This is a genomic window from Kitasatospora sp. NPDC058046, from assembly GCF_042885595.1.
Classification (GTDB): Bacteria; Actinomycetota; Actinomycetes; order Streptomycetales; family Streptomycetaceae; genus Kitasatospora.
In genome coordinates this window covers 110,921-166,647 of sequence record NZ_JBHVRS010000006.1, presented here as the reverse complement: position 1 = coordinate 166,647, position 55,727 = coordinate 110,921, and the positions used below count along the sequence as shown (strand labels likewise).

Below are 55,727 nucleotides of genomic sequence, written 5' to 3'. Positions count from 1 at the left end.
GACCACGACGACCACGGCGGTGTCCAGGACCCACGGGTGGGCGCGGTCGGCCTGCCGGACCCGCTGGCCCAGGCGGGCCAGGCGCGCGAAGGCCGGGTGGGAGGGGAGCGGGTCTGGCACGGGCGGCGGCGCGGACTGGACCGGTCCCCGGGTGTCGAGGTGGCTCACGGTCGTCACCTGTCGTACGAGGGAGGGGCGGGGCTGCGGCACCCGGTGGACCGGGTGCCGCACCGGAGTCTCTCAGACGTCGCTGCGCACGAGTCGCACCGCTGCGCCGGCCAGGGCGAGCACCGTCCACAGGAGGAAGACCGCCAGCCCGGCGGCGGGCGACAGGGTGGTCGAGTCGTGGTGCAGGGCGAACATCGCCTCGCCCGCGTGGCTGGGCAGGTACGGGCTGATGTGGCTCTGCCAGGACGTGGGGAGCAGCGAGACGAGGCCGGGGACCAGCATCAGGGTGGCCACCAGGACGGAGATGCCGCCGGCCACGGAGCGCAGCAGCGCGCCCAGGGCGACGCCGATCACGCCGACGAGGGCGAGGTAGAGGCCCGCGCCGAGCAGTCCGCGGACGGCGCCGGCGCTGGAGAGGTCCATCGCCACGCGGGTGCCGGACAGGATGCCGCTGTCGGTGAGGAAGGCGACGAACACGCCGACGGTGCCGAGCAGCAGGGCGATCACGCCGTACACGGCCGCCTTGGACCAGAGGACCGGCAGGCGGCGCGGCACGGCGGCCAGGGTGGAGCGGATCATGCCGGTCGAGTACTCGCCGGCGGCGATCAGCACGCCGAGGACGCCGAGCGCGAGCTGGGCGAAGTTGGTGCCGAACAGGGACAGGCTCAGGGCGGTGGCGTCGGAGAAGTCCCGGTCGAGGTGCCGGCCGGAGTCGAGCCTGGACTTGAACTGGACGGCGGCGATCAGGCCGAACGCGACCAGGAACAGCAGGGCCAGGCCGAGGGTGATCCAGGTGGAGCGCAGGGACCACAGCTTGGCCCACTCCGAGCGCAGCACGCGCGCGGCGGTGACCTTGTAGACGGGGCGCTCGGGCCCGGAGCCGGCGGGCGTGGCGGTCTGGCTCGGCGCGAGGGTGCTCATGCCGCGCTCCTCGGGGTCTCGACAGTGGCAGTGGTGGTGGTGCCGTGGTACTCGACGGCGTCCCGGGTGAGGTCCATGAACGCCTGCTCCAGGGAGACCGTGCGGGTGGCGAGTTCGAACAGGGCGATGCCGTGCGAGGCGGCGGTCAGGCCGATCTCGCGGGCGGTGCGGCCGGTGACGAGGAGTTCCTCGGAGCCGGAGCGGCCGGAGATCTCCACGCCGGGGCCGGCGAGCAGGGTGCGCAGCCGGGCCGGGTCGGCGCTGGCCACCGTGACGGCGTCGCCGCCGGCCTCGCGGACCAGGTCCTGGACGGTGGTGTCGGCCAGCAGCCGGCCCCGTCCGACGATGATCAGGTGGTCGGCGACGAGGGCGACCTCGCTCATCAGGTGGGAGGAGACGAAGACGGTGCGGCCCTCGGCGGCGAGCGAGGTGAGGAGGTTGCGGATCCACAGGACGCCCTCGGGGTCGAGCCCGTTGACCGGCTCGTCGAGCATCACCGTCGCCGGGTCGCCCAGCAGGGCGGCGGCGATCCCCAGCCGCTGGCCCATGCCGAGCGAGAACGCCCCGGCCCGCTTGCGCGCCACCGACCGCAGGCCGGTCAGCTCGATCACCTCGTCGACCCGGCGGCGCGGGATGCCGTGGGTGTGGGCCTGCGCCATCAGGTGGTTGAACGCCGAGCGGCCGGGGTGGATCGACCTGGCCTCCAGCAGTGCGCCGACCTCCTGGAGCGGGGCGGCGTGCTCGGCGTAGCGGCGGCCGTTGACGCGCACCGAGCCGCCGGTCGGCGCGTCCAGTCCGACGATCATCCGCATGGTGGTGGACTTGCCCGCCCCGTTGGGCCCGAGGAAGCCGGTGACCGTACCCGGCCGGACCGTGAAGTCCAGCCGATCGACGGCGGTCTTCTCCCCGTACCGCTTCGTCAGCTGGTGCGCCTCGATCATCGCTCACCCTCAACGTTCGTGGGCCGGGTCGTCCCGGCCGCCGGTACCTTCCACGCTAGGTTCGACGGCGCGGCGATCCGTGGTACCCGGGGCCGATCATCGCCGGGGCCGTAGTACCGGGGTACCGTGCGCCCGTCCGCCTCCTGGCTCAGCCCAGGCCCTCGCGCTCGGTCCGGGCTATGAAACTCAGTCCAGGCCCCGCCCCCGGCGGAACCGCTCGGTGAGGGCGTCCGGGGCGATGAGCGGGGCCGGGTAGTCGGCGCCGTGCAGCCAGGGGCGGTGGACGGCCGGGCCGGGCAGGTGGGCGAGCTCGGGGACCCAGCGGCGGACGTACGCGCCGTCCGGGTCGTAGCGGTCGGCCTGGCGCAGCGGGTTGAGCACCCGGTTGGGGCGGGTGTCGGTGCCGGTGCCGGCGACCCACTGCCAGTTGAGCTGGTTGTCGGCCACGTCCCCGTCGACCAGCAGCGACAGGAAGTGGGCGGCCCCGATCCGCCAGTCCAGGTACAGGGACTTGGCGAGGAAGCCCGCGGTCAGCAGGCGGGCCCGGTTGTGCATCCAGCCCTCCTCGGCGAGCTGGCGCATCCCGGCGTCGATGATCGGGTACCCGGTGCGGCCCTGCCGCCAGGCCTCGGCCTCGCGCTCGTCCCGGTGCCAGTGGTCGTCCCTGTCCCGGTAGTCGCGGTGGGCGGCGTCCGGGCGGGCGGCGAGCACCTGGTGGTGGAAGTCGCGCCAGGCGAGCTGCCGGACGAAGGCCTGCGCGCCCTCTCCGTCGTGCCGCAGGGCGCGTTCGACGAGTTCGGTGGCGGACAGGCAGCCGAAGTGCAGGTACGGGGAGAGCCGGGAGGTGGCGTCGGCGGCGAGGTCGTCGTGCACCCGCGCGTACGCGTCGACGTCCCAGCGCCGCCACCGCCGCCGGGCCGCGCTCTCGCCGCCGGGCGGCAGCGCGGGCGAGAGCGGCCCGGTGGGCTGGAGGCTCTCGCCGCCGATGCCGTCCGGGGTGTCGAGCGCTCGGGGCGCGGCCAGCACCGTGCGGCGGGGCGTCCGCTGCCAGGCGCGGTGGTACGGGGTGAAGACCGCGTAGTGGTCGCGGCCGGCCGGGGTGATCCGGCCCGCCGGGACGACCGTCAGCGAGGCGTCGTGGACGTGCAGGCGGTCGCCGAACACCTCGCGCAGCCGTTCCTCCCGCCGGTGCGCGAAGGCGCTGACGCCCGCGGCGACGTGGACGGTGGCGGCACCGGCCTCGGCACCGGCACCGGCCTCGGCCTCGGCGGCGACCCTGGCCGCCTGCTCGGCGGGCTCGCCGCGGCGCACGACCAGCCGGGAGCCGATCCGGCGCAGCGAGGCGTCCAGGTCGGCGAGGCAGTCGGCCAGGAAGGCCAGCCGGTTGGGCGCGGCGAAGCCGGCGGCCTCGACGGCGGGGTCCAGGACGAACAGCGGGACGACCCGGTCGGCCGCGGTGCGGGCGGCGTGCAGCACGGGGTTGTCGTGCAGCCGCAGGTCCTGGGTGAACAGGGCGATCGATACGGTCACGGGTGGGGCCTCGCAGGTGGTGCCGACGTCGGTGTCCCCAGCTTTCCACCCGGACGTCCGGAGCCGTCGGCGGTGCGACGCGGTACGACGAGGTGTGCCCACCGTGCGGCGTGGTGCGCTGGGGACGCCGCGTGAGAGGCTCGCCCCCATGGAACAGCGCGTACTCGGCCGGACCGGCCGCCCCGTCTCGATCGTCGGACTCGGCACCTGGCAGCTCGGTGCGGACTGGGGGGATGTCCGGGAGGAGGACGCCCTCGCCGTGCTGGAGGCCTCGGTGGAGGCCGGCGTCACCCTCTTCGACACCGCCGACGTCTACGGCGACGGCCGCAGCGAGCGGCTGATCGGCCGCTTCCTGAAGGACCGCCCGGACGCCGGGGTGTTCGTCGCCACCAAGTTCGGCCGCCGGGTCGAGCAGCGGCCCGAGCACTACAACCTCGCCAACTTCCGTGCCTGGGCCGACCGTTCGCGGGACAACCTGGGGGTGGACCGGCTGGACCTGGTGCAGCTGCACTGCCCGCCGACGCCGGTCTACTCCACGGACGAGGTGTTCGACGCCCTGGACACCCTGGTGGCAGAGGAGCGGATCGCCTCGTACGGGGTGAGCGTGGAGACCTGTGCGGAGGCGCTGACCGCGATCGCGCGCCCGAACGTCGCGAGCGTGCAGATCATCCTGAACGCGTTCCGGCTCAAGCCGTTGGAGCAGGTGCTGCCCGCCGCCGAAGCGGCCGGGGTGGGCATCCTCGCCCGGGTGCCGCTGGCCTCGGGGCTGCTGTCCGGCCGGTACGACGAGCACACCGTCTTCGGGGCGGACGACCACCGCACGTACAACCGGCACGGCGAGTCCTTCGACCAGGGGGAGACCTTCTCCGGGGTGGACTTCGCGACGGGCGTCGAGGCGGCGGCGGAGTTCGCCGGGTTCGCGCCGGAGGGGGTGAGCTCGGCGCAGGCGGCGCTGCGCTGGGTCACCCAGCAGCCGGGGGTGACGACGGTGATTCCCGGGGCGCGCAACGTGGCGCAGGCCCGGGCCAACGCGGCGGCCGCCGACTCGGCGCCGCTCCCGCCGGCCACCCTGGCCGCCGTGCGCGAGCTGTACGACCGGCGGATCCGGGCGCAGGTGCACGGCCGCTGGTGACCGGAAGCGGCGGCGGGCGCCGGTGAGGGGGCGGCGGCGTCAGGGCCGTCCGCCCCGCTGCCCGCTGTCCCGCCGCTCTTCCGTCCGCCGCTCCCCGTCCCGCTGCTCCCCGTCCCGCTGCTCTCCGTCCCGCTGCTCTCCGTCCCGTTGGGCCCGGGCCGGGGTGCGGTCGCCCTCCCCGGACCCGCGTCGGCGCAGGAACCACCAGACGGCGAGGGAGACGACGACGAGTGCGCCGATCACCAGGGCGAGGACCCGGCCGACGGTACCCTCGACCCGGGCGTAGGCGGCTCCGGCGAAGTAGCCGAGCAGGGTGAACCCGACGCCCCAGAGGAGCCCGCCGAGGGCGTTGAACAGGACGAAGCGGCGGTAGGGCATCCGGGACATGCCGGCCAGGGTGGGCACCATGGCGCGGAAGAAGGCGACGAACCGGCCGAAGAAGACGGCGGCCGGCCCGCGCCGGCGGATCAGCTCCTGCGCCTGGTCGACCCGGTTGGCGTGGCGCCGCATCGGGCGCGTGTCGAGGATCCTCGGGCCGAGGTGGCGGCCGATCTCGTAGCCGGCGGTGTCGCCGAGGACGGCCGCGCAGACCACGGCCAGGACGAGCCAGCCGACCGGGGCCCTGCCCTGGTGGGCGAGGAACCCGCCGAGGACGGCGGCGGTCTCGCCGGGGAGGAAGAAGCTGAAGAAGAGGGCGTCCTCGGCGAACACGAGGGCCGCGACGACCACGCACACGACCGGGCCGGACAGGCCGCTCAGCCAGTCGGTGATCGAGTGCATCGGCCACCCCGTTCGGGATCGGCGCCCCTCTCCGCTCCAATGTAGTGCCTGCCGCCCGTCGGGGGCGCGGGGCGAGGTCGGCCGTCATGGCCGCCCCGATCCGGACCAGGGCGGCCACGTGGCCTACCGGTAGGCGGGTGCCGGGCGGTCCGGGGCCGGGACCCGCGCGTCGCACCCGCCGCCGAGCCCTCGCGCGGCGCGCTTCACAGGTCGTTCCAGAACGAGCCGAGCAGGCCGGCCGTCTCCTCGGCGCGCTCGATCTGCGGCAGGTGACCGGTTCGCGGGAAGAGGTGGGTACGTGCCCGGGGCAGGGCGGACGCGGCGTTGACGAGATGGCGGGCGGGGAGGATGCGGTCGTGGGTCCCCCAGACGACCAGCGTCGGGATGTCGAGCGCCGAGACCTCTGTCAGCAGCTCCGTCCGCCAGCCGGGACGTACGCCGCGCCAGGAACCGAGCTCGCGGGCCACCTGCCGCAGCGTGCGGGCGGCTCCTTCGCGGCGGGCGAGGGCGAGTGCGGCGGCTGTCCGTTCGGGGGTCGCGAAGGCCGGATCGTGGAAGAGGGAACGCTCCGCGAACTGTGCGTTCCCCTCGGTGGGGCGCAGGAGCAGCCGCCAGAGCAGCGGCGGGTCGAGGACCCGCAGCGCCCAGGTGACCTCGCGGCCGAACCCGGCGCTGTTGAGCAGTGCCAGCGAGGACACGCGCGCGGGGGCCTGGACGGCGAGCCGCATCGCGATGGCACCGCCGAGGGAGTTGCCGACCACGTGGACGGCGGAGGTGAGGCCGAGTCGGTCGAGTGCCCGCTCGACGTGCCCGGCCAGCGAGGGGAGCCGGCAGTCCGGCAGGGGCTGGGACCGGCCGAACCCCGGGACGTCGATCGCGATGAGCCGGTGGCCGGGCAGGGCCGCCTGGAGCGGTGCCCAGTCCGCCAGGCTGCGGTCCAGACCGTGCAGCAGGAGCACCGGGGGGCCGCTGCCCGTCGCGGCGTAGCGGACGGTGCGTCCCGCGACGTCGATGACGTCGGTGGGGGGTGTGGTGGCCGTCTCTGGTGGCATGTTCTGTCTCCTGGGTCGCGGTTCACGGGGCCGGGGTCACGTCGATGACCACGCCGTCGCGGGGGCCGTCGTCGCCGGGAAGGTCGGGCACGTGGCGTGCCAGGTCGAGGAAGAAGCGGTCGGCGTCGATGGCCGTCTCCGGCGGGTGGACGCCGGGGCGGCCACCGGTGCCGTCCAGCAGTTGCGCGAGCCCCAGCGCCAGGGGCAGGCCGGTCGCCTCCGCCATGTCGTCGATCAGTGCCGAGGCGCCGGGCGTGTCGGCGAGCCGGGCCAGGACGGTGACGCGGCGGCCGTCGCGGGTGCCCGTGGCGGCGGCGAAGAACGGGGGCAGTGAGCCGGGGCCCTTGCGGGTCATGGCACCTGCGGTGGCCCGCAGCGCGCGGCCCACCGTGGGCTTGGCGAGTGCGGCCGCCGCGGTCTCGTTGGTGAGTCTTCCGGCGTCGATGTCGCGGCGCAGGACGTCGAGGTAGGCGAGTGTGCCCGGGGTGACGACCATGAGGTTGGCGGCCTCGCCGGCCGGTCGGAAGCTGCGGTGCAGGGTGACCGGCTCGGGGTGGCCGACGGTGTAGGCCGTGCCGGTGCGTCCGGCGGACACGGAGAGCGCGACCGGCTGGAGCGGCCGCCGGTGGACGAGCCGTCCGCCGCTGACCATCGCGACCTTCCCGCTGATCTGCTCCATCCAGTGCACGGCGGCCGCGCTGGGGCGCCCGTCGGGGTCGCTGAGCTGCTCGTCGTCCCCACCGCTGCCGGAGACGTCGACGGGCCAGGCGGTGTACAGGTCCTGGACCTGGTCCAGGTGCCGGACGGCACGTGTGGCCAGCAGATTGCTGACACCGGGGCTGGCGCCCATGCCCACCACCGCACGGACCCCGGCGGCCCGGGCCTCCTCGTCCAGGCCGAGCATCCGCAGGGTCGGCTCCCAGTCGTCGCAGATGTCCAGGTAGTGGGTGCCGGTCGCGATCGCGGCCCGCAGCACGGTCAGGCCGAAGCGGTAGTACGGGCCGACGGTGTTGAGGACGGCGTCCGCGCCCTCCAGGGCGGCGTGCAGGGCGCGGCCGTCGGTGACGTCCACCGTCAGCGCCCGCATCGGCGCGCCACCCGTGCCGCCCTCGTCGAGCCGGCGCACCAGCGTCCGGGCCGCCTCCGGGTTCCGGTCGGCCACGACGATCTCGGTGACGCCGGTGAGTCCGGCGGCCACGCGTACCGCCACGGCGCCCATCGCTCCGGGGCCTCCGAGAGCCAGAATCCTCATTCGCCACTCCATCTATCGTGAGAGTTACGATCGTTATGTCTACGATAGCATTTAGTTCGAACAGTCTTCGGCCGGAGGGGAACCATGACCGACCCGCACACCACGAGCCCGGCCCCGCGCGAAGCGGCCGGCGCCTCACCCGGACACGTGTCCGTCGTCATCGTCGGCGCGGGATTCGCGGGCCTCGGCACGGCCATCCGGCTGCTGCGGGAGGGCCACCGCGACCTGCTGCTCCTGGAGCGGGCCGACGAGGTCGGCGGCACCTGGCGGGACAACGCCTATCCCGGCTGCGCCTGTGACGTGCCCTCGCGCCTGTACTCGTTCTCGTTCGCACCCAACCCCGCCTGGAGCAGGCGCTTCGCGCCCCAGGAGGAGATCGACCGGTACCTGAAGCACTGCGTCGGCCGGTACGGCCTGGCGCCCCACCTGCGGCTCGGCTGCGAACTGCGCCGCGCCACCTGGGACCCCGAGCGGCTGCGCTGGGAGCTGGACACCAGCACCGGACCGCTCAGCGCCGGGCTGCTGGTGATGGCCCAAGGGCCCCTCTCGGAGCCGGCCGTCCCCGCGCTGCCCGGTCTGGCCGGCTTCACCGGAGAGGCGTTCCACTCCGCCGGATGGCGGCACGACCTGGACCTGTCGGCCAAGCGGGTGGGTGTGATCGGCACCGGCGCGAGCGCCGTCCAGTTCGTCCCCCACCTGCAGCGCACGGCCCGGCAGGTGACCGTCTTCCAGCGCACTCCGTCATGGATCGCCCCGCGGCGGGACCGGCCGGTGCCGGCGTGGCAGCACCGCCTGTTCCAGCTGGCCCCGACGGCGCAGCGACTGGCGCGGGGCTGGGAGTACCTGGCACGGGAGGCGACGCTGCCGGCCCTGCTCGGCAACCGCGTCATGTCCGAGCTGGGGCGCCGGGAGGCCCTGGCCCACCTGCACCGCCAGGTCGAGGACCCCGAGCTGCGGTCCAAGCTGACCCCGGACTACGCGCTGGGCTGCAAGCGGGTCCTGCTCTCCGACGACTACTACCCGGCACTGGTGCAACCCAACGTCCGCGTCGTCACCGACCCGATCGCGAGCATCGGACCGGACACGGTCCTCACCACCCCGCGCGGAGGCACTCCGGTCGCGTCCGCCGGCACCGCATCCGCCGGCACCGCGCATCCGGTGGACGTCCTGGTCTTCGGAACCGGATTCCGGGTCACCGACGCCTCCTACGCGAAGCACGTCATCGGTGGTGACGGACGGTCCCTGGACGAGGTCTGGCAGGGCAGCCCGCAGGCACACCTCGGCACGACCGTCGCGGGATTCCCCAACCTGTTCCTGATGGCGGGACCCAACACGGGCGTGGGGCACACCAGCCTCATCCACATGATCGAGTCGCAGATCAACTACCTCCTCAGCACCCTGCGGCTGATGCGGAGCCGCGGTCTGGGCTCCGTGGACGTGCGCGCGGAGGCGCAGCACGCGTACAACGCCGAACTGGAGGAGCGGATGGCCCCCACGGTCTGGGCCGCGGGCGGCTGTTCCGGCTGGTACCAGGACCGCACGGGCCGTGTCACCACCATCTGGCCCGCGTCGACCTGGCGGTTCCGCCGCCGGACCCGGGCCATCGACCCGGACGAGTACGTCCTGACGGTGCCGCGCGTCGCCCCGGACCGGTCCGGCTCCGACGGGCCCGTCCGCGCGGGCGCCGGCGAAGCGCAGCCGGGGTCATGACGGGTTCACACCGCCGCCGGGCGAACGGCTGCGCCCGCGGCCACCGGAGACTCCTGTCCTGGGAGACGTCGGTGGCCGCGCCCCGTACCCCCGCCGCCCGGCTCGTCGCCTTCGAGGCGTCGAGCACCCTGCTCTTCGCGGTGCCGATGCTGGTGGTCACCACGTCAGGCCGGCCCAGCGTGCCCGAATGGGCCCAGTTGCTGGGGCTCGCCCTGCTCCTCACGATGATCGCGGCGCTGGTGCACACGTGTCGGCTGACCACTGCCGAGGGGCTGCGGCTGGTCACCGGTGGGGCCGCCGGGCAGGGCGAGCGGGCGGCCGGGCGGCTGCGCCAACAGGCCGGAGCGGAGCGGCGGTTGGCGTGGCTGCTGGTCCTGTATCCGGCGGTGCTGGCGGTCCTGCTGCCCGTCCCCGACACCTGGGTGCGTTTCTGGTTCTGGTCCACGGTGCTGCTCGGCCTCTCCGCGATGCTCTCGCTCGGTTCGCTGCTGCGCGGCGCGGGCCACGCGGACCGCCGGCACGGAGGACTTCCGACGCCCCCTGATCCGACGCCCCCTAATTCGGTTGACCCGGTCGCGCGGCCGCGCTGAACTTCGGGAGGCGCCGCACGAAGTGGCGCGGGCAACACGGGGAGGCAGCAGCACCACATGGAGATCCGTTCCACGACCGACCAGGACCTCGACGCGTTCGTCGCCACCTTCCACACCGCGCTGGGGCGCTTCTCGGACGCCCCCGGCGCGGACGGCGGCGGGGTCTGGTGGGCCGCGACCGAGATGGACCGCAACCTGCTCGCCGTGACGGCGGACGGGCGGCCCGTCGGCACCGCCGGTGCGTACACCTTCGAACTCACCCTGCCCGGGCAGGTCGTCGTCCCGACCTCCGGAGTGACGGCCGTCGGCGTCCTGCCCACCCACCGGCGCCAGGGCGTGCTCACCGCGATGATGCGGCACCAGCTCGCCGAGCTGCGGGGCCGGGGGGAGTTCCTGTCGGTGCTGCTGGCCTCCGAGGCCGGGATCTACGGCCGGTTCGGCTACGGCCCGGCGACGTACACCCAGCGGCTGACGGTGCAGCGCCACCAGGCCGCCTTCGCCGCGCCCCGGGCGGTGCGCCTGGCGGCCGGGGCCCCAGCGGGCGGCTCGGTCGAGCTGTTCAAGCGGGCCGACTGCGGGCGGATCCTCGAGGAGGTCTACGACCGCTACCGCCGCGCCCAGCCCGGCGCGCTGTCCCGGCCGCGCCGCTGGTGGGAGCTGGGAGCGGGCCAGGTGCCGACCGCCCCGACGGCGCGCCACGTCGCCGTCCACCGGGATGCCGACGGAACGCCGGACGGGTACGCCAGCTACGCGATGGACGGGGACACCCTGACGGTCGACGAGACCATCGCCGTCGACGACGCCGGCTACACCGACCTCGCCCGGTTCGTGCTCGGCCACGACCTGGCCGCCCAGGTCGTGCTCAAGCACGTCCCGGCGGAGCACCCGCTGCGCTGGCAGCTGGAGGACTTCCGCGCCGTCCAGCCGGGCGGCGAGACCGACTGGCTCTGGGTACGGCTGCTGGACGTCCCGCGCGCGCTGACCTCGCGCGGCTGGTTCACGGACGGCGAGCTCGTCCTGGACGTCGACGACCCGTTCCTCGGCGAGCACCACCGCCACCTGCTGACCGTCCGGGACGGGAAGGCCGAGTGCGTCCCGACCGACCGGGAGCCGGACCTCTCCCTGGACATCCGGGACTTGGGCGCGGTCTACCTCGGCGGCACCGCCCCGAGCGCGCTCGTCCGGGCCGGGCACGTCCTGGCCCACCGCCCCGGCGCGGCCGCCCTCGCCGACGCCCTGTTCCGCGCCGAGCGCACGCCGCACTGCCTGCACTGGTTCTGATCCGGCGGCCGCCACCCGCGACAGACACCGAACGCCGGTCCCCGCCCTGGTTGGGCGGGGACCGGCGTTCGGCTTTTCCGGAGCGGGAGACCCAGAACCGCTCGTGGGGGCGCACCGGTTGCCCTCAGGGACCAGGCCGGTTGCCCTCAGGGGCAGATCACAGCAGGTTACGGGCGGGTCGGTTTGGTTCGGACGGGTGCACGATGCAACAGTGTCCGTCGGGTATTGACATGGTCACGAGACGTGAGGGGGACGTGGGGGAGGAGCGGGAATTCGGAGACGAACGGCCTGGAAACGCTCAGTTTCCTTGCCGGATGTCGCTCAGGGTCCCGCTGACGTTGAGGAGTTCGTGGCACGTGGGCGCCTGCTTGCCCGAGGCCGGGGTGCCCGGCACCTCGCAGGTCACGTTCGCGGTCACGGCCTGGTCCTCGGGGACCTGGAGGGGAGTCACCCAGTGGTAGTCCTGGTTGCGGAAGGTCTCCAAGGCGATCGTGGTGATGGTCGTGTTGCCGGCCATGATGGTCACCAGCCCCTGGTCGCCCTGGAAGTTGGCGACCACGAGGTCGGTGATGTCGAAGACCTTGCCGTGCGGCACCTGGTAACTGCCGGTCTTGGCGGTTCCGGTCTCGGTCACGACGTCGATCGCGGCGGAGCTCTGCTGGCCGGTCCCCGGCACCGCCAGGCCGCCCGGACCGCCCTGGCTGCCCGGGCCGGTGGTCGGCTTCCCGGCGCCCGGCTTGGTCTGGCCGCCCGGGGTGCTCCCGGTACCGGGGCTGCCCGGTGTGTCACCGGCCGGAACGCCGGCGGGCGGGGCCGGGGTGGCGATCTGCTGGGCGACGGCCTTCTCGGCCGCCTGCTTGGCGGAGCTGCGCACCGCCGGGCGGACCAGGGCGAACCAGGCCAGCAGCAGCGCGATCAGCGCCGCCAGCAGTGCGAGCAGCCACTTCGGGAAGATCGGCAGCTGGAGGAACTCGCCGTCCAGCAGCGGCTTCTGGACGGGCGGCTGCGCGGCGCCCGGTGCGGCCTCCGGCGCCTTCTCCTCCTTCGCGTCCTTCCCGTCCTTGCCGGGCTTGCCGTCCTTCGCGTCCTTGCCGTCCGCCCGCTCCTCCGGGCCCACCGTCACCTCGAACGGCCAGGTCGCCTGCTTGCCGAACCAGATCAGCTTGCGGGTGCGCGCCTGCACCCGCACCTCCCCGGACTCGCCGGGCTCCAGCCGCAGCTTCTCCGGCGTGACCCGGAACCGCAGGTCCTCACCGGCCTGTCCCGGAGTGAACGTCACACCGGTCGGCGCGTTGCCGAGGTTGCGCACCGAGGCCCGGTAGCGCCCGCGCAGCCAGCCGCGGCGACGGCGCGGGGCCAGCGCGGCCTGAAGCTCCTGGAACGGCGTCACGGTGACCGTGGCCTCCGGCACCGTCACCAGGTCGGGGCGCTCGACCGGCAGCACCCGGATGCCGAGCGGGAACTCGCCGGCCCGGGTGGCGGGGGAGCGCGGCGGGGCCAGCCGGACCGTCACGGTCTCGGAGGTCCCCGGGTACAACGAGACCCGGGCCGGCTCCACCTTCGTCCAGCCGGCGCAGTCGCCGACCACCTCGAACGTGTAAGCCTCGACGATGTCGAGGTCGTTGCGGACCGTCAGGGTCGTGGTGGCCACGCCACCGGGGGCCACCGTGAGTGCTGGCAGGCCGAGTTCGGCGGATGTGGTCATAGCGTGACGGTAGGGCCGTACCGCGCCGGAGAAGAGGGCCGTACGGGCAAGCTGGGGGCCACACCCCTTGCCCGTACGGACCGACCGGAGACCCCGCCCGGTCCCGTCGCGGGCCCGGCCCGGCTCCACGTGACCCGCCCCCAAGCCCCCGGCCGGCACCGCCCCGCGGCGCCCGGCCGTCACCCTCGCAGGCACTTGCAGAATGGAGCAGTTCGATGACGTCGACCGATACAACCCGTGAGGAAGCCGTCACAGCCCGCCGCACCACGGTGGCACCGAAGCCCGCCGGCGCCGCCGTCCCGCGCGTACCCGCCCAACTCCGCGGCAGGCCCAGCCAGGTGCGGGTGGCGGTCTACGCGGAGGACCTCATCCTGCAGACCGGCGTGGTCCAACAGCTGCGCCAGCGGCCCGAGGTCGTCCTGCTGAACGAGAGCGAGGCCGGGCAGGCCGAGGTCTCCCTGCTGGTGGTCGACGCGCTGACGGAGACGGTGACCGAACACCTGCGGCGGCTGCGCCTCGCCACCACCGGCCGGATAGGCCTGGTGGTGGGGCACTTCGAGGCCGGCGGGCTGCAGACCATCGTGGAGAACGGGGTCGCCGCCGTGCTGCGCCGCTCGGAGGCCGACCAGGACCGGCTGGTGAACCTCATCACCGCCCTGGCCAACGGGGAGGGCGTGATGCCGGGCGACCTGCTCGGCGAACTGCTCGACCGGATCGGCATCCTCCAGCGCACCATGCTCGACGGGCGCGGCCTGACCCTCTCGACGTTAACTGCACGGGAGGCGGAGATGCTGAAGCTGGTGGCGGAGGGCTTCGACACCAGCGAGATCGCCGCCAAGACGTCGTACTCGGAGCGCACGGTGAAGAACGTGCTGCACGAGATCATCACCCGCCTCGGCCTCCGCAACCGGGCCCACGCGGTGGGTTACGCCATGCGGCGCGGCCTCATCTAGCGGCATGACGGTGCCCCGCCCGGGTGGGCGGGGCACCGCGTGGAGCGGGGGAGTTCACGCGGGGGACATGACCTCGTAGAGATTCCCGGCTTCGTCGGTGAAGTACAGCCCGCGAGGGCACAACGGGTGGTCGGTCCGGCCGTTGCCGGGCTCGCGGGGATCGTCGCCGAAAGGCACGTCGGCCTCGCGGAGCCGGGAGAGGATCCCGTCGAAGGAGGCCGGGTCCACGTCGAAGGCCAGATGATGGCCGACCGGGTCCTCGACGGTCATGAAGTCCAGGGTGAGGGAGTCGTTGACCCGCACCGGCGCGAAGTGCCGGTCGGCGCCCTGGTAGTCGAGGCCCATGACGGAGGCGAAGAAGAGGGCTGCCGCCTCGTTGTCGACGGCCGGAACGATGGTGTGGTTCAGGGATATGGGCATGTGAGCCTGCCTCTCTGTGGGGTGATCAGAGCAGCCCGAAGTCGAACTCGCCGGTGGCGACGGCGGCGAGGAAGGAGGAGTGGGCCGCGCGGTCGAAGGCCAGGGCGGGGCCGGACGGGTCCTTCGAGTCGCGGACTGCTACAGCCTCAGGGAGGAGGGCGTATTCGACACAGTTCTCGTTGCCGCCGCTGTAGCTCGACTTCCGGAAGGGGAAGCCAGTCGCGGCGGCATTGGAGTAGTGGGTCACTTGATCCGTTCTCTCTGTGCGGTGATGAACTCGAGCGAGGAGCCGACAGAAAGTGCTTCAGCCGTGATCTCCTGGAACTTCGCCCGATAGAGCTCGACATCGGCCGGGTCCTCGACCCAGAAACCGGCCAGCAGGCCTTCGACGAACACGACGTCGAGGTCCTTCCGTTGAGGGAATCCGAGCAGAGCGAACGCACCGCTCATGCCCGGGTGTATTGCCGCACCCGATGGCATCACCTGGATGTTGACGTTCGCCAGCCGGCTCAGGGTGAGCAGTTTGTCGAGTTGTGGGCCCATGACGTCGGGACGATCCGCGATGGCTCGGAGCGCGGCTTCGTGGATGACCGCCCAGACCTCGACGGGATTCGGGCGGGTCAAGATGGACTGCCGTGCCATGCGGACCTGCACCAGATCGTCAACCGTGCCGCCGTTGGTGGTCCGGAGCCGGTCGATGACCAGCCGCGCGTATTCGGCAGTCTGGAAGAGCCCTGGAATGAAGGCGGGTTCGTAGGTCTTGAAGGTCGAAGCCTCGGTTTCGAGCATGATCAGGTCGGTCGCGGACACGTTGATCACGTCGCGGTAGCTCAGCCACCAGCCGCGCTTGCTGCCGTCCTTCGTGATGGCGATCAGGCCGGCGCGGAACTCCTCGTCGTGGCAGCCGTAGTGGTCGAGGAGCTTGTTGACGTCCTCGATCTTGGCAGCTGAGCGGGCGTTCTCGATCCTGTTCAGTTTGGCCAGGCTCATGCCCGTGGCGTCAGCTGCTGCGTCCGCAGCGATCATCGCTTGCTCGCGGAGCCTTCGCAGTTCCTCACCCAGCCGACGACGGCGAACGGTTGATACCGCCATGCGATGCCCCTCCTGACCTCTCGGTGGACCAGTCTGCCCTTGCTGATCGCATAGGCGCTACCGACAACAGACAGAGAGTGGCACCGAATTCGGGTTCGATGTGAGATTTTGCAGATTAGTTGAGCCAGCTTGCACATGTGATGGCTCTCACGTCATGCTGAGTGTAGCTGGCCGCATGCCCTGCGTGACCAATCCTGGTAGGCGGCTGCGTTTTTCCGTCATGCCATCGCTTCGATCGAGCGTTTGGTCGATCGAAGGTCATCTCTGAAGCCCTCTCGGAGGTTTCATCGTGTTCCCCCACGAAATCCCCCCTGACTGGTCGGCCGCGCGCGAAGAGTTGCGCGAGCTCACGGCGCGCGCCGGGTGGGACGCCGACCTGGTCGCCGATGCCGAGGTCGCGCTCCTCGAACTGTTCGTCAACGCCTGGCGCCACGGCGGCAGTGCGGCGCCGCTCGTCGTCATCGCGCTGCTCGACCACGTGCTCCGGGTCTCGGTCAGCGACGGCAGCCCCATCGTCCCGATCCGGCGGGACGGCTCCGACCTCCTCGCCGTCTCCGGCCGGGGCCTGCGTCTCGTCCGCTCGCTCACCGACCGCTTCGGCACGGAGTCCCGCAAATCGGGCAAATCCGTCTGGTTCGAGCTGGATGCCGCCGCGTGACCGCCGACCACCGCCGCCCGACCGGGCCGGCCGACGCGATCATGCGCACCTACACCGAGCCGGAGGTCGCCTCCCTGCTCGATGAACTCCACGAGCGGGGCCGCAAGTTCGGCCTCCTCTGGCCCGGTGCGGCCACGGATCACGTGGGGGTCGACGGCCGCGTCTCGGTCCGCTTCGGCATGGCTCCCGCCAGTACCGTGCTCAACCTCCTCGCGATCCTCCGGCACTACGACAGGACCGAGGCCCCGTGCGACTCCTGATCGACCTCGCCCTTCCCCTTCTCCTGCTCCTCGCCATCGCCGTCGTCGGCCTCGGCGCGGTCGCCGTCCTGCGGATGCCCCACCGCCCGGATGAACGCGCCGCAACTCCCAGCCCTGGCCGAGACCGCCAACCGGTGGCCTGAAGCCCGACCCGCCCACGCCGCCCGGCCGGACCCGCCGGGCGGCGTGGGCGTCTGTGTACAGGAAGTCGGCCCGGCCGACTTCCTGCGCATGGTGCTGCTCGGGCCGAACTCGGAATGCCGGTCGTCCAGTTGTCGTGAGGCCCAGCCGGTAGGTTCTCGGCTTGTGATTTATCCAGTGCGGCGTGGTTTGGTGCCGACTTTGTGGTGAGCCGGTCGGCGGTAGAGCTCGCCGGTGACCAGGAGCAGGCCCACGTCGTTGCGGTTCGCGGGGCGGCGGTTCTTCGAGCCGGGTGGGCGCCCGGGGCCGGGCCGGGTGGGCTTCGGCACTGCGGCCGGGGTTGAGGTTCTGGCGTGCAGGTGTCGGAACCCGCGGCGTACTCGGGCCGGGGTGAGCTTGTTAGGTTCGGCCGGCTTCTCCCATGGCCGTCGCAGGTCGGTGGTCAGAGAGCGGGCGAGGCGGAGCTGGGTGCAGGCGGTGGCGACCAGCCAGGTCCACCGGTCCGCTGCCTCGGCCTCCCGCAGTCTCGGAGTGGTCCGGCCGAGTGTCCTCTTGATCATCCGGAAGAAGTGCTCGATGTCGAACCTGCGTAGGAACGTCTGCCAGGCGAGGTCGGTCTCCGCGGGGCCGGCCTCGGGCCGTGACCACCAGAGCCACAGCGGCTTGGGGTCGCCGCCGCTGGGCAGGTGGTCGACCTGGAGGCGGACGACTGTGCCCTCGATGACCGGGAGCGGGCCGGGGTGGTACAGGGCTCCGTGTCCGCGCCGGTGCTCGGGAGCCAGCGCCAGTCCGACCAGGGTCTTCACCGGGCCGTCGGTGCACAGCACTGCGTCGGTCAGCTCGAACAGCGCGTCGCGCCGTCCGGTCAGGCAGTCGTAGAAGACCCGCCGGAAGCGTGACAGTTCCGCGAACGGCTCGCACTGCACGCCCTGTTCCAGCACACTCATCGCTACGGCCTTTGCGTCAAGTCCTGTATTCCTTTGGTCGAGTTCAGGATCATGCGAAGGCCGCTCCGCCGTCCGGGGAATCCCCGTGTGGGTGACAGGTCCAGTGGATCGCCCCGCCCTCTAGATCCAACGCCGTTCAGTTAAGTGCGGGGGCTGTTCGTCAAGGCTGGTGAACGAGGCAGCGGAGCTGCTGTAGAAGAGGCTTGTCCTCCAAGACATCCTCACCACAGGAGCTCCGCTGTTGGAACAGGCTGCCACAACAAGGCCGTGCGACGGGGGCGTCGTCACGGCGGTGATCGAGGTAGGCGAGGCAGCGGTCGGTGGCCGTCCGGAAGGCGTCGATGTCGCCGGCGGCGGCGTAGGCGGTGGCGAGTCGGCCCAGCGCGCGGGCGCGGACGGTCGGCACGCTCCTGGCTGCCGTTTCGACGGCCGCCTCGGCGAAGCGGATTGCCGCGGTGGCCTTCCCTCCGGCCGCGTGCTGGTACGACAGCATCCCGAGTACATTGGCGACGGTGTCGTGGTCGGCGCTGGCGAGGGCGAGGCGGATGGCGAGTAGTTGGTAGCACTGGCCCGACGGTGAGAGGTCCGCGTCGAAGGCCATCCATCCGGCGAGCTGGGCGAGTCCGCTGGCGGTGCGCAGGAGCCGGGTGCCGATGTCCGGGGTGTAGCGGCTGTTCCGCAGTAGCGACAGCATGCCGTCCAGTGCGGTGAGGACGTAGCGCTGGGAGATGGCACCGCCGCCGGTGGCGTCGTCGAGGCGGCGCGGGTCGGCGAGGTGGGATTCCAGGACGGCCACCATCGGGGGCAGCACCTGGTCGGCGCCGCTCTCGCGGCCGGTGCTGTGGACTGCTTGCCGGTCGGCGTCCCAGACCGCGGTGAACAGGTCGCCGGCCGAGCGGAGCGTCGCCTGGGTGGCGGGGTCGGTCGAGTTCCAAGCCGTGGCGGTCGCCAGCACGGCGGGCAGGGAACGTCGCCCCAACAGCCCGTCGGTGACGGTTTGTTCGTCGCTGTGGGCAGCTGGTTCGGGCAGGCCCCAGAGCATGGCCTGGGTGTAGGTCCGGCCGGTCCTGTCCGACAGCACGGTGGCAGCCAGACGGCGCACCACTTCCGACCGGGGACCGCGCCGCGGCTCCAGGCATGGGCGGCAGTCAGGTCGAGTCGCCTTTCGCCGAGGCCCGTGAGCTGTCCGTTGATCACGCGGACCAGGTCACGGGGCGACTGGCCGGCGACCTTAAGGGCTTCCGCGAGGACCGCTCCGGGACGGTCGCCGCAAGGTGTCGCCGCGCCCCCGACTGGGACTCTCCGAGCGTCATCACGCGGCGACGGTACGTCAACTGTGCTTTTGTGTGCGCTAATTCGCGAATTTTCATGCTGACTGTAGGGAGTTCGCGACGCTCGCGCGTCCACGCACGCGTAGGGTCGGGCCGTAGGTGGTCTCCGCCGGTGCGGCGATCGTGGTGCGGGCACCCAGGACGGACGTCGCCCTGGGCTCGGTCCCGGCCGCACTCAATGGCTCACGCGAGCGATCGAGTACCAGATCGCGATCCGTGGGAGCCGCGCCCAATCGCTCGCGCGAGCCATCAATGCCGGGTGCCTGGACGACCCGCCGGCCCTCGGGCTCTGATGCGACCAACCCGCCATCCGGCGCCCGAACAGGCCCGGGACGAGCGCTGCCCTTGATGGCTCGCGCGAGGCATCAAGATCGGTTTCGGCGCGCCGGACAGCGGTCCGGGCCTTGAACAGACGATATGACGCAGAATTCCAGTAGAAGAACCCAAACCCGAAATATCATCGCCCACTTCATGGAAATCATCCATAAAGGGCGAGCGGTGGGCGAGCAGGGGTCCGCGCATCCAGGGGAGGGCCGGCGGGGCCCGCGGTTTGGCGGGGTGAGCGACTGGCCTGAGGCCGATCTCGGTGAGCAGGCACTGCTGGTCTGGGTAGAGCTCGGCCCGGCTGGTGTCTCAGCGCTGGCTGGTAGCAGAGGGGCAGCGATCGCGGTCAGGACCTTCGCCGCTGTTTGCATGAAAATGATGGCGGCGGGTCGTCAATAACCATATGATCAAAGCCAGTTCATCCGTGCACATCACGTTCGGACACAGTCAGGATGGTGAAATGACCAGGTTCACGACCAGGTTCGCCCAGGGGACCGCGATCGCAGCCGCAGCGGTCACGCTGACGGCCTTCGCTCCGACGGCGGCCCAAGCCCATGGCTCGTCCGACATCACCCCCGCCGCGGCGGGCTCCAGCCCCGCACTCGCAGAATCCATACCCTCCAGCCCCGCACTCGCAGGCTCCATACCCCCCTGTACGGCCCACAACGCGAACAACAACCTCGGCGTCGCCTTTTGGGCCGACTACACCATCGTGTCGACCGCGGCATGGTGCAGCTACAGCTACAAGTACGAGCTAGCCATGCAAGGCGATGGCAACCTCGTGCTGTACAACAGGGAAAGCGGCTCGGCGATCTGGGCCACCGGCACGTACAACCACCCGGGCGCGACGGCGACGATGCAGTCGGACGGGAACTTCGTTGTCTACGACACCAACAGGACCGCCCTGTGGTCCACCGGCACCTGGTCGGCCGGCGCCGACTCGCACTTCGTGTTCCAGAACGACGGCAACCTGGTCGTGTACAAGGGCAAGGGCGAAGGCAACCCGGTATGGGCCAGCGGCACCTACGGCGCCTGATCTCCCACCCGGCGGGGCCGATTCCGTTGCCCCGCCGCAGCGCCTGATCCATGGTGCGGAGCTCCGAAAGGCCGCTGCCCTGTCCTTGGGTTCCAGGAGCAACGCCGTTCGGTTAAGTGCGGGGGCTGTTCGTCAACGCTGGTGAACGAGGCAGCGGAGCTGCTGTAGAAGAGGCTTGTCCTCCAAGACATCCTCACCACAGGAGCTCCGCTGTTGGAACAGGCTGCCACAACAAGGCCGGGCGGGACAGCGGCCGGGGTGTTCGCGCCGGGTCATGTCGGCGAACTGACCCGGATCGTGCCGTTCGAGATGGTCGACGAGGTGCTGGCGGAGACGGGCGCGGTGCAGCGCAGGGTCCGGCTGATACCGGCACGGGTCACGGTCTACGTCCTGCTGGCCGGAGCGCTGTTCACCGGGCTGGGATACCGGCAGGTCTTCGACCGGCTGTGTGCCGGACTGGCGGGCCCGGCTCCGGCCCGGCCCAGCGGCAGCGCGTTGCGGCAGGCCCGCCAGCGGCTGGGACCAGCACCGATGAAAGCTTTGTTCGACCTGGTCAGGGGCCCTGCTGCCACGACCGCGGCGGCCGGCTGGTGGCGGGGTCTGAGGGTCGTCGCGGTCGACGGCACCCTGCTGCCGGTCCCGGACTGTCCGGCCAACCTCGCGGTGTTCACCCGGCAGCGGCTCGGCAACGGGATCTCCGGCTACCCGCAACTGCGGCTGGCCGCGCTGGTGGCCTGCGGGACCCGGGCGGTGATCGACGCCGTGTTCGGCCCGGCCGCCACCGGCGAGCTGGAGTACGCCCGCCGTCTGGCGGTGGATCTGCGGGCCGGGATGCTGCTGCTGGGCGACCGGAACTTCGCCGCCGCCGCACTGTTGAACCACTGGGCCGACACCGGCGCGGACTTGCTGGTGCGCTGCAAGTCCGGCCGGAACCTGCCACCGGTGGCCCGCTGCTGGGACGGCTCGGTGCTGGCCCGGCTCGGAGCGCTGACCGTGCGAGTGATCGACGCTGAGGTCGGCATCATCACCTCTCGGGGCACCCGCACCGGCCACTACCGGTTGCTGACCACCCTCACCGACCCGTCGACGCACCCGGCCGCCGAGCTCGTCCGGCTCTACCACGAGCGCTGGGAGATCGAGACGGCCTACGCGGAGCTGAAGTCCACGATCCTGGGCGGACACGTTCTGCGGGCCCGCACCCCGGCCGGTGTCGAGCAGGAGGTCTGGGCACTGCTGACCACCTACCAGGCGCTGCGGACCGCGATGACGGACGCCACTGACAGCGTCCCCGGCACCGACCCCGATCGGGCCGGCTTCACCACCGCCCTCGCCGCCACACGCGACCAACTCGTCCTGGCCGCCGGCATCACCACCGACACCGTGATCGACCTGGTCGGAGCCATCGGCCGCAACGTGCTGGCCCACCTCCTGCCCGCCCGGCGGATCCGCACCAAAGACCGCATCGTCAAACGCGCGATCTCCAAATACAACGCACGCGGACCCGCCATCGACCGGACCACCTACAAAGCAAGCATCCACATCACCATGCTCACGAGCAGCCCTTGACGTCCCACACCCGCCCTTAACTGAACGGCGTTGCCTCTAGATCCAGCGGTACTCCGGGTCCTTGTACTTTCGTTCCTCGGGAAAGGGCTCGCGAGCGTACTTGACCCACTGAGGCGCGCAGGCTCCGATCGTCTCGTAGTTGCGCTGAGCGTCGGAAAGACTCATCGTCCCGTTCGGACCGCCACGGACCTCGTCGCGATCATGCTCGTCCTGCCCATCGTCCTCCCAGTAGCACACCAGGCAGGTCTCGTTCACCCCACGTGATTCCATCGTCAGATAGCCACAGCACGGACAGGCGTGGGGGCCGTTCTCCGGGCCGAGCACGATGTTGTACCTCTGCGGGTTGGCGCTTTTGTCGTCGCTGGTCACGCTGCCAGAGATAGCAGCACGCACCGACATGGCTGACGGAGTCGAACACGGCTGGAGGTTAAACGGCAAGCTCGGATCCTGTGCCAGTTCTCAGGCGCGATGTCATCCGACTGGTCGAACTGACACGGGATTGAGAATCACTGTCCACGGCAGGTAGTTTGCGGAGGACAGAGAGAAGAGTTCACATGGACTCCCGGATCGCCCGTATCCGACGCAAGCTCGCCAAGGTGCCCTATGCCGCGCTGCGAAGCTACTCCTTCGGTGAAGAGAAGCACGGGTTCCGCCTCAAACCCCCGTTGCCGGACGCGAAGGTCGCCGAGTTCGAGGCCGACCGCCACATCGAACTGCCCGACTCCTACCGCAGCTTCCTGACCATGCTGGGCGGGGGCGGGGCATCGCCTTTCTATGGCCTGCTGCCTTTGCAGTCATGTCGGCTCTTCACGATGGACCCCCACGGGGAGCCCGGCCGCCCTCGGGGGTTCACGTTCGCCAGCGGCCCGTCTCACCGAAGTGACCTGTTCCTGCACATCATCGAGGCGGGGTGCTCCGACCTGGTGCTTCTCGGCATCACAGGTCCCCTGGCGGGCCGCGTCGTCACCGGAAACGCTGACGGCTTCTGGGGCCCCAACGTCTCGTCGGCCACGGACTTCCTGGCCTGGTACGAACGCTGGCTCGACCACATGCTCGCCGGACGCGACAACCGCAACCTGGAACTGACCTCACCCGCCCTGAGGGCGCCGGTCGACCGCATCGAGAGGCGGCACCGCGATCGCGAGGATCTGTCACAACTGTGAGAATCCGAAGCTGCGCCATCCGGCTGAGACCGGGGACGGAGTCACAGGTCGCATGGTTGCCCGTATGACACGGAGGCCGAGAACCTTCACAACCATGACGGCCGGGCCGGGTCGCGACCGTACGGACCGGAGGGCTCCGAGCTCTACCGGGCCGACTCGGCCGCAGCGTCGGGGCCGTGAACGTGCTGTGCAAGGAAGAGGGCCGCGCGGTCCAGTGCCTGGTCGGCCTCGTCGAGCACGCCGGCGAAGGACTGGAACACGTGGGGTACGTCGGCGGTGATGTCGAGGACCACGTCCACTCCGGCCGCGCGGGCGCGGGCGGCCATGCGGGTGGAGTCGTCCAGGAGCAGTTCGTTGGTGCCCGCCTGGAGGAGCATCGGCGGGAAGCCCGTCAGGTCGGCGAGGACGGCGGGGCTGAGCAGGGGCTGGTGCGGGTCGGCTCCCGCCAGGTACATGGCCCCGGTGTGTTCCAGGTTCTCGCGGGTGAAGATCGGGTCGATGCCCGCCTTGGTGTCCATGCTCTCGCCCGTCCGGGTGGCGTCGAGGCCGGGGGAGAAGGCCACGATCGCGGCGGGCAGCGGGAGGCCGGCGTCGCGGGCGGCGAGGCAGGTGGTGACGCTGAGGCCGCCCCCGGCGGAGTCCCCGGTGAACGCGATGCTTGCCGGGTCCTCGCCGCTGTCGAGGAGGGCGCGGTAGGCGCTCAGCGCGTCCTCGATCCCGGCCGGGAACGGGTGCTCGGGGGCGAGCCGGTAGTCCAGCGAGTACGCCCTGAACCCGGTCCTGGCCACGAGGTTCCCCGTCAGCGACATCGCCGTCTCGGGGGAGCCGAACACCCAGCCGCCGCCGTGGAAGTACAGGATCGTCCCGGTGCGTGTCCCCTCGCCCAGCTCGTCGCCCGGCTCGACGTACAGGGCCGACCGGTCGCCGAGCGTCGTCCGCGTGGTGCGAAGGCCGTCCGGGACGATCATCCGGGCCATCAGCGCTTCGAATCCGACCCGGATCTCCTCGACCGACCGGGGGCCGTCGGGTCGGGGCTGCCGCAGCATCGCGTCGACCTGTGCGCGCTGTTCCTTGCTCATGGTGGCTGCTCCTGTCGCAAGTGGCTTCTTCGGCACTATATGCCGAGGCATCTAACGTAGACTATATGCCATGGCATCCAAAGTGACCGGCGAGACGGTCGACCTCCCGAGCTTCTTCGCCGACCTCGTCCGATGCGAGACGCGCCTGTACAACGCCCTCAACGACCGTCTCCGCGACCGGCACGGGATCGTCACGTCCCAGTTCGAGTTCCTGCGCCACCTCCGCGACCACCCCCGGGCCCGGGTGGCGGACCTGGCGGCCGAGTTCGCCGTCGGCATCGGGTCCACCAGCAAGGGCGTCGACCGCCTGGAGCGGCAGGGTTGGGTCGCCCGCGTGCCGAACCCCTCGGACCGCCGGTCGTCACTGCTGGAACTGACCGACGACGGCCGGGAGTTGGTCGACGCGGCGGAAGGGACCTTCACCGAGCGCCTGGCCGAGCTGACCGCGGACGCGCTCAAGACGTCCCCTGTGGCGGCCGCCGCGCAGGCCCTCGCGGAGCTGCGTTCTGCCCTGGAGCGCGACCAGATCGGCATGCCCACGGGCTGACGCGCTCCATGGCCGGTCCGGATATTCACTAGCCGCCGCTTGTCGACGGTGGTCATACTGCCGCGATGGATCCAGTGACGCTTGAGACCGACCGTCTGCTGCTCCGGGCCTTCACGCCCGCCGACGTGGACGCGGTGTACGAGGCCTGCCAGGACAAGGACATCCAGTTCTTCACCCCGGTGCCGGTGCCCTACCGGCGTACGGACGCGGAGCACCTGGTCGGCGAGCGGCTGCCCGCCCAGTGGGCGGAGGACAAGGACTACACCCTCGGCGCGTTCCGCAAGGACACCGGAGCCCTGGCCGGCCTGTACGGCCTGAGCCTCAGGCGGCGCGGTGTCTGGGAACTCGGCTACTGGGCGGTCAAGGAGCAGCGCGGACGCGGGTACTCGGTGGAGGCCGCCCGGGCCCTGTGCGACTGGGGCTGGGCCACGATCGACGTGCACCGCATCGAGTGGTGGGCCATGGTCGGGAACACCGGCTCGCGTGCCGTCGCCGAGAAGCTCGGCTTCACCGTCGAGGGGACCCTGCGCAACCGTGACTACGCCAACGACGGCCAGCCGCACGACTGGTGGGTGGGCGGGCTGCTGAGGCCCTGACACCCGGGCGGCGGCGTGTTCTGACGGTGCGCCAGGATGGCCGCATGGCAGATGAAAAGATCACCCCGCGCACCATCGCCGACCACCACCTCGACCAGGTGGCCGCACACGACCCGCTGGAGGCCGCCTGGTTGGGCCTGCACCCCGGCGACGAACGGCAGCCGGACCTCTCCCCGGAAGGGTTCGAGGCACTCGCCGACATCGCCCGGCGCACCCTCCGTACGCTCGACACCGCACCCGCCACCGAGGACCCCGCCGACCGGGCCTGCGCCCGGCTGCTGCGGGAGCGCCTCACCGCCGAACTCGCCCTGCACGACGCGGGCGAGAACTTCCGCCAGCTGCGCAACATCGGCGCGCACGTGCACCACGTGCGGGAGATCTTCACCTACATGCCGACCGTCACCGACGACGACTGGGCGGCCGTGGCCGGGCGGCTGCGCAATGTGCCCGCCGCGCTCGACGGCTACCGGGCGACGCTCACCGAGGGCATGGCCCGGGGCCTGTTCGCCGCGCCCCGCCAGGCGGCCGTGGTGATCGACCAGCTCACCGCCTGGACCGGTGAGGCCACCGACCAGCGGGCGGGCACCGGCGCCGGGTGGTTCGCCGACTTCGTCGCCCCCGGCCCCGACCGGCTGCGCGGCGACCTGGACGCGGCCGCCGGCCAGGCCACCGCCGCCGTCGCCGAGTTCCGCAGCTGGCTGCGCGACAGCTACGCCCCCGCCACCGCCGACACCCCGGACGCCGTCGGCCGGGACCGCTACCGGCTCGCCGTACGCCACCACACCGGCGCCGACGTCGACCTGGACGAGGCCTACGCCTGGGCCTGGAGCGAGTTCCACCGGACGGCCGCCGAGATGCGGGCCGAGGCGGGGCGCGTGCTGCCCGGGGCCGGCGCCCTCGACGCCATGGACCACCTGGAGCGGCACGGCCACCGGGTCGCGGGCGAGGAGGGGATCCGCGACTGGCTTCAGCAGATCATGGACGGGGCGATCGAGGCCCTCGACGGCACCCACTTCGACATCTCCGGACCGGTGCGGCAGGTGGAGTCCCGGATCGCCCCCGCCGGAAGCGCCACGGCACCGTACTACTCCGGCCCCAGCCTGGACTTCAGCCGGCCCGGCCGCACCTACCTGCCCACGCTCGGCCGGGACGCGTTCCCGACCTGGCAGCTCGTCAGCATCTGGTACCACGAGGGCGTCCCCGGCCACCACCTGCAGCTCGCCCAGTGGGTCGCCGTCGCCGACCGGCTGAGCCGCTACCAGAGCACGCTGGGCATGGTCAGCGCCAACGTCGAGGGCTGGGCCCTGTACGCCGAGCGCCTCATGGACGACCTGGGCTTCCTCACCGACCCCGCCCACCGCCTCGGGTTCCTCGACGAGCAGATGCTGCGCACCATCCGGGTGATCATCGACATCGGCATGCACCTGGGCCTGCCGATCCCCGCCGACTCGGGCTTCCACCCCGGCGAGCGCTGGACCCCGGAGCTCGCCACGGAGTTCATGGCCACCTACAACGGCAGCCCCGCCGACATGCGCGGCAGCGAGATCGCCCGCTACCTCGGCTGGCCCGGGCAGGCCATCGGCTACAAGCTCGGCGAGCGCGCCTGGCTGGAGGGGCGGGAAGCCGCCCGCCGCCGGCAGGGCGCGGCCTTCGACCTCAAGGCCTGGCACATGAAGGCGCTGTCGCTGGGCTCGCTCGGCCTCGACGACCTGGTCGACCACCTCGCCGCACTGTAGGCCGGTGGCGCAGGCCCACACGGGAAGTCGGCCCGGCCGACTTCCCGTGCACGGCGCCGGCGGTCTGCCCTTTGGGGACAGGAGGTGCTTCCCCCGCCGAGGGTGCCCGGGCTCTGTCCCCGGGCGCCCGGGCCCGGGAGACTGCGGGGGAGACCGCCCCTGCAACCTGTGAGGTCGAGCCGTGATCGGCGCCACCGCCACTCCCCGCTCCGCCCGGCGGCCGGCCCGGGCCGCCCTCGCGGCGCTGCTCGCGCTCGCGACGGCCCTGGTGACCCTGGCCGGCGCCGCCCCCGGCGGGCAGGGCGCCGCCGCGGCCCCGGCGGCCGCGGTCGACCCGGCGGCCGGGCGGATCGTCTTCGCCGGCACCGACCACCGCGGCCTCGGCCGGGTGACCGGCATGACGGACAGCACCCCGCTGTTCGGGCCCGGCCCGATCCACTTCGACCGGGACCCGTCCGCCCGCGGCGGCGAACTCGTCTTCACCAGCCTGCGGGACGGCCCGCTGCCCCAGGTGTACCTGCGCGACGCGGCCGGCGCGGTGCACCGGCTCACCACCGGCATGGACACCGCCCACCCCGCGCTCGCCCCCGACGGCAAGGGCGTCGTCTTCGAGGCCCTGGAGCCCCGCGCCGGGGACGCCGGCCCCCGGCACGTCCTGTGGGCCGTCAACCGGGACGGCAGCGGACTGCGCCGGATCACCGAGGGCGCGGCCGACGAGACCCACCCGACGGTCTCGCCCGACGGCAAGTGGATCGCGTACTCCTGCGACGGCGAACCGTCGCACCGTCAGATCTACCTGCGGCCGTTCGAGGGCGGCGCGCCCGTCAAGGTCACCAGCGTGACCAGCGGGGACGCCGTGGACCCGGCCTGGAACCCGGTGAACGACGACGCCCACCGCAACGAGATCGTCTACACCCGGGACGAGGGCGCCCAGGGCCGCACCCTGGTCCTCACCTCGCCCACCGGCGGCGAGAAGGCCTTCTTCCCCGGCACCGGCTCCACCTGGAAGACCGGCTCGGCCGGCTGGCTGGCCGACGGCAGCGGGGTGCTCTTCCTCAGCGCCGATCTGCTCGACCCCAACGACCCGACCCCGCAGCCCGACCCGTCCCGGCCGCCGGTGGTGAACCTCTACCGGGCGCTGACCTGCAACTGCGAAGCGCCGAAGGTGCTCTACCGCGCCAACCGGCTGATCGCCACGCCGACCTGGCTGGGCACCCAGACCGAGGGCGGCCCCGTCGTCGAGCAGACCAGCGCCTCCGGCGCCAACGTCGCCGACGTCGAGGACGTCCTCCCCGACGGCTCCGACCCGCGCGACCTCGGCATCAGCGCCCTCCGCGAGGACCCGGCCGCCGCCGACAACACCAGCACCGACCCGGGCGCCGACCCGCTGTTCCACCCCCGCCCCGGCTTCGACCCCTGGTACGAGCGCCAGACCTACACGCCCGACGGCCGCCGGATCGTGGTCACCCGCTACGAGGACGGCCCGGCCGGACGGATCCAGCGGATCTGGACCGCCGACGGCGACGGCGCCGACCCGCAGCCGATGAACCTCGCCGGACGCGGCCCGAACGACCGCGACACCGACCCGTCGATCTCCCCGGACGGCCGGCTGATCGTGTTCAGCCGCAGCACCCCGGCCACCGGCCAGGACCCGGCCCGGCCCGGGCGGGTGCTGATCGCCGAGGTCGCCACCGGGAAGATCATCGGCACCGTCCAGCCGCCGGCCGGCCAGCAGGGCGCCTCCGACGGCCAGCCGTTCTGGTCCCCCGACGGCAAGCTGATCGCCTTCTCCCGGACCGCGGTGGTCAACGGGAACGCCGGCAACCTGCACGTCTGGACCGTCACCGCCGACGACCTCACCCGGCAGACCGACCTCAGCCGGACGGCCTGCCCGGGCAGCTGCGACGTCATCGACGACAGCCCCGCCTTCGCCCCCGACGGCCGCCGCATCGCCTTCAACCGCAAGGCCGGTGACGGCGGGAACAACCAGCAGGACGGTGTCGTCGTCACCTCGCCGACCGGCGAGGACTGCACGGTGGTCGTGCCCACCGGGCTCGGCCAGGGCGCCTGCACCCGGCCGCTGCCCGACCGCCCCACCACCGGGCCCTTCCAGCCCCGCGACGTCGCCTGGACGGCGAACAGCGCGCAGCTGGTCCTGACCTCCCGCCGCGCCGCGCCGCCGAACTCGCCGGAGGGGCTCAAGGTCTACGACTTCGCCACCGCCAAGCTCACCGAGCTCGACTGGCGGCTGCCGGGCCGCCAGAAGGAGCCGGCCGTCCAGCAGTCCGTCGACCTGGCGGTCAGCGTGCCCGAGCGGACCCCGGCCGTCCCCGTCGACGGCAGCACCGAGGTGACCGTCACCGTCACCAACAAGGGCCCCGCGCCCTCACCCGGCACCGCCCTCACCGTCTCGGTGCCGACCGGTGCCCGGCTCGACAAGCTGACCACCCCGACCGGGACGTGCGACGCGGCCGCCCTGCGCTGCGAACTCGGCACCCTGACCCCGCGCCAGGTGGTCCGGATCAAGGCCACCCTGGTCGGCACCCAACCCGGCGTCCCGGACTTCGGCTGGACCGTCACCGGGACGGTCGTCGACCCGTACCCCGACGACGACTCAGCCCGGACCTTCCTACCGGTGCTGGAACCGTCGACCCCCTCGCCGAGCCCGACCCCGACCCCCTCGCCGACCGCGACGCCCACCCCGACCCCGACACCCACACCCACCCCGACCCCGCCCCCGACCGTGACGCCCAGCCCCGCGCCGCCGCCGCCCCCGGCGCCCGCCCCGGCACCGCCGCCGCAGGCCGGCCCCGACATCACCGTCGGCGCCCAGCCCAACCCCGGCTACGTCGGCGGCCGCGTGACCGTCAGCTACACCGTGCGCAACACCGGCCAGGCCCGCGCCACCGGACTGCGCCTGACCCTCGGCCTGCCCGCCGGCGTGCCCACCGGGGCCCTGCCCCCCGGCTGCCGCAACGGCACCTGCACGGTGAGCGACCTGGCCCCGGGCCGCAGCGCGGTCGTCCGGGTGGTGCTCTCACCCGTCGCGGCGCTGGACACCACCATCACCGCCGAGCTCACCACCACCGGCACCGACGCCACCCCCGGACCGCACCGGGCGAGCACCCCGCTGCGCATCCTCCAGCCCCGCATCGTCGCGGTGCCGCCGATCGGCAAGCCCGGCTTCGTCACCTCGGTGCGCGGCGTGGACTTCCCGCCCGGCGCACCCGTCCGGTTCACCTGGCAGCCCGGCATCACCGCCGCGGCCGCCCCCACCCGCCCGAAGGGCGACGGGACCTTCGCCGGCCAGCTGCTCATCCTCCCCAAGGACGAGACCGGGCCGCGCACCATCACCGCCGAAGGCCCCGGCTTCTCCCCGGTGACCTGCCCCTTCCTCGTCGTCGAGGGCAGCATCGGCCCGCCCGGGGAGGTGGAGCGCCGGTGATCCACGAGGTCGACGAGGCGCTGCGGCAGCTGCTCGCCGAGACCGGGCTGCCCGAACGCGGCATCGAGGTCGTCTTCGACGCCCCCACCCGGGACTTCGCCGCCCGGCGCAACGCCCCCACCGTCAGCGTCTTCCTGTACGGGCTCCGCGAGGACACCGGCCGCCGACAGGCCGGCACCGTCACGGAGCACGACGCGGACGGCCTGGTGACCGGCCACCGCCCCGCGCCCCGCTGGTTCGAGCTGGCCTACCTGGTCACCGCCTGGACCAACCGGCCGCAGGACGAGCACCGGCTGCTCGCCGAGGTGCTGCAGTGCCTGACCGCCACCGACACGCTGCCCGCCCGGCTGCTCACCGGCACGCTCGCCGAACTCGGACTGACCGTCGGACTGGACATCGCGGGACGCGACACCGGCCTGCCGTCGGTGTCCGACGTCTGGTCCTCGCTCGGCGGGGAGCTGCGGCCCTCCGTCGACCTGCGGGTGCTCGCCCCGCTGCCCGGCGGACGCACCCCGGCCGGACCGCCCGTCACCGAGGGGCTGGTGCTGCGCGCCGGCGACATCACCCCGGCGGGCCCGCCGCCCGCCGACGGCCCGGGCCGCCGACTGCGCTACCAGGACGCCACCGACCCCGGTCCTGACGGCTTCGCAGCGCCCCGCGACCGCGGGCTGCCGCCCGGCCGCCGGCCGAGGGGCAGGGCGCGATGAGCGTGGACCTGGACGAGGGGCAGGACGCTGTGAGTGTCGACCTGGACGAGGCGGTCGACGGTGCGCCGCCCGGCCACGACCACCTCTGGGAGCGGCTGCACCGGGTCGAGCAGCGGGTCCGCGCCGCGGTGCGCGAACGCCGCGCCGACGACCCCGACCCGGACGACCCGTACCGCGGCCAGTACCTCGGCCCGGACGCGGTGGAGCGCATCCTGGCGGCCTCCGCCACCGTGCACCGCGCCGCCACGGACCCTGGCGACGGGCCCGCGCCGCCGCGCGGCTCCCGGCTCGGGCGGCTCACCGCCGCCTTCGGCCTGCTCCCGGTGGACCTCGACCTGCTGCTGGTGGCGCTCGCCCCCGACCTCGACTCCCGCTTCGAACAGCTCTACGGCTACCTCAACGACGATCTGACCCGCCGCCGGGCGACCATCGGCCTGGCCCTCGACCTGTGCGGACTGCCCGGGGCCGGCGCCGGCCGCTTCCGGTTCTCCGCCCGGTCCCCGCTGGTCGCCGGCGGCCTGCTGGAGATCACCGAGCCGGACCGCCCGCTGCTCTCCCGCATCCTGCGCGTCCCCGATCGGGTGACGGCCCACCTGCTCGGCGACGACGAGCCGGACGGCGCGCTCGCCGGGCTCGCCCACCGCGCCGGTCCCGGGCCCCGCCTCCAACGGCCGGACGAGCGGCTGCGCGCGCTGGCCGCCGACGGCGGACTGGTGCACCTGCTGGACCGGGGCGGGCACGCCGGCCCGCTCGCGGTGGCCGCCCTCGCGGCCGACGGCCCGCCGCCGCTGGTGGTCGACGCCGCCGCGCTCGCCGCCCGCCGGCCGGAGGGTACCGTCCGGGTGCTCGCCCGCGAGGCGCGGCTGGGCGGGGGCGGCGTGGTGCTCGGACCGCTGGACCGGCTCGAACCCGAACGGCCCGAGCGGGCCGCGCTGTTGCGCGAGCTGTGCGCGGAACTCGACGGCGTCCCGCTGCTCGTGCACGGCCCCCAGGTCTGGGACCCGGCCTGGGCGGCGCGGAGCCCCGTGGTGGTCACCGTCCCGCCGCCGGAGGAGCACGACCGCGCCGGGCAGTGGGCCCAGGCGCTGGGCGGGCAGCCGGGCGGCGAGCTGAGCGGGGAGCTGGCCGAGGCCGTCGCCGCGTACCGCCTGGACCAGGAGCAGGTGGCGCGCGCGGCCTCGGTGGCGGCCCGGACGGCGGCCGCCGAACACCGCCCGGTGCGGGCCGAGGACCTGCGCACGGCGGTGCGGGCGCAGAACGGCGCGGGCCTGGCCCGGCTCGCCCGCCGGATCGAACCCGCGGTCGGCTGGTCCGACCTGGTGCTGCCCGCCCCCACCGCGGGCCGGCTGCGCGAACTCGTGCTGCGGGCCCGGCACCGCGACCAGGTGCTCGGGAGCTGGCGGATGCGCCCGGGCGGCGGCCGGGGCAACGGGGTGGTCGCCCTGTTCGCCGGGGAGTCCGGCACCGGCAAGACGATGTCCGCCGAGGTGGTCGCCGCCGAACTCGGCATGGAGCTGTACGTGGTGGACCTCGCCACCGTGGTGGACAAGTACATCGGCGAGACCGAGAAGAACCTGGAACGCATCTTCACCGAGGCCGCCCAGGTCAACGGCGTCCTGCTGTTCGACGAGGCCGACGCGCTGTTCGGCAAGCGCTCGGAGGTCAAGGACGCCCGCGACCGGCACGCCAACGTCGAGACGGCCTACCTGCTCCAGCGGATGGAGTCCTTCGACGGCATCGCGGTGCTGACGTCCAACCTGCGGGCCAACCTCGACGAGGCGTTCACCCGCCGGCTGGACGTCATCGCGGAGTTCCCGCTGCCGGACGAGGCGCAGCGGCGCCGGCTCTGGGACCGCTGCCTGGGACCGCTGGTGCCCCGCGGCGACGACCTCGACCTGGACTACTGCGCCCGGAACTTCGAGCTCACCGGCGGCTCCATCCGGGCCTGCGCGGTCTCCGCGGCCTACCTGGCCGCCGGGACGGGCGCCCCGCTGGGCATGGCCCAGCTGGTCTCCGCGGTGGTCGGCGAGTACCGCAAGCTCGGCCGGCTGGTGCTGGCGAGCGAGTTCGGGCCGTGGCTGGGCGTCCTCGGCGACGCCGGGCACGGCTGAGCGCCTCCCGCGTGGCCGGTCGGCACGGCCGAGCACTCCCGGGGCGGCGGAGGCCGGTGGGTACGTACGGCGGTGTCCGCCGGGGGCAGCGACCTTGCCCCCGGTCCGGCACCTGGGGACATGTCCCCGGGCGCCGCCCGGGCAGCAGACTCGGGGGCGAATGACCGGCGAAAATGCAGGGCCAGCCGAAGGAGCGCGTATGCCGTCGTACCTCACCCCGGGCGTGTACGTGGAGGAGGTCCAGTCCGGTGCCCGGCCGATCGAGGGCGTCGGCACGGCCGTCGCCGCGTTCGTCGGCTTCGCCGAGACCGGCCCCTTCCACGAGCCCACACTGGTGACCAACTGGGACCAGTACGTCCAGCGGTTCGGCGGCTTCACCGAGGGCACCTACCTGGCCCACTCGGTGTACGGCTTCTTCGCCAACGGCGGCGGCTCCGCCTACGTCGTGCGGGTCGGCGACCCGGCCCGGCGGACGCCCGGCGCCGCCCCCGCCGTCACCGCGGCCCCGCCCGTCGAGATCGCCGGCTTCCTCTTCTCCGCCCTGCCCGGCGCGGGCGGCGAGGTGTCCGTCGAGGTCGTCGACGCGGAGGGCGAGAACGTCCCCGACGACCGGTTCCGGCTGCTGGTGCGCCGCGGCGCCGAGGTCGTCGAGACGTACGACGTCTCGACCCGCAAGAGCACCAAGGGCTACGTCGTCACCCAGCTGCGCGAGTCGAAGCTGGTCGCCGTCGCCGAACAGCCCGGCACCGCGCCGAGCCGCCCCGAGCGCCGCGGCCACGCCCTGGCCGCCGCGCCCGCGCCCGCCGCGGCCCCGGCCGGCCGGCTCGACCCCGCCGAGTACGTCGGCGACGCCGCCGCCCGGACCGGCTTCGGCGGCCTGGAGGCGATCGACGAGATCACCATGGTCGCGGTCCCCGACCTGATGAGCGCCTACCAGCGCGGCGACCTCGACGACGAGGGCCTGCGCACCGTCCAGCTGGCGGTGATGTCGCACTGCGAGCAGATGGGCGACCGGATCGCCGTCCTGGACCCGCCGCCCGGCCTCAACGCCCAGCGGATGCGCACCTGGCGCAACGACGAGGCGGGCTTCGACTCCCGCTACGCCGCGCTCTACTACCCGTGGATCAAGGTGTTCGACCCGGCGAGCGGCCGCAACGTGCTGGTCCCGCCGAGCGGCCACGTCGCCGGGGTGTGGGCCCGCAGCGACGCCGAGCGCGGCGTGCACAAGGCGCCCGCCAACGAGGTCATCCGCGGCGCGGTGGACCTGGAGCTGCGCCTCAGCAAGGGCGAGCAGGACCTGCTGAACCCGATCGGCGTCAACTGCGTCCGGGCGTTCCCCGGGCGCGGCATCCGGATCTGGGGCGCGCGCACCCTCTCCTCCGACCCGGCGTGGCGCTACCTGAACGTCCGCCGGCTGTTCAACTACCTGGAGGAGTCCATCCTCCTGGGGACCCAGTGGGTGGTCTTCGAGCCCAACGACGACCGGCTGTGGTCCAGCATCCGCCGGAACATCACCGCGTTCCTCACCGAGGAGTGGCGGCGCGGGGCCCTGTTCGGCCAGACCGCGGCCGAGGCCTTCTACGTCAAGTGCGACCGCGACAACAACCCGCCGGAGTCCATCGACCTCGGCCAGGTGATCTGCGAGATCGGCGTCTCCCCGGTGAAGCCCGCGGAGTTCGTGGTGTTCCGGCTGTCCCAGTTCTCCGACAGCACGAGCCTCGTCAACGAATGACCGGCCGGCTCGGTCGGCACCACCCCTCCGTGCCGCTCCTCGGCACCCTCGGCACCCCTCGCATCGGAAGGTGACACAGACCCATGGCTGAAGGCGATCCGCTCTCCACACACATATTCGGCGTCCAACTCGGCGGCTACAACGTCGAGTCCGTCAAGGAGATCAGCAACCTGACGGTCGAACAGGACGTCGTCGAGTACAAGCAGGTGACCCAAGAGGGCAAACTGATCGTCCGCAAGCAGCCCGGCGCCCGGCTCCCCGGCGAGGTGACCATCACCCGCGGCCTGGACAAGAGCGGCGCGTTCACGGACTGGATCAAGGAGACCCTCAACAACGGGGCGATCAACACCGCGCGGCAGAACCTCACCATCGAGGTCAAGGACACCACCGGTGCCACCCTGCGGCGCATCCAGCTCCTCAACGCCTGGGCCAGCCGCTGGGAGGGCCCGACCCTCAGCGCCGGCGAGTCCAGCGCCGCCACCGAGACCGTGACCATCGTGTTCGAGGAGATTTCGGTCGAGTGAGGCGCAAGATCGGCCTGGAGGAGCTGCTGGAACGGGCTCCGGCCCCCCAGAACACCGCGCCGCAGCAGCAGGCCCCGGCGGCAGCGGCGGCGGCGCAGCCCCGGGGGCGGGTGCCGCACACCGAGTTCGAGTTCGAGCTGCCGATCGGGTACGTGGACGACGACGGCACCGTGCACCGGCACGGCGCCATGCGACTGGCCACCGCCCGTGACGAGCTGATGCCGCAGATCGACCTGCGGGTCAAGGAGAACCCGGCCTACCTCAGCGTGGTGCTGCTCAGCCACGTGATCACCCGGCTCGGCGACCTCACCGACGTGCACGCCGGGATCGTCGAGCGGATGTACGCCACCGACGTGGCCTTCCTCCAGGACCTCTACCAGCGGATCAACAGCGAAGGCCACACGCGCGCCGCGGTGACCTGCCCGCACTGCGACGGCGCCTTCGAGGTCGACCTCGCCGGTGGGCGCCTGGGGGAATCGTGACGTACGCGCCTGCTCGGCTGTACGAGGAGATCGCGTACATCGCCTACCACTTCCACTGGCAGCGGGAGGACATCCTCGACCTGACCCACCGCGAACGCGGGCAGTGGGTCAGGGAGATCGCCCGGCTCAACACCCGCATCAGCGAAGGCGGGTGAGCCGGGTGGGGCTTCGGGACTGGATCGGCCGGCGTCGGGGCGGCACCGACGCCGCTGTCGGCGACGGCGGTGCTGACGGCGCGTCCGGCGGTACGGGCGAGGTCGTTCAGCGGCGCCGGGCGGCCGGGGACGGGGGCTGGCGCGCGGTCGCGCCGCTGGTCCCGACCCTGGCCGGGCCGGGCCACGGCGTCAGCGACGGCCTGAGGTTCCGGTCCCGGCTCAGCGCGTGGCAGGACCCCTCGCTCTGCGGGCCGCTCGGCCACGCGGTCCTCCCGACCGCGCCGGCCGGCATCCTGCGGGCGGTGGCCGGGCCGGGCTCTCCGGCGCCCGTCCGCACGGGCGGGGACGAACTCGTCGTGCCGGTCCTCCCGAGGGAGTCCGGGGCGGAAGAGCCCGTGGAGAGCGGGGAGTCGGCGGCGGCCCGGCAGGCCCGGCCGGTCCAGCGGTCCGTCCGGCTGCGGCGGCTTCCGGTGCGCCCGGGGCCGCGTCCGGCACGTACGGGCAAGGCCGACGGCGGTGCGCCGGGGCCTGCGGCGACGGCAGCCGGGGCGGCGGAGCACGGTGAGCCGAAGTCCGGTGGGGAGCGGGGGAGTTCACCTCGTCCTGCGGTGTCGGCGAATGATGCCGGGACGCCCGGTGGGTCGGCTCCTGCCGGGGTGACGCCCGCTGCGGTCACCGCCTCCTCGCGTCCCTACGGGGCCGAGCGTCCGGTCCGTCCGCGTTCCGTCAGCGCACCGTTGACCGTCGCGCGGCGCCCCCGGGCCCTGCCCGTGCGCCCGGTGACGGCTCTCCCGGGGTCGGTCGGCAGGCGGGATGCCGTCGCCGAGCCGTCGGGCCGGGCCACGGACGCGCCGCCACTCGCGGCGGCGGCGGAACCCGCCGACGGCTCGCGGCCGTCCGCGAACCCCGAGGCTGTCGTACGGACGCCGCCGGGTGCGGGAGCCGCCGCTGTGCCCGACCGGGGCGCGGGGGTGGTCCAGCGTGCCGCCGTGTCGGGTGGTGGCGCGGCCGCCCGCCCGGTCCTCGGCGCGCCCCTGACCGCGCTGCCCGCCAGCGCCTCGCCCCTGGCCACCGGCGGCCCCCGGGCCGTTGACGCTCCTTCGGGTGCGCCGGCCATGCCCGTTGTCTCCGCCGCCGACCCGGGGCCCACCGGCTCCGAGGCGGGCGGGACCGACGGTGCCCGGCCGTCCGGCGGCGGGGGCCGTGACGCCGCTACCACCCCTGCCCGCCGTGCCCGTACGGCCGCCGGGTCGGGGAACCCGGCGCCGGTGCGGCCCGACCGTGGGTCCGCCGGGGCCGCACCTGTCCAGCGCACACCGTCCGGGAACGGCACGCCCGCACCCTCGTCGTCGCCGACCCCGGGTCGTGCCGCGTCGGCTCAGCCCGGTTCGGCCCCTGCCCGCAGGGGTGGGACCGCCGAGGGCACGTCCGTTCAGCGCGTTCCGTCCTCGCCGACTTCCGGTAATGCTGCGCCGACTCAGCCCGGTTCGGCCCCCGCCCGCAGGAGCGAGGCCGTCGAGGGCGCGTCCGTCCAGCGTGCGACGCCCTCGCCCGCGCCCTCAGCACCGGCTCCCGGTCGTGCCGCGTCGGCTCAGCCTGACCCGGCCTCCACCCGTCGGGGTGGGACCGTCGAGGGCACCACGTCCGCGCCCGCGCCGTCAGCGTCGACCCAATTCGACCCGGCCCCTGCCCGTAGGGGTGGGACCGTCGAGGGCGCGTCCGTCCAGCGTGCGACGTCCTCGCCCGCGCCGTCAGCGCCGACCCAGCCCGACCCGGCCCCTGCCCGGACGCGCGGGGGCCTGGGCGCGCCGCTCGACGCGCTGCCGCCGACGGCGGCCGTGGCGGGGGGCGCCGCTCCCTTGCTCGACGGGCGCCGACCGGTCCAGCGGATCACGCCTCCGGCGGCAGGCCAGGCCGTCCCTGCCGTCACCTCGCCGGTGGCCGGCGAGGGGCTGCCCGTGCAGCGCGCCGTCAGGCAGCCCGGCGACAGCCCGGCGGAGCCCAACTCCCCCTCCCAGAGCGGTGATGGCGGACGATCGGCGGGTTCGACCAGCCCGGCTGCCGGCACCCACGGTGCGTACCCGCAGGGGGAACACAGCCATCGCGGACCGGCCGCCGGACGCCCGGCGGCCTCCGACACCCGGCAGGGGACGACGGGCACCGCCGCCGCCTCGCCGTCCGGCGGCGGCCCGGAGCGGCGGCCGGGTACCTCCGCGCAGCCGATCGTCCCCGGCGCCCGGCCCCGCCCTGCGGGCGCCGCGCCCGCAGGTGGCAGCGGCCAGGTGGTTCCCGTGACGGTTCCCGCACGTCCGGCTTCCGGCGGTCTGGGCGTGCAGCGCGCCGTCCAACTCATCGGCCGGCGGCGCGGGTTGCTCGGCGATCGCCGGATGACGGTCGCCCTCGCCACTCCGCCGGCGCCGCCCGCGACCGGCACCTCCGTGCCCACCGGCGCGGGCACGGCGCCCGCCAAGCCCGTGGTCCCGGCCGTCTGGCCCAACGCGCTCGCCTCCCGTACGGACGGCGGAGCGGCGGCCGCGGGTGCTCCGCAGCACGCGCGTGCGCAGGTGCGGCGCCCGTCGGGCACCGGGGACGGCAGCGGCACCGCCGCCAGGACGTCGGCCCCACAGGCGGGCCCGGCGAGGTTCGGCCCCCCGGCGCGGTTCAGCACCCCGGGAGCGGCCGGCTCCGATGCGGGGTCGTCGCGCGGGGTCGTGGCTGCCGTGCAACGCGCGTTCTCCCGGCGGTCGTCGGACCGGGCCGCGGAGCACCCGTCAGCGCAGGCAGGCACCGGCCCGACCGCAGCCGGACCCGCGAACCCGTCGTACGCCTTGCCGGACCGGCCCCGTGAGGTGGTCCCGAACCCGAGCGCCCCGGCGTTGCAGCGTTCCGCCATGCCGACGTCGGCAGGCCGCCCGAGCCCCGGCGCCCCCGGTACGGCGTCCACGACGGCGGCGGCGACCGCCCCACGCCCGCCGGTCGTCCGGCTCAGGCCCGTGACGGCCGCGCCGGTCCAGCGCCTCCCGGCGACGTCCCGGCCCCCGCAGCCGTCCCCGGCGCAGCAGCCCGCCGTCCCGGCCGCCGCCGGGCCCTCCGGCGCACCCGCGCTCGTCGTGTCACGGGCCCTGCCCGCCGGGCACGCCACCACCGCCACCAGGGCCGCCAACGCCGCAGTCACCGCACCCGCCCCGCCTTCGCCCGCCACGGCGCGGCTGCTGCAACGGGTGGCCGAGCAGAACGGCCTGACCGGGGTGCCGCTGACCGCCGTACCGGCGCGTACGCCCACCACGGTGCAGCGCGCCGCACCGTCCTCGACCGCCGCGACCACCCCGGGGAACGCCCCCGGCGGACCGCCCGCCGCGTCGTCCGCCGACCCCGCCGACCTCGACGAACTGGCCCGGCGGCTGGTCGAACCGGTCGGCCGGCTGCTGCGCACCGAGTTGCGCAGGGGCCGGGAGCGCGGCGGCAAGCCGTACGACCTGCGCCGCTGAGCGCGGAGCCGGAAACGCACACCAGAACGACGCACACCAGCAGGCCGCGGCGACGTGACCGGAAGCAAGGGAGCAGGGAGCCGAACCGATGACCGACACCATCTTCGCGACCAGCGTGTTCTTCAGCCTGACCATCGGCGGCAACGACCTGGGTGAGTTCACCACCTGCTCGGGACTCGGCGCCCAGGTCGAGATCGAGCAGTACGCGGAGGGCGGCAACAACGGCTTCGCCTGGCAGTTGCCGGGCCGCATCACCTGGACGAACATCACGCTGACCCGGGCGGTCACCGCCGACACGACGAAGATCGCCCGCTGGCTGTCCGAGATCGTCCGCAAGGTCGAGCCGAAGGACGGCGAGATCGTGGCGCTGCGGCCGGACCTGAGCCGGATCGTCGGCTGGCAGGTGCTCGGGATCGTCCCGGTGCGCTGGGAGGGCCCGTCCTTCGACCCGGCCAACTCCCAGGCCGCGATGGAGACCCTGGAGATCGCCCACGCGGGCCTGCGCCCCTTCTGACCCCACCGCCCGCCAGGCCCGACCCCACAGCCGACCCGCCAGCCCGACCCACGGAAGGAGCACCAGGATGTCCCCAGCGGTCCCCGCGAGCGTCACCCGGGCCCAACTGACCATCATGGAGCCACCGTCCACGGTCGGCGCCCAGCCCGGCGGCACGCTCGCGCAGCTCCGGCTCCAGTTCAACCCGGCGACCCTGGTGCTGCGCAAGACCACCGAGTGGCGGCGCACCCCGTCCCGGATGGCGGGCGAGTCCGCGCTGCCCGAGTTCGTCGGCAGCGGTCCGCGCTCGCTCTCCCTCGACGTGTTCCTGGACTCCACCGCGACCCACGACAATTCGGTGGAGCGGGCGGTGGAGCAGCTGATGACGGCCTGCGTGCCCACCCCGGCCAGCCTGGCGCGCAAGACCCCGGCCAGCCCGTGGATCCGGCTGGACTGGGGCACCCTGAAGACCACGTCGTTCAACGGGGTGCTGACCGGCCTCTCGGTCACCTACTCGCTCTTCGACGTGGACGGGAAGCCGCTGCGGGCGGTCTGCTCGCTCACCATCGACGAGGCCAGCGTCGACCCGGCCGGCCAGAACCCGACCTCGGGCTCGCCGGAGGCCCGCAGCACCCACCGGGTGATCGCCGGCGACAGCCTGCCGCTGCTCGCCTGGCGCGCCTACGGGGACGCCACCGCCTGGCGCACCATCGCGGAGGCCAACGACATCGACGATCCGCTGGCGTTGACCCCGGGCGCCGAGCTGATCGTGCCGGGGATCGAGGAGCTCACCCAGAGCGGACGGACCCCGAGCGGCTCCGCGCAGGGGGTACGGCCATGACCACGCCCGAGGCCCGCGGCGGCCGCTCCTTCGCCGCCGACCCCGTCGTCGAGGCGCCCGGCCCGCTGCCGCCGATCTGGGCGACCCAGCTGGTCTCCTGCGACATCGAGGAGAGCGTCGGCCTGCCCGACACCGCCGTGCTGTCCTTCCGGGACGCCGACCACACCTTCCTCTCCGCCACCGGCATCACCATCGGCACCCCGCTGAAGGTGTCCGTGGTGACCGTCCAGGGGAACACCCGGGCGCGGCTGTTCACCGGCGAGGTGACGGCGCTGGAGCTGGAGGTGGACACCACGGGCTCGTACACCGTGGTGCGGGCCTCGGCCGTCACCCACCGGCTGATGCGCGGGCGCCGGGTGAAGGCCTTCCGGAACATGACGACCGCCGACATCGTCCGCGAGGTCGCCTCCGGAGCGGGCCTGACCTGCGGGCGGGTCGACGCCTTCCCGGTCGTCCACCAGCAGCTCTCCCAGGCCAATGTCCCGGACTGGGAGTTCCTCCAGTTCCTGGCGCAGGAGAGCGGCGCCCAGGTGCGGGTGGACGACGACGGGAAGCTGGAGTTCGTCAAGCCCGACCCCGCCTCCGGCGCGCCGGCCCCCTCCACCCCCGCGCCGCAGAACCCGCTGGTGCTGGAGTACGGGCGCAACCTGCTGGAGCTGCGCGGCGTGCTGACCGGCGCCGGAGGGGCGGACACCGTCGAGGCGCGCGGCTGGAACGTCACCACCAAGAGCGCCCTGGTCGCCACCGAGCCCGCGGTGACGTCGCAGACCGTGCAGCCGGGGATGAGCCCCTCGGTGGTGACCTCCGCCTTCCCCGGCCGGGCCCGGCTGACCGTCGCCGACACCCCGTACCGCACCCAGGCGGAGACCGCCTCGGTGGCCCGGTCGCTGGCCGCCTCGGTGGCGGCCGGCTTCGGCGAGCTGGAGGTCGTCGCCGAGGGCAACCCGCGGCTGCGGGCGGGCACCGCGGTCGCCCTGGGCAACGTCGGCGCCGCCTTCTCCGGCCGCTACACCGCCACGGGGGTGCGCCACCTGCTCGAACCGTTCCGCGGCTACCGGACCACCGTGGTGGTCAGCGCGGCCCCCGACCGCTCGCTGGCCGGGCTGACCAGCGGCGGCAACGCGCCGCCGCGCGGGCCGCGGATACCCGGCCTGGCCGTCGCCGTGGTCACCGACGTCCGGGAGCCGGGCGGCGGTCAGCGCGGCTGGGTGAAGCTCAAGTTCCCCTGGCTGGACGACACCTACGTCTCCGACTGGGTGCGCACCGTGCAGTGGGGCGGCGCCGGCGGCGGCGGGGTGGTCAGCCCCGAGGTCAACGACGAGGTGCTGGTCGGCTTCGAGCAGGGCGACCTGGACAGCCCGTACGTGCTGGGCGGGCTCTACAACGGCGTGGACCGGCCCTCCCCGCACGACGTGCCGCTGGTCGACACGGGCTCCGGCAAGGTCAACCGCCGTTCCGTGGTGTCCCGTTCGGGCCACCGGATGGAGCTGCTGGACGTACCGGGCGGCAAGTCCGGCGTCCGGCTGGCGAGCGGCGACGGCAAGCTGGAGGTCAAGCTGGACCAGCAGCGCGGCGAGATCGTGCTGACCGTCCACGGCCTCGGCGGCGCGGCCGGCAGCACCGTGCGGCTCTCCCCCTCCGGCATCACCCTGGACGCGGGCACCGGCACGGTGGACGTGCGCGGCGGATCGGTCACCGTCCGGGGCACGACGGCGGTCACCGTGGAAGGCGGCGCCGAGGCGGTGCTCAAGGGGGCCATCGTCCGGATCAACTGACGTATCGTCACAGAGACTTGGCAGTAGACGCGTGCCCCACGACCAGCGGGCACCATCCGAAACGGAGACCGCACATGCCCCCCGCAGCCCGGACCGGCGACCTGACCGACCACGGCGGCGCCCTCACCACCCCGCCGCCGGGCGCCCTCAAGGTGGCGACCGTGCTGATCGGCGGCCGCCCCGCCGCCGTCGTCGGCACCGTCCACGCCTGCGTCGTCCCCCCGCACCTGGCGCTGGGCCCCGGCGACGTGGTGCTGCCCTCCCCGGGCGCACTCACCGGGGGAGTGGTGCTGATCGGCGGCCTGCCCGCGGCCCGGGTGGGGGACAAGACCACCTGCGGCGCCACCGTCACCGTCGGCGCGTTCAACGTGCTGATCGGCGGCGCCGTATGACGGGCAGCTTCATCGGCCGCGGCTGGGCCTTCCCGCTGCGCGTCAACGCCACCGGCGGCATCGCCCTGGTGGAGCGCGACCGCGAACTCGCGGAGGCGATCCGGCTGATCCTCGGCACCGCCCCCGGCGAACGGCCGATGCGCCCCGAGTTCGGCTGCGGCATCCACGAGTACGTCTTCGCCACCGGCGACAGCACCACCGCCGGGCGGATCGCCCGCGAGGTGCGCATCGCGCTGGAGCGCTGGGAACCGAGGATCGAGGTGGACGACGTGGTGATCGCCTTCGACAGCGTCGAGGAGGGCACCCTCTACATCGACGTCCACTACACCGTGCGGGCCACCAACGACCGCCGCAACCTGGTCTTCCCCTTCTACACCATCCCGGAACACCCGAACTCGGCCGAGGGGTCTGCGAACTGATGGCCCTGCCCTCCCCGAACCTGGACGACCGCCGCTTCCAGCAGCTCGTCGACGAGGCCAAGCGGTACGTCCAGCAGCGCGCCCCCGAGTGGACCGACCACAACGTCTCCGACCCGGGCGTCACCCTGATCGAGACCTTCGCCTACCTGGTGGACCAGCTGCTCTACCGGCTGAACCGGGTACCGGAGAAGAACTACGCCGCCTTCCTCGACCTGCTCGGCATCCGGCTCTTCCCGCCGGCCGCGGCCCGGGCCGAGGTCGACTTCTGGCTCTCCGCCCCGCAGACCGAGACCGTCCTGCTGCGGGCCGGCACCGAGGTCTCCACGCTGCGCACCGAGACCGACGAGGCGGTGGTCCTCTCCACCGCCGAGGACCTGCCGATCGTCCCCAGCTCGCTGGAGCGGCTGGTCACCGTCTCCGCCTCCGGCGAGCAGTCCGACGGCACGGCCCGACTGGCCGACGGCGCGGACGTCCGGTGCTTCCAGCAGCGCCCGGTGGCCGGGGACGCCATGCTCTTCGCCCTGCCGGCCGTGGTGCCGCGCTGCATCCTGGTCGTCCGGCTGGACAGCCGGGTCGAGGGCGTCGGCGTCGACCCGCGCCAACCGCCGCTGGCCTGGGAGGTCTGGGACGGCGCGCGCTGGATCGCCTGCGAGACCGGCAGCGACACCACCGGCGGCCTCAACCGGCCCGGCGAGGTGGTCGTCTTCGTGCCCGCCGGGCACACCGCCTCGGTGGTCGCCGGACGGCGGGCCGGCTGGCTGCGCTGCCGGGTCACCGAGCCGCAGCCGGGCCAGCCGTTCTACTCCGAGTCGCCCACGATCCGCCGGGCCGAGGTGTTCACCGTCGGCGGCACCGCCACCGCCGTCCACGCGCAGACCGTCACCGACGCGCCGCTCGGCGCCTCGGAGGGCGTCGCGGGCCAGCGCTTCCGGCTCGCCCGGCCCCCGGTGCTGCTCGACGGCGAGCCCCCGGTGGTCGAGGTCGCGGCCGGCGAGGGCTGGGAACGGTGGACGGTCGTCGAGCACTTCGGCGAGTCCTCGCCCACCGACCGGCACGTGGTGCTGGACGCCACCACCGGCGAGTTCCTCTTCCCGCCCGCGGTCCGCGAACCGGACGGCAGCCTGCGCGCCTTCGGCGCCGTCCCGCCCAAGGGCGCCCACCTGCGCGTCCCGCGCTACCGCACCGGCGGCGGGATCGCGGGCAACGTCGCCCGCGGCACCATCACGGTGCTGCGCAGCTCCGTCCCGTACATCGCCCGGGTCGACAACCGGGAGGCGGCCCGCGGCGGGGTCGACGGCGAGACCGTCGAGAACGCCAAGGCCCGCGCCCCGCACCAGCTGCGCCTGCAGGAACGTGCCGTCACCGCCGGGGACTTCGAGCTGATCGCCCGGCAGGCCGCGCCGTCCGCCGCCCGGATCAGCTGCGTGCCCGCCACCGGCGGGGAGGCGGGCGCGGTGCGGGTGCTGGTCGTCCCCGACGCCGTCGCGGACGAGGGCGACCGGCTGCGCTTCGAGCAGCTGATCCCCGACGACCAGGTGCTGGCCGCCGTCGCGACAGCCCTCGACGAGCGGCGGCTGATCGGCACCCGGCTGGTCGTCCAGCCGCCCGCCTACCAGGGCGTGACGGTGGTCGCCCGGCTCACCACCCGCGCCGCCGACCCCGACCGGGTCCGCGAGGAGGTGCTCGCCGCGCTCTACCGGTACCTCAACCCGCTGCGCGGCGGCGCCGACGGCACGGGCTGGCCGTTCGGCCGGGCCGTGCAGTACGGGGAGGTGTTCGCGGTGCTCCAGCGGGTGGCCGCCGTCGCGGGCGTCGACGAGCTGCGGCTGTTCCCGGCCGACCCGATCACCGGACGCCGGGGCGCGCCGACCGAGCGGGTCGAGGTCCCGCCGGACGCCCTGGTCTTCTCCCACCAGCACCAGGTCGTGGTCACCGCGCAGGCCGAGGACGGGCGGTCATGACCAGAGCCGCCGTCCCCGGGCTGCCCAGCCCGCACCCGATCGGCGAACTGCTGCCCGCGCTGTTCGCCGAGGACGACTTCGCCCAGCGGTTCACGTCCGGCCTGGACACCGTCCTCGCCCCGGTCTTCGCCACCCTGGACAACCTGCCCGCCTACTTCCAACCCGGCCTCGCGCCCGCCGACTTCCTCGACTGGCTGGCCTCCTGGGTCGCGGTCGAGGTCGACCCGGCCTGGCCGCTGGAGGTGCGCCGCGCCGTGGTCGGGCGCGCGGTGGAACTGCACCGCTGGCGCGGCACCCGGCGCGGCCTCACCGAACGGCTGCGGCTGGTGCTCGGCGTCGGCGCCGAGATCGTGGACGGCGGCGGCGCCTCCTGGTCCGCCGACCCGGACGCCCCGCTGCCGCCCGCGCCGAGCGGCGAGCTGCTGGTCCGGGTCTGGCCGCTGCGCGGAGCGGAACCGGACGAGGACCAGGTGCGGTCCGTCGTCAGGGCCGGCTGTCCGGTCCATCTGACCTGCCGGGTGGAGATCCTGCCCGGCCCACCCGGGCGAGCGGAGGACTGACGAATGCCGGTGTGCCCCGAATGCGGAACGGCCAACGGAGAGGGGGACGACTTCTGCGGCAACTGCGGCGCCTACCTCGGCTGGTCGCGCACCGCCGGTGCCGCGTCGGCCGCACCCGCGCCCGCGCAGGCCGAGCCGGTGCCTGCTCCCGCGCCGAAGCCGACGCCCGAGCCCAAGCCGACGCCCGCCTCCGAGCCGACGCCCGCCTCCGCGCCTGCTCCCACGCCCACCCCCGCTCCCGCCGAACCCGTACGGCGAAGCGCCTCGCGCCGGACGGCGCGCGCCGAACCGGAAGCCAAGGACGGCGAGGCGAAGCAGGAGGCGAAGGACCGGGTCGAAGCATCGCAACCGACCGTCCCGGCCCCGGCCGCCGAACCCCCGCGCCCCGCCACCACCCCCGTACGCCCGGCCCCCGCGCGGACCCCGGCCCCCGACCCCGCAGCGCAGGTCCCCGGTGCGCAGCCCCCCGCAGCCCCGGCCGACCCGGTGGCCGTCCAGCCCGCCAAGCCCGTCGCGCCCCGCCCCGTCAGCCGGGCGACCGAGGCCGTCGAGACCCAGGACGGCCCGCCCTGCCCCAGCTGCGGCACGCCCAACCTGCCCGGGCGGAAGTTCTGCCGCCGCTGCGCCGCACCCCTGACCCCCACCGAAGCCGTCGCCGAACTGCCCTGGTGGCGCACCCGCTGGCCGTTCCGGCGCCGGGTGCGGATCGGCGGCTCGGGCAACGCGCTGCGCCGCACCATCGCCCTGCTCGCGCTCGTCGCGGTGGTCGTGGCCGGGGTCCTGCTCTTCCCGGCCGGTCAGCGGGTCTTCCAGGACGTCCTGGACAAGGTCCGCGGCACCGCGCCGATCGCCCCCGCCGCCACCTCGGCGAGCGCCGCCGTCGAGGGCCACCCGGCCACCCTGGCCGACGACGGCCTCAGCAACACCTACTGGGGCGCGCCCGCGATCGGGGACTCCGTCACCTTCTCCTTCCGCAGCCCGTTCCGGCTGGTGGACCTGATCGTCCACACCGGGGCCTCCCCGGACCCCCAGCAGTTCCAGCAGCAGGCCCGCCCCGTCGTCCTCACCCTGGAGGTCACCGGGAAGGACGGCGAGGTCCACACCCAGCAGGTCCCGCTCAACGACCAGCCGGGCCCGCAGACCGTCCAGACCGGGATCAGCGACGTCACCCAGGTGAAGCTCACCGTCCGGGAGGCCGCCGGGACCGGCGCCGGCCGCGCCATCGCGCTCGCGGAGGTGGAGTTCTTCAAACGCACCTGACCGCGTCGCCCGCCACCGGAGGGAACCCATGGTCTACCGGATCCACTTCACCTCCCAGGACCTGGCCAGGACCCGGCCGGCGGGTCCGATGCCGTTCGCCGAACTCCTGGCCGCGGCGCGGGCCCTACAGGACCGGAGCCGTGCGGCGCGGCTGGACCCGTGGCGGCGGAGCGTCCTGGGGCGGCTGCCCGAGCGGGCCCGGATGGCGCTCTCCCTGGCGCCGGCGGACGGCTGGGGGCCGACCTTCCTGATGCCCGCGGTGGCGGGCCGGCCGGAGGAGCTGCTGGAGCGGGTACGGGCGACCCCGGGCCGGCTCGTCGCGGCGGAGCTGGCCGCGATCGCCGAGCACCAGCCCGTCCCCGGGTGGGCCCGCCGCCTGGCCGAGGACGGCGCGCTGCGCGAGGAACTCGCCCAGAGCCTCGGCCTCCTCTACGAGCACCTGGTCGGCCGCTACTGGTCGCGGATCACCGACTGCTACGCCGCGGACCGGGCGGTGCGGATGCGCCAGTTCCTCGGCGGGGGCGTCGAGCTGCTGCTCGCCGGCGCCAGCCCCCGGTGGATGCGCTGGAGGCCGCCGGTGCTGGAGGTCCGCAGCAGGGTCGACCACGACCTGCGGCTCCAGGGGCAGGGCGTCCTGCTGGCCCCCTCGGTGTTCGCCAAGCGGGCCATGGTCAGCGACGACTCCCACGGCCTGCCCCAGCCCGCGGTCACCTTCCCGATCGACGACGGCCGCCCCGCGGGCTGGCCGGACCTGCTCGGCCCCGACCCGGCCCCGGCGGGGTCGGGGCCCACCGTGACCGCCCTGCTCGGGCGCACCCGGGCCGCCGTGCTGCGGGTGATCGCCGACCACCCGGGCTGCTCGACGAAGGAGCTCGCCGCCCTCGCCGGGATCACCCCCTCCAGCGCCAGCGAGCACGCCACCGTGCTGCGCGAGGCCAGGCTGATCGGCACCTCCCGGTACCGCAACACCGCGCTGCACAGCCCGACCGCGCTCGGCCTCGGACTGCTCGGCGACGCGCCCGACGTTCCCGATGTGCCCGGTTCGTAGGGGAGTTGAGCGGTGCGTCCGTGATTCGGGCCAGGCCGAAACACGTCGAGCGGCGGTGCCCCGGACTCCGAGACTGAGGTGCGGGCGCCGGACCCGGCGGCCCGCACCACGACGTCACTGCTCCCAGGAGGTCCCCCATGCGCTTCGTCCACAAGGCCGGCATCGTCCTCGCGGCCGGATTCGCCGCCGCCACCACGCTCCTCGCCCCCGTGGCGAACGCCCAGCCGGCCGTCTCGGCGGCCCCGGCCGACTGCCCCAAGGGCTACATCTGCGGCTACAAGTACAGCAACTACCAGCACCTCATGTTCCGCTTCAGCGACTGCGGCATCCTCCAGGAGATCCCCGACGGCCTGAACAGCGGCGGGTCCTGGTACAACAACCAGTCCACCGGCCTCAAGGCGAAGATGTACGGCAAGTCCAAGAACCTCGTCTACACCACGCCCGGCGCTCCCTACGGCGACCCCACCGCAGACTGGGGCCCGGTCTGGTACGTCAAGGCCTGCTGACCCCGCCCCACGGGCCTGCCGCCGGGTGCGCCGTCCGCGCCCGGCGGCAGGCCGCGCTTCCAAGGAGTTCCTCATCTGCGCCGCGTACGGTCACGCGTCATGGCGGAACTGCGGGTGGTGGCGGGCATACGGAAGCTGGGACACGGGACACGGCTGGTCGCGGTCAGCGTGGTCGCCGGGGTGGTGGCGGCGGGGATGGTGCTGCCCGCGGTGGCGGCGGTCGGGCTCGGCGCGCAGTCGGCGGCGGACGACTTCCAGAGCCTGCCCGACGACTTCAAGACCCCTCCGCTGTCCCAGGCCACGACGATCCTCGACGCCCAGGGCGGCACGATCGCCACCGTGTACGACCGGGACCGCACGGTCGTCCCGGCGGACCGGATCTCCCCGCTGGTGAAGACCGCGCTGGTGGACACCGAGGACAACCGCTTCTACGAGCACGGCGCGATCGACCTCAAGGGCGTACTGCGCGCCCTGGACAAGAACGCCTCCTCGGGCACCACCGCCCAGGGCGCCTCCACCCTCACCCAGCAGTACGTGAAGAACGTCTTCGTCGAGGAGGCGGGCGACGACCCGCAGAAGGTCGCCGAGGCGCAGCGGCAGACCGTCGGCCGCAAGATCCAGGAGCTGAAGTACGCGATCAAGGTCGAGGAGACCCTGAGCAAGGACCAGATCCTCACCAACTACCTGAACATCACCTTCTTCGGCGAGCAGGCCTACGGCATCGAGGCGGCCTCCCAGCGCTACTTCGGCGTGCACGCCGCGGACCTCACCCTGCCGCAGGCCGCGCTGCTGGCGGGCCTGGTGCAGTCGCCGACCGGCTACGACCCGACGGTCAACCCGACGGCGGCGAAGGAGAGGCGCGACACCGTGCTGCGCAAGATGGCCGGGTACGGGCACATCACCCAGGAGGAGGCCCGGCAGGCGATCGCCGCCCCGCTCGGGCTGAACGTCCAGGCGCCGCAGCAGGGGTGCATCCTGGCCAAGCAGGGCGAGGGCTTCTTCTGCGACTACGTGCGCGAGACGGTGCTCACCGACCCGGCCTTCGGCGCGTCGGCCGCCGAGCGGAAGGCGGTCTGGAAGCGCGGCGGCCTGCAGATCCGCACCACGCTCGACCCGACGGCCCAGGCGGCGCTCCAGGCCTCGGTCACCGGCCACGTCGACGCGGGCGACCAGGCGGCGACCGCGATGAGCATCGTCCAGCCGGGCACCGGGAAGATCCTGGCGATGGGCCAGAGCCGCCCGTACGGCGTCGACGGCAAGCAGCACCAGACCCAGATCAACTACAACGCCGGCAAGGCCATGGGCGGCGGGCTCGGCTTCCCGACCGGCTCGACCTTCAAGCCGGTCGTCGCGGCGGCGGCCCTGGAGAGCGGCATCCCGGCCGACCAGGCCTACACCACGGACTACAGCATCCCGTGGCCGGCCATGACGGACTGCTCGGGCGGGAGGTTCCCGTCCTCCGGGCAGGTGCACAACGACAGCCAGAGCCTCACCGGCCGGTTCGACATGAAGTCGGCCATGGCGCAGTCCGTCAACACCTACTTCGCGAAGCTGGAGGCCGACACCGGCCTGTGCGACGTCGCGCGGATGACCAACAAGCTGGGCATCACCCAGCAGGCGGGCGGCGAGAAGCTCCAGGTGGTCCCGTCGATGACGCTCGGCAGCAACGACCTGACCCCGCTGACGATGGCGGCCGTCTACGCGGCCTTCGCCGCCCACGGCACCTACTGCGCGCCGACCGCCATCGCCTCGGTGACCGGCCCGGACGGCAAGCCGCTCGCGGTGCCGCAGGCGAACTGCTCGGCGGTGATGTCGGCCGGTACCGCCGACACGGTCAGCGCGATGCTCAAGGGCGTGGTCGAGGACGGCACCGGGCAGACAGCCGGCCTCACCGGCCGGGACAGCGCGGGCAAGACCGGCACCACCAACGACAGCCGCCAGGTGTGGTTCGTCGGCTACACCCCGGAGATGGCGGGCGCGACCGTGGTCAGCGACACCGACAACCCCAAGCCGCTGGACGGCCAGCGGATCGGCGGCCAGGTGGTCGGCCAGGCCTTCGGCGGCACCCTGGCCGGCCCGATCTGGCGCGACGCCATGGACGGCGCGCTGGCGGGCACCCCGGCCGGCACCTTCACCCCGGTGCAGCTGCCCTGAGCCGCAGGTGACCCAGGGCAGCCGGTGTCCCGTGGCACCGGCTCGGGGCGGCCGGTGACTCAGCGGTAGAGCGCCACCCGGGGCTCGACCGTGCCCTGGAGCGGCGCCTTCCCGACCACGGTGACCCGGTAGTGCGCGGTGAGGGTCTGGTGGCCGTGCAGGACCGTCTTGGCCGGGACGAGCCGGGTGTACAGCGTGCCGGTCTGGCTGCCGAGCGGAATGGCGCGCCAGTGGCCGTCGGGGGAGAGCACCTCGATCCGGATGCCCGCCGGGTTGAGGAAGGGCCCGTTGTCCGGCGACTCGACCAGGATCTGCGGGGCCACCGTCCGGTCGGCCGAGGAGTCGTTGTGGTACGCGACGGTGATCGGCCGGGTCGCGTGGTCGCGCGGCAGCGCGGTCTCGGGGAGCTCCACGAAGGACACCGGCGGGGCGGCGGTCGCGGTCCGGGCACCGGTCGCGGCCTGGGCCGGGGCGACGAGCGCGGCGGTCGGCAGGGCGGCGAGGGCCGCGGCCAGGGCCAGGCTCCGACGGGGGATCTTCAGGGTGCGCATGGCGCCTCCTTCGGCCGGCCGCCGGGTCACCGGTGGCGCCGCGTGGTTCGGGCAGGTCCGTACGGCACCACCCTGCCCCCTCACTCGGAAAGCCGCACGCGGTGGAGCGGTGCCGGGCCCGGGCGGGGCGTCGCGAGCCGTGCTCCGACTGGGCCGAACGTGCGAGCGCCGGAGCCACCACGCCGCCGCACCACCCCTGCCGTGACCGGGCCCCGTACCTTGGGCGCAACCTCCGCCGGGCGGCTGCGCGCCGGGCGGGGCGCCCGAACAGCGGGGGACGTCGCGAGAACGGGAGGGACGGCTTGCGGGCGCGTTCCGTCGAGGAGCCGGGGCCGCGGCTGCCGGTGCTGATCAGGTACGGCCACTGGTCCTGGCTGGTGCCGCTGGCGGTGCTGGCGGCGGTGGTGGGCGTGGACGCGGCCACCCCCGTCACGTTCGCGTCCGTCAGCTGGCTGGCGATGGTCCCGGTGGTGACCGCAGGGCTCTGCGGCCCGGCGGCCACCACGCTGTTCGCCCTCCTCGCCGTCGTCGCCTACCCGGCCCTGGACAGCATCTGGAGCAAGTCCCAGGGGATCGAGGACTTCCTGCTGGTGATCGCGGGGGCCGCCGTCTCGGTGCCGATCAGCATCTTCCGCGCCCGGGCCGCCGCCTACGTCCACCACCTCCAGGGCACGGCCGAGACCACCCGGCAGGTGGTGCTGCGCCCGGTGCCGCCGGGCTGGGGCGGGGTGGACTCGGCGGCGCGCTACCTGGCCGCGGACGTCGAGGCCCGGGTGGGCGGCGACTTCTACGACGTGCTGGCCACCCCGTTCGGGGCGCGGGTCATCCTCGGCGACGTCCAGGGCAAGGGCCTGCCGGCCGTCTCCGCGGCGGCGGCCCTGGTGGGCTGCTTCCGGGAGGCCGCCTTCCACGAGGCGGACCTGGCCACCGTCGCGTCCTGGCTGGAGGAGCGGCTGCACCGGCAGAACCTGCTGGCGGAGCGGCTGGGGGAGCAGGAGGAGCGGTTCGCCACGGCGGTGGTCGTCTGGTTCCCGGCCGACGCGCCGGGGGAGGTGGAGGTGGTCAACTTCGGCCACGACAGCCCCCACGTCCTCGGCCCCGCGGGGGTGCGCCAGCTGCCGCCGGGCAACGGCGCACCGCTCGGGCTGGCCCAGCTGGCCGGCGGGCTGCCGGAGGTCCGGCGGCTGAGCCTGGGCCCGGAGGAGACGGTCCTGATCGTCTCGGACGGGGTGACCGAGGCCCGCGACCGGACGGGCGCCTTCTTCGCCCTGCGCGACCACCTGGAGCGCCTGGCCGCCCGGCCCGGGGCGGTCGACCCCGGGCGCCTGGTCGACGAGGTGGCGGCCGAGGTCCTCCGGCACACCGGCGGCCGGCTGACGGACGACACCGCCCTGCTCGCCGTCCGGACGCCCCCGGTGGCGCCGGCGGCGTCGGCCGGGTCGGCGGACTGAGCCGGCCTCAGTCCTCGGCGTGACTGACCGCGCAGGTCAGGACGCCCGGGAGGCGGGCCAGTTCGGCGGTGAGGGCGGACAGGTCCCCGCGGCCGTGCACGGTGAGGTGCACCTCCGCGATCCGCTCGTCGCCGCCGCCGCCCTCGTCGGGCGGCCCGGCCCGGTCCACGGTCGCCAGTTCGGCCACGGCGAACCCCGCGGCGGTGATCCGGGCGAGCAGCAGCCGCAGCAGGCCGTTGCCCTCGGTGTAGGTGACGTGGCAGCTGACCGGCCGGGTGCGCAGCCTCGGCAGCCGGTGGGTGAGCGGCCGCAGCACGTAGCCGACGAAGAAGTAGGCGGCGGTGGCCGCGGTGGCGAGCAGCGGCAGTCCGGCGGCCGCCGCCGTGCCGATGGCGGCGGTCAGCCAGACGGTGGCGGCCGTGGTCAGCCCCCGGATCGAGCCGCGCTGGACGAAGATCACCCCGGCGCCGATGAAGCCCAGTCCGGAGACGATCTGGGCGGCCATCCTGGACGGGTCCAGGGTGACCACGCCGGACTGGACCACGTCGCTGAAGCCGTACTTGCTCACCAGGGTGAAGAGCGCCGCCCCGAGACCGACGACGGTGTACGTGCGCAGTCCGGCGGCCTTCTGTCTGATCTCCCGTTCCAGGCCGATCGCGCTGGCCAGCACCAGGGCGATGGCGAAGTCGGTGAAGTGGACCCATCCTTGCCCGAAGGGCTCGACGAACGCTCCCAGCGTCCTCAACTCCTCCTGCCGTCTCAATCGTCCCGCCCGCCCCCGGGAGGGCGGGCACCGATCCCGGTTCGGCGAAGCGGGTGCCGTCGAGCCTACGGTTCATCAGACGATCGGACCGGCGCTCGGACGGGCCGACTTGACGGTCAGGGGGTCGAGCGGAGGCGAACCGACGGCGCGCCGGCTCGGCGGCCCCGCCCGGTGCGCACTCACCGCGCTCCGTCGGCGCCGACGGGCGGGTCGCTCTCCCCGGCTGTCGGGGGCACGGGCCGCAGCCGGTAGGCCTCCCCGTCGGCGAGGACATGGCCGGCGGTGGGCGGGGCGAAGTGGGTGCCGAGCAGCAGGGTGTCCGTACCGGCGAGGGAGGCGAGCAGTTCCCGGCGGGTGGCGGCGGACCGCCGGGGGTCGATGTCGACGCAGGCGCCGATGGCGGGGTGGGCGAGCTGCACGGGGTGGTGGAGGCAGTCGCCGGTGATCAGCGCCGTCCGGCCCCGGCTGGTCAGTTCGACGGCGACGTGCCCCGGGGTGTGGCCGGGGGTGGGGAGCAGGCGCAGGCCGGGGATGATCCGCAGGCCCTCGGCCGGGACGTCGACCAGGTCCAGCAGGCCGGCCCGCTCGACCGGGAGCACCGAGTCGCGGAACAGCTGGGCGCGCGCCTCGTCCATGGGGTACCCGGCCCAGAACTCCCGCTCGGCGCGGGTGGTGAGGTAGCGCGCGCCGGGGAAGGTGGGCTCCCACGCGCCGTCCACCTGCCGGGTGTTCCAGCCGACGTGGTCGGCGTGCAGGTGGGTGAGGACCACCAGGTCGACGGAGTCCGGCGGGAAGCCGGCGGCGGCCAGGCGCTCGGGGTAGTCGGTGCGCAGGTCGTGCCAGGCCGGGTTGGCCCGCTGCTTGCCGTTGCCGATGCCGGTGTCGACGAGGACGCGCAGTCCGTCCACGACGACGGCGAAGCTGTGGCTGTCCAGGCGCAGCACGCCGTCGGCGTCGGCGAAGTCGGGGCGCAGCCAGTCCTGGCCGGCCACCATCTCGGGGGTGGCGTCGGGCAGCAGCCACGGCCCGGTGGCGGGCGGCAGCGGGACTTCGTCGACGCGGTGGACGGTGAGGTCGCCGACCGTCCAGGAGGGGGTAGGGGTGTCGGGCATGGGGCGGTTCCTCCGCTGCAAAAGCCATTCGTTTGCGTTAACGCGACCATAGAACCTACAGTCTCGCTAACGCAAACCCTTAGCTTTTGGCGGGGATGCCTCGTGGTGCCTCGCACCACCCCCGCCACGCCCACGATCAGGAGCGCATCCATGTCCAATGCGGAGCTCACCCCGCCCGAGGCGGCCCGCCGGGCCGCCCGGGCCGGGCTCGACCTGCTGGCCGACCGGCACGCCGCGGTGGCGGCCACCGCCGGGCACATCCGGTCCGTCGTCGCCGTCCTGCGGGAGCTGGACCTCGGGGACACCCCGCCCGCCGCCGCCTTCCGCGCGGAAGGGGGGCACCCCGATGCAGCCGTATGAGCTGACCGTCGCCGCCGCCTCGGCGCGGATCCGGGAGCGGCGGCTGTCCCCCGTCGAGCTGGTCGACTCCGTCCTCGGCCGCATCGACCGGGTCGAGCCGCACCTCGGCGCGTACGTCGCCGTCGCCGCCGAACAGGCCCGGGACGCGGCGCGCGAGGCCGAGCGGGAGATCGCCCGGGGCCGGTACCGGGGGCCGCTGCACGGCGTCCCGGTCGGGCTCAAGGACCTGATCGACGTCGCCGGATCGCCCACCACCGCGAGCTCCCGGGTCCGGGACGGCCACCGCGCGGCCGCCGACAGCACCGTCGTCGCCCGGCTGCGCGCCGCCGGCGCCGTCCTGGCCGGCAAGACCCACACCCACGAGTTCGCCTACGGCCTGACCACCCCGCAGACCGCCAACGCCTGGGACCGCGAGCGGGTCGCCGGCGGCTCCAGTGGCGGGTCCGCCGTCGCGGTGGCCGCCGGGGCGGCGACCTTCGCCCTCGGTACCGACACCGGCGGCTCGATCCGGGTGCCCGCCGCGCTG

54 protein-coding genes (2 of these 54 running past the window's edge) are annotated in these 55,727 nt (G+C 73.8%); 36 read left to right on the top strand and 18 right to left on the bottom strand.

From position 1 onward, the window contains the following. From ACFVU7_RS15385 to ACFVU7_RS15370, 4 genes are all read right to left on the bottom strand, one after another. Positions 1 to 120, bottom strand: the start of a protein-coding gene (locus ACFVU7_RS15385; protein WP_074002941.1) for a sensor histidine kinase. Its footprint begins 1,155 nt before the window's first position; the window shows 120 of its 1,275 coding nt (coding positions 1–120); it begins with the start codon at positions 118 to 120; its stop codon lies beyond the left edge, outside the window. Positions 121 to 240: 120 nt separating this feature from the next. Continuing rightward, on the bottom strand, positions 241 to 1,089 hold the full coding sequence (locus tag ACFVU7_RS15380) for an ABC transporter permease (RefSeq protein ID WP_388045384.1): 849 nt from the start codon (positions 1,087 to 1,089) through the stop codon (positions 241 to 243). Continuing rightward, positions 1,086 to 2,030 (bottom strand): ABC transporter ATP-binding protein, encoded by a 945-nt coding sequence (locus ACFVU7_RS15375; RefSeq protein ID WP_049649773.1) that lies wholly within the window; start codon positions 2,028 to 2,030, stop codon positions 1,086 to 1,088. Before ACFVU7_RS15375 ends, ACFVU7_RS15380 begins: the two co-directional genes overlap by 4 nt. Before the next feature lie 186 nt (positions 2,031 to 2,216). After that, positions 2,217 to 3,560, bottom strand: a complete 1,344-nt coding sequence (locus tag ACFVU7_RS15370; RefSeq protein ID WP_388045383.1) for a cryptochrome/photolyase family protein — start codon at positions 3,558 to 3,560, stop codon at positions 2,217 to 2,219. 148 nt (positions 3,561 to 3,708) lie between these two features. Between ACFVU7_RS15370 and ACFVU7_RS15365 the strand changes: the two genes are divergently transcribed. Further along, positions 3,709 to 4,692 (top strand): aldo/keto reductase, encoded by a 984-nt coding sequence (locus tag ACFVU7_RS15365; protein ID WP_388045382.1) that lies wholly within the window; start codon positions 3,709 to 3,711, stop codon positions 4,690 to 4,692. A gap of 39 nt (positions 4,693 to 4,731) precedes the next feature. Here the strand turns inward: ACFVU7_RS15365 and ACFVU7_RS15360 are convergent, their stop codons facing one another. From ACFVU7_RS15360 to ACFVU7_RS15350, 3 genes are all read right to left on the bottom strand, one after another. Continuing rightward, positions 4,732 to 5,472 (bottom strand): VTT domain-containing protein, encoded by a 741-nt coding sequence (locus tag ACFVU7_RS15360; RefSeq protein ID WP_388045381.1) that lies wholly within the window; start codon positions 5,470 to 5,472, stop codon positions 4,732 to 4,734. A 203-nt stretch (positions 5,473 to 5,675) separates the two neighbouring features. Then, positions 5,676 to 6,524, bottom strand: coding sequence for an alpha/beta fold hydrolase (locus ACFVU7_RS15355; protein ID WP_380744565.1), 849 nt, complete (start codon positions 6,522 to 6,524; stop codon positions 5,676 to 5,678). Positions 6,525 to 6,546: 22 nt separating this feature from the next. Further along, positions 6,547 to 7,776, bottom strand: coding sequence for a saccharopine dehydrogenase family protein (locus ACFVU7_RS15350; RefSeq protein WP_388045380.1), 1,230 nt, complete (start codon positions 7,774 to 7,776; stop codon positions 6,547 to 6,549). Positions 7,777 to 7,860: 84 nt separating this feature from the next. On the opposite strand from ACFVU7_RS15350, the gene ACFVU7_RS15345 reads away from it, so the two are divergent. From ACFVU7_RS15345 to ACFVU7_RS15335, 3 genes are all read left to right on the top strand, one after another. Further along, the gene (locus ACFVU7_RS15345) at positions 7,861 to 9,486 is read left to right on the top strand and encodes a flavin-containing monooxygenase (protein ID WP_388045379.1); all 1,626 of its coding nucleotides are present in this window, start codon (positions 7,861 to 7,863) and stop codon (positions 9,484 to 9,486) included. Between the two features lie 71 nt (positions 9,487 to 9,557). Then, positions 9,558 to 10,076, top strand: a complete 519-nt coding sequence (locus ACFVU7_RS15340) for a hypothetical protein (protein ID WP_387825280.1) — start codon at positions 9,558 to 9,560, stop codon at positions 10,074 to 10,076. Positions 10,077 to 10,133: 57 nt separating this feature from the next. Continuing rightward, entirely contained in the window at positions 10,134 to 11,357 is a 1,224-nt protein-coding gene (locus ACFVU7_RS15335; RefSeq protein ID WP_387825283.1) for a GNAT family N-acetyltransferase, read from the top strand. Positions 11,358 to 11,655: 298 nt separating this feature from the next. Here the strand turns inward: ACFVU7_RS15335 and ACFVU7_RS15330 are convergent, their stop codons facing one another. Beyond that, positions 11,656 to 13,062 (bottom strand): hydrolytic protein, encoded by a 1,407-nt coding sequence (locus ACFVU7_RS15330; RefSeq protein WP_387825286.1) that lies wholly within the window; start codon positions 13,060 to 13,062, stop codon positions 11,656 to 11,658. A gap of 215 nt (positions 13,063 to 13,277) precedes the next feature. Here ACFVU7_RS15330 and ACFVU7_RS15325 point away from each other — a divergent pair, with 215 nt between their 5' ends. Continuing rightward, entirely contained in the window at positions 13,278 to 14,015 is a 738-nt protein-coding gene (locus ACFVU7_RS15325; protein WP_079272162.1) for a response regulator transcription factor, read from the top strand. A gap of 54 nt (positions 14,016 to 14,069) precedes the next feature. Here the strand turns inward: ACFVU7_RS15325 and ACFVU7_RS15320 are convergent, their stop codons facing one another. Genes ACFVU7_RS15320 through ACFVU7_RS15310 form a run of 3 tightly spaced genes read right to left on the bottom strand, consistent with a single transcriptional unit; the run spans position 14,070 to position 15,527 of the window. Then, positions 14,070 to 14,435 carry a VOC family protein gene (locus ACFVU7_RS15320; RefSeq protein ID WP_380745503.1) on the bottom strand — a complete coding sequence of 122 codons (366 nt, stop codon included), beginning with the start codon at positions 14,433 to 14,435 and terminating at the stop codon, positions 14,070 to 14,072. 25 nt (positions 14,436 to 14,460) lie between these two features. Next, a complete protein-coding gene (locus tag ACFVU7_RS15315) occupies positions 14,461 to 14,682 on the bottom strand; it encodes a DUF397 domain-containing protein (RefSeq protein ID WP_375873103.1) in 222 nt (73 codons plus the stop codon). Then, the gene (locus ACFVU7_RS15310) at positions 14,679 to 15,527 is read right to left on the bottom strand and encodes a helix-turn-helix transcriptional regulator (protein ID WP_063780053.1); all 849 of its coding nucleotides are present in this window, start codon (positions 15,525 to 15,527) and stop codon (positions 14,679 to 14,681) included. The genes ACFVU7_RS15315 and ACFVU7_RS15310 overlap by 4 nt, the downstream gene beginning before the upstream one ends. A 289-nt stretch (positions 15,528 to 15,816) precedes the next feature. Between ACFVU7_RS15310 and ACFVU7_RS15305 the strand changes: the two genes are divergently transcribed. From ACFVU7_RS15305 to ACFVU7_RS15295, 3 genes are read left to right on the top strand one after another with little or no spacing between them, the layout of a single operon-like run. Then, the gene (locus ACFVU7_RS15305) at positions 15,817 to 16,185 is read left to right on the top strand and encodes an ATP-binding protein (protein ID WP_375873104.1); all 369 of its coding nucleotides are present in this window, start codon (positions 15,817 to 15,819) and stop codon (positions 16,183 to 16,185) included. Next, a complete protein-coding gene (locus tag ACFVU7_RS15300; RefSeq protein ID WP_388045378.1) occupies positions 16,182 to 16,445 on the top strand; it encodes a hypothetical protein in 264 nt (87 codons plus the stop codon). Before ACFVU7_RS15305 ends, ACFVU7_RS15300 begins: the two co-directional genes overlap by 4 nt. Continuing rightward, positions 16,433 to 16,588 (top strand): hypothetical protein, encoded by a 156-nt coding sequence (locus ACFVU7_RS15295; protein WP_159028350.1) that lies wholly within the window; start codon positions 16,433 to 16,435, stop codon positions 16,586 to 16,588. The genes ACFVU7_RS15300 and ACFVU7_RS15295 overlap by 13 nt, the downstream gene beginning before the upstream one ends. Positions 16,589 to 16,756: 168 nt before the next feature. On the opposite strand, the gene ACFVU7_RS15290 is transcribed toward ACFVU7_RS15295, so the two are convergent. Next, positions 16,757 to 17,533, bottom strand: a complete 777-nt coding sequence (locus ACFVU7_RS15290; RefSeq protein ID WP_388045377.1) for a transposase — start codon at positions 17,531 to 17,533, stop codon at positions 16,757 to 16,759. A gap of 160 nt (positions 17,534 to 17,693) precedes the next feature. Next, entirely contained in the window at positions 17,694 to 18,614 is a 921-nt protein-coding gene (locus tag ACFVU7_RS15285; RefSeq protein WP_388045376.1) for a hypothetical protein, read from the bottom strand. 977 nt (positions 18,615 to 19,591) lie between these two features. On the opposite strand from ACFVU7_RS15285, the gene ACFVU7_RS15280 reads away from it, so the two are divergent. Next, positions 19,592 to 20,224, top strand: coding sequence for a hypothetical protein (locus tag ACFVU7_RS15280; protein ID WP_380739024.1), 633 nt, complete (start codon positions 19,592 to 19,594; stop codon positions 20,222 to 20,224). Between the two features lie 213 nt (positions 20,225 to 20,437). Continuing rightward, the gene (locus ACFVU7_RS15275) at positions 20,438 to 21,790 is read left to right on the top strand and encodes an IS4 family transposase (RefSeq protein ID WP_388045375.1); all 1,353 of its coding nucleotides are present in this window, start codon (positions 20,438 to 20,440) and stop codon (positions 21,788 to 21,790) included. Positions 21,791 to 21,826: 36 nt separating this feature from the next. On the opposite strand, the gene ACFVU7_RS15270 is transcribed toward ACFVU7_RS15275, so the two are convergent. Then, positions 21,827 to 22,159 carry a CPCC family cysteine-rich protein gene (locus tag ACFVU7_RS15270; protein WP_388045374.1) on the bottom strand — a complete coding sequence of 111 codons (333 nt, stop codon included), beginning with the start codon at positions 22,157 to 22,159 and terminating at the stop codon, positions 21,827 to 21,829. 185 nt (positions 22,160 to 22,344) lie between these two features. Here ACFVU7_RS15270 and ACFVU7_RS15265 point away from each other — a divergent pair, with 185 nt between their 5' ends. After that, a complete protein-coding gene (locus ACFVU7_RS15265; protein ID WP_388045373.1) occupies positions 22,345 to 22,953 on the top strand; it encodes an SMI1/KNR4 family protein in 609 nt (202 codons plus the stop codon). Between the two features lie 143 nt (positions 22,954 to 23,096). Here the strand turns inward: ACFVU7_RS15265 and ACFVU7_RS15260 are convergent, their stop codons facing one another. After that, positions 23,097 to 24,032 carry an alpha/beta hydrolase gene (locus tag ACFVU7_RS15260; RefSeq protein WP_388045372.1) on the bottom strand — a complete coding sequence of 312 codons (936 nt, stop codon included), beginning with the start codon at positions 24,030 to 24,032 and terminating at the stop codon, positions 23,097 to 23,099. 70 nt (positions 24,033 to 24,102) lie between these two features. Between ACFVU7_RS15260 and ACFVU7_RS15255 the strand changes: the two genes are divergently transcribed. The 22 genes from ACFVU7_RS15255 (at position 24,103) to ACFVU7_RS15150 (ending at position 50,964) form a co-directional block, all read left to right on the top strand. Beyond that, a complete protein-coding gene (locus ACFVU7_RS15255) occupies positions 24,103 to 24,579 on the top strand; it encodes a MarR family winged helix-turn-helix transcriptional regulator (RefSeq protein ID WP_388045371.1) in 477 nt (158 codons plus the stop codon). A 65-nt stretch (positions 24,580 to 24,644) separates the two neighbouring features. After that, complete coding sequence (locus ACFVU7_RS15250) at positions 24,645 to 25,175, top strand: GNAT family N-acetyltransferase (protein ID WP_049649798.1); 531 nt, start codon at positions 24,645 to 24,647, stop codon at positions 25,173 to 25,175. Positions 25,176 to 25,219: 44 nt separating this feature from the next. Next, the gene (locus ACFVU7_RS15245) at positions 25,220 to 26,911 is read left to right on the top strand and encodes a DUF885 domain-containing protein (protein WP_388045370.1); all 1,692 of its coding nucleotides are present in this window, start codon (positions 25,220 to 25,222) and stop codon (positions 26,909 to 26,911) included. A gap of 184 nt (positions 26,912 to 27,095) precedes the next feature. Continuing rightward, positions 27,096 to 30,356, top strand: coding sequence for a hypothetical protein (locus ACFVU7_RS15240; RefSeq protein WP_388045579.1), 3,261 nt, complete (start codon positions 27,096 to 27,098; stop codon positions 30,354 to 30,356). After that, entirely contained in the window at positions 30,353 to 31,063 is a 711-nt protein-coding gene (locus tag ACFVU7_RS15235; protein WP_388045369.1) for a DUF4255 domain-containing protein, read from the top strand. Before ACFVU7_RS15240 ends, ACFVU7_RS15235 begins: the two co-directional genes overlap by 4 nt. Further along, positions 31,060 to 33,174: an ATP-binding protein gene (locus ACFVU7_RS15230; RefSeq protein WP_388045368.1), complete on the top strand. Its 2,115-nt coding sequence runs from the start codon at positions 31,060 to 31,062 to the stop codon at positions 33,172 to 33,174. The genes ACFVU7_RS15235 and ACFVU7_RS15230 overlap by 4 nt, the downstream gene beginning before the upstream one ends. 199 nt (positions 33,175 to 33,373) lie before the next feature. Next, the gene (locus ACFVU7_RS15225; protein WP_074002703.1) at positions 33,374 to 34,906 is read left to right on the top strand and encodes a phage tail sheath family protein; all 1,533 of its coding nucleotides are present in this window, start codon (positions 33,374 to 33,376) and stop codon (positions 34,904 to 34,906) included. 83 nt (positions 34,907 to 34,989) lie between these two features. Next, the gene (locus ACFVU7_RS15220; RefSeq protein WP_049660364.1) at positions 34,990 to 35,430 is read left to right on the top strand and encodes a phage tail protein; all 441 of its coding nucleotides are present in this window, start codon (positions 34,990 to 34,992) and stop codon (positions 35,428 to 35,430) included. Continuing rightward, the gene (locus ACFVU7_RS15215) at positions 35,427 to 35,912 is read left to right on the top strand and encodes a hypothetical protein (protein ID WP_074002702.1); all 486 of its coding nucleotides are present in this window, start codon (positions 35,427 to 35,429) and stop codon (positions 35,910 to 35,912) included. Before ACFVU7_RS15220 ends, ACFVU7_RS15215 begins: the two co-directional genes overlap by 4 nt. Further along, positions 35,909 to 36,067, top strand: a complete 159-nt coding sequence (locus ACFVU7_RS15210; RefSeq protein WP_181970396.1) for a DUF6760 family protein — start codon at positions 35,909 to 35,911, stop codon at positions 36,065 to 36,067. The genes ACFVU7_RS15215 and ACFVU7_RS15210 overlap by 4 nt, the downstream gene beginning before the upstream one ends. 2,891 nt (positions 36,068 to 38,958) lie before the next feature. Further along, complete coding sequence (locus tag ACFVU7_RS15205; protein ID WP_388045367.1) at positions 38,959 to 39,555, top strand: hypothetical protein; 597 nt, start codon at positions 38,959 to 38,961, stop codon at positions 39,553 to 39,555. 88 nt (positions 39,556 to 39,643) lie between these two features. Beyond that, a complete protein-coding gene (locus ACFVU7_RS15200) occupies positions 39,644 to 40,069 on the top strand; it encodes a phage tail protein (RefSeq protein ID WP_049657629.1) in 426 nt (141 codons plus the stop codon). A gap of 67 nt (positions 40,070 to 40,136) precedes the next feature. Then, entirely contained in the window at positions 40,137 to 40,889 is a 753-nt protein-coding gene (locus ACFVU7_RS15195) for a LysM peptidoglycan-binding domain-containing protein (protein ID WP_388045366.1), read from the top strand. Continuing rightward, positions 40,886 to 42,664, top strand: a complete 1,779-nt coding sequence (locus ACFVU7_RS15190) for a VgrG-related protein (RefSeq protein ID WP_388045365.1) — start codon at positions 40,886 to 40,888, stop codon at positions 42,662 to 42,664. The genes ACFVU7_RS15195 and ACFVU7_RS15190 overlap by 4 nt, the downstream gene beginning before the upstream one ends. A gap of 74 nt (positions 42,665 to 42,738) precedes the next feature. Beyond that, positions 42,739 to 43,056: a PAAR domain-containing protein gene (locus ACFVU7_RS15185; RefSeq protein WP_388045364.1), complete on the top strand. Its 318-nt coding sequence runs from the start codon at positions 42,739 to 42,741 to the stop codon at positions 43,054 to 43,056. Beyond that, positions 43,053 to 43,475: a GPW/gp25 family protein gene (locus ACFVU7_RS15180; RefSeq protein ID WP_049657621.1), complete on the top strand. Its 423-nt coding sequence runs from the start codon at positions 43,053 to 43,055 to the stop codon at positions 43,473 to 43,475. Before ACFVU7_RS15185 ends, ACFVU7_RS15180 begins: the two co-directional genes overlap by 4 nt. Continuing rightward, positions 43,475 to 45,436, top strand: coding sequence for a putative baseplate assembly protein (locus ACFVU7_RS15175; RefSeq protein WP_388045362.1), 1,962 nt, complete (start codon positions 43,475 to 43,477; stop codon positions 45,434 to 45,436). The genes ACFVU7_RS15180 and ACFVU7_RS15175 overlap by 1 nt, the downstream gene beginning before the upstream one ends. Further along, complete coding sequence (locus tag ACFVU7_RS15170) at positions 45,433 to 45,996, top strand: phage tail protein (protein WP_388045360.1); 564 nt, start codon at positions 45,433 to 45,435, stop codon at positions 45,994 to 45,996. The genes ACFVU7_RS15175 and ACFVU7_RS15170 overlap by 4 nt, the downstream gene beginning before the upstream one ends. A 3-nt stretch (positions 45,997 to 45,999) precedes the next feature. Then, a complete protein-coding gene (locus ACFVU7_RS15165; protein ID WP_388045358.1) occupies positions 46,000 to 47,256 on the top strand; it encodes an NADase-type glycan-binding domain-containing protein in 1,257 nt (418 codons plus the stop codon). A gap of 28 nt (positions 47,257 to 47,284) precedes the next feature. Beyond that, positions 47,285 to 48,304, top strand: a complete 1,020-nt coding sequence (locus tag ACFVU7_RS15160) for a winged helix-turn-helix domain-containing protein (protein ID WP_388045357.1) — start codon at positions 47,285 to 47,287, stop codon at positions 48,302 to 48,304. A gap of 137 nt (positions 48,305 to 48,441) precedes the next feature. Further along, the gene (locus ACFVU7_RS15155) at positions 48,442 to 48,810 is read left to right on the top strand and encodes a hypothetical protein (RefSeq protein WP_387825327.1); all 369 of its coding nucleotides are present in this window, start codon (positions 48,442 to 48,444) and stop codon (positions 48,808 to 48,810) included. Positions 48,811 to 48,909: 99 nt separating this feature from the next. After that, positions 48,910 to 50,964: a transglycosylase domain-containing protein gene (locus ACFVU7_RS15150; protein ID WP_388045356.1), complete on the top strand. Its 2,055-nt coding sequence runs from the start codon at positions 48,910 to 48,912 to the stop codon at positions 50,962 to 50,964. A gap of 59 nt (positions 50,965 to 51,023) precedes the next feature. Here ACFVU7_RS15150 and ACFVU7_RS15145 read toward each other — a convergent pair whose 3' ends face one another. Continuing rightward, positions 51,024 to 51,515 carry a signal peptide protein gene (locus ACFVU7_RS15145; RefSeq protein ID WP_388045355.1) on the bottom strand — a complete coding sequence of 164 codons (492 nt, stop codon included), beginning with the start codon at positions 51,513 to 51,515 and terminating at the stop codon, positions 51,024 to 51,026. A gap of 302 nt (positions 51,516 to 51,817) precedes the next feature. On the opposite strand from ACFVU7_RS15145, the gene ACFVU7_RS15140 reads away from it, so the two are divergent. Next, positions 51,818 to 52,966 (top strand): PP2C family protein-serine/threonine phosphatase, encoded by a 1,149-nt coding sequence (locus tag ACFVU7_RS15140; RefSeq protein ID WP_388045354.1) that lies wholly within the window; start codon positions 51,818 to 51,820, stop codon positions 52,964 to 52,966. 7 nt (positions 52,967 to 52,973) lie between these two features. On the opposite strand, the gene ACFVU7_RS15135 is transcribed toward ACFVU7_RS15140, so the two are convergent. Then, entirely contained in the window at positions 52,974 to 53,711 is a 738-nt protein-coding gene (locus ACFVU7_RS15135) for an MgtC/SapB family protein (protein ID WP_388045353.1), read from the bottom strand. Between the two features lie 197 nt (positions 53,712 to 53,908). Further along, entirely contained in the window at positions 53,909 to 54,841 is a 933-nt protein-coding gene (locus ACFVU7_RS15130) for an MBL fold metallo-hydrolase (RefSeq protein ID WP_388045352.1), read from the bottom strand. Positions 54,842 to 54,991: 150 nt separating this feature from the next. Between ACFVU7_RS15130 and ACFVU7_RS15125 the strand changes: the two genes are divergently transcribed. Continuing rightward, entirely contained in the window at positions 54,992 to 55,201 is a 210-nt protein-coding gene (locus tag ACFVU7_RS15125) for a hypothetical protein (protein WP_388045351.1), read from the top strand. After that, positions 55,188 to 55,727 carry the start of an amidase gene (locus ACFVU7_RS15120; protein ID WP_388045350.1) on the top strand. It continues 852 nt past the right edge of the window, so 540 of the gene's 1,392 nt are visible here — the first part of the coding sequence; its start codon is at positions 55,188 to 55,190; the stop codon falls past the right edge of the window. Before ACFVU7_RS15125 ends, ACFVU7_RS15120 begins: the two co-directional genes overlap by 14 nt.

Bases quoted from the DNA above. Each gene is read 5' to 3' on its own strand.
- ACFVU7_RS15320 (WP_380745503.1), bottom strand. From the start codon at position 14,435: ATGCCCATATCCCTGAACCACACCATCGTTCCGGCCGTCGACAACGAG.
- ACFVU7_RS15130 (WP_388045352.1), bottom strand. From the start codon at position 54,841: ATGCCCGACACCCCTACCCCCTCCTGGACGGTCGGCGACCTCACCGTC.
- ACFVU7_RS15155 (WP_387825327.1), top strand. From the start codon at position 48,442: ATGCGCTTCGTCCACAAGGCCGGCATCGTCCTCGCGGCCGGATTCGCC.
- ACFVU7_RS15160 (WP_388045357.1), top strand. From the start codon at position 47,285: ATGGTCTACCGGATCCACTTCACCTCCCAGGACCTGGCCAGGACCCGG.
- ACFVU7_RS15220 (WP_049660364.1), top strand. From the start codon at position 34,990: ATGGCTGAAGGCGATCCGCTCTCCACACACATATTCGGCGTCCAACTC.
- ACFVU7_RS15125 (WP_388045351.1), top strand. From the start codon at position 54,992: ATGTCCAATGCGGAGCTCACCCCGCCCGAGGCGGCCCGCCGGGCCGCC.
- ACFVU7_RS15265 (WP_388045373.1), top strand. From the start codon at position 22,345: ATGGACTCCCGGATCGCCCGTATCCGACGCAAGCTCGCCAAGGTGCCC.
- ACFVU7_RS15355 (WP_380744565.1), bottom strand. From the start codon at position 6,524: ATGCCACCAGAGACGGCCACCACACCCCCCACCGACGTCATCGACGTC.
- ACFVU7_RS15205 (WP_388045367.1), top strand. From the start codon at position 38,959: ATGCCGACGTCGGCAGGCCGCCCGAGCCCCGGCGCCCCCGGTACGGCG.
- ACFVU7_RS15250 (WP_049649798.1), top strand. From the start codon at position 24,645: ATGGATCCAGTGACGCTTGAGACCGACCGTCTGCTGCTCCGGGCCTTC.
- ACFVU7_RS15145 (WP_388045355.1), bottom strand. From the start codon at position 51,515: ATGCGCACCCTGAAGATCCCCCGTCGGAGCCTGGCCCTGGCCGCGGCC.
- ACFVU7_RS15280 (WP_380739024.1), top strand. From the start codon at position 19,592: ATGATCAAAGCCAGTTCATCCGTGCACATCACGTTCGGACACAGTCAG.
- ACFVU7_RS15245 (WP_388045370.1), top strand. From the start codon at position 25,220: ATGGCAGATGAAAAGATCACCCCGCGCACCATCGCCGACCACCACCTC.
- ACFVU7_RS15310 (WP_063780053.1), bottom strand. From the start codon at position 15,527: ATGGCGGTATCAACCGTTCGCCGTCGTCGGCTGGGTGAGGAACTGCGA.
- ACFVU7_RS15330 (WP_387825286.1), bottom strand. From the start codon at position 13,062: ATGACCACATCCGCCGAACTCGGCCTGCCAGCACTCACGGTGGCCCCC.
- ACFVU7_RS15225 (WP_074002703.1), top strand. From the start codon at position 33,374: ATGCCGTCGTACCTCACCCCGGGCGTGTACGTGGAGGAGGTCCAGTCC.
- ACFVU7_RS15350 (WP_388045380.1), bottom strand. From the start codon at position 7,776: ATGAGGATTCTGGCTCTCGGAGGCCCCGGAGCGATGGGCGCCGTGGCG.
- ACFVU7_RS15230 (WP_388045368.1), top strand. From the start codon at position 31,060: ATGAGCGTGGACCTGGACGAGGGGCAGGACGCTGTGAGTGTCGACCTG.
- ACFVU7_RS15195 (WP_388045366.1), top strand. From the start codon at position 40,137: ATGTCCCCAGCGGTCCCCGCGAGCGTCACCCGGGCCCAACTGACCATC.
- ACFVU7_RS15375 (WP_049649773.1), bottom strand. From the start codon at position 2,030: ATGATCGAGGCGCACCAGCTGACGAAGCGGTACGGGGAGAAGACCGCC.
- ACFVU7_RS15290 (WP_388045377.1), bottom strand. From the start codon at position 17,533: ATGAGTGTGCTGGAACAGGGCGTGCAGTGCGAGCCGTTCGCGGAACTG.
- ACFVU7_RS15150 (WP_388045356.1), top strand. From the start codon at position 48,910: ATGGCGGAACTGCGGGTGGTGGCGGGCATACGGAAGCTGGGACACGGG.
- ACFVU7_RS15185 (WP_388045364.1), top strand. From the start codon at position 42,739: ATGCCCCCCGCAGCCCGGACCGGCGACCTGACCGACCACGGCGGCGCC.
- ACFVU7_RS15180 (WP_049657621.1), top strand. From the start codon at position 43,053: ATGACGGGCAGCTTCATCGGCCGCGGCTGGGCCTTCCCGCTGCGCGTC.
- ACFVU7_RS15175 (WP_388045362.1), top strand. From the start codon at position 43,475: ATGGCCCTGCCCTCCCCGAACCTGGACGACCGCCGCTTCCAGCAGCTC.
- ACFVU7_RS15335 (WP_387825283.1), top strand. From the start codon at position 10,134: ATGGAGATCCGTTCCACGACCGACCAGGACCTCGACGCGTTCGTCGCC.
- ACFVU7_RS15345 (WP_388045379.1), top strand. From the start codon at position 7,861: ATGACCGACCCGCACACCACGAGCCCGGCCCCGCGCGAAGCGGCCGGC.
- ACFVU7_RS15325 (WP_079272162.1), top strand. From the start codon at position 13,278: ATGACGTCGACCGATACAACCCGTGAGGAAGCCGTCACAGCCCGCCGC.
- ACFVU7_RS15170 (WP_388045360.1), top strand. From the start codon at position 45,433: ATGACCAGAGCCGCCGTCCCCGGGCTGCCCAGCCCGCACCCGATCGGC.
- ACFVU7_RS15360 (WP_388045381.1), bottom strand. From the start codon at position 5,472: ATGCACTCGATCACCGACTGGCTGAGCGGCCTGTCCGGCCCGGTCGTG.
- ACFVU7_RS15190 (WP_388045365.1), top strand. From the start codon at position 40,886: ATGACCACGCCCGAGGCCCGCGGCGGCCGCTCCTTCGCCGCCGACCCC.
- ACFVU7_RS15365 (WP_388045382.1), top strand. From the start codon at position 3,709: ATGGAACAGCGCGTACTCGGCCGGACCGGCCGCCCCGTCTCGATCGTC.
- ACFVU7_RS15165 (WP_388045358.1), top strand. From the start codon at position 46,000: ATGCCGGTGTGCCCCGAATGCGGAACGGCCAACGGAGAGGGGGACGAC.
- ACFVU7_RS15200 (WP_049657629.1), top strand. From the start codon at position 39,644: ATGACCGACACCATCTTCGCGACCAGCGTGTTCTTCAGCCTGACCATC.
- ACFVU7_RS15260 (WP_388045372.1), bottom strand. From the start codon at position 24,032: ATGAGCAAGGAACAGCGCGCACAGGTCGACGCGATGCTGCGGCAGCCC.
- ACFVU7_RS15380 (WP_388045384.1), bottom strand. From the start codon at position 1,089: ATGAGCACCCTCGCGCCGAGCCAGACCGCCACGCCCGCCGGCTCCGGG.
- ACFVU7_RS15255 (WP_388045371.1), top strand. From the start codon at position 24,103: ATGGCATCCAAAGTGACCGGCGAGACGGTCGACCTCCCGAGCTTCTTC.